This is a genomic window from Corynebacterium tuberculostearicum (genome assembly GCF_022347235.1).
GTDB classification, from domain to species: domain Bacteria; phylum Actinomycetota; class Actinomycetes; order Mycobacteriales; family Mycobacteriaceae; genus Corynebacterium; species Corynebacterium tuberculostearicum_F.
The window spans coordinates 115,344-171,761 of the sequence record NZ_JAKRDX010000003.1 but is presented as its reverse complement, the minus strand read 5'-3'; the positions used below and the strand labels follow the sequence as shown (position 1 = coordinate 171,761).

Annotated in this window: 57 protein-coding genes (2 of these 57 running past the window's edge); 15 read left to right on the top strand and 42 right to left on the bottom strand. The window is 58.9% G+C overall.

Translation table 11 applies throughout. The features are described 5' to 3' along the window. From MHK09_RS02945 to MHK09_RS02930, 4 genes are all read right to left on the bottom strand, one after another. Positions 1-1,930, bottom strand: the 5' portion of a protein-coding gene (locus MHK09_RS02945; RefSeq protein ID WP_250412624.1) for a polyribonucleotide nucleotidyltransferase. The gene continues 317 nt to the left of window position 1, outside the view; 1,930 of the gene's 2,247 nt are visible here — the first part of the coding sequence; the start codon lies at positions 1,928-1,930; the stop codon falls past the left edge of the window. Positions 1,931-2,073: 143 nt separating this feature from the next. Beyond that, positions 2,074-2,343: a 30S ribosomal protein S15 gene (rpsO, locus tag MHK09_RS02940; RefSeq protein ID WP_005278802.1), complete on the bottom strand. Its 270-nt coding sequence runs from the start codon at positions 2,341-2,343 to the stop codon at positions 2,074-2,076. Between the two features lie 169 nt (positions 2,344-2,512). Then, positions 2,513-3,445: a nucleoside hydrolase gene (locus MHK09_RS02935; RefSeq protein WP_250412623.1), complete on the bottom strand. Its 933-nt coding sequence runs from the start codon at positions 3,443-3,445 to the stop codon at positions 2,513-2,515. Then, positions 3,446-4,468 carry a bifunctional riboflavin kinase/FAD synthetase gene (locus tag MHK09_RS02930; protein WP_150851288.1) on the bottom strand — a complete coding sequence of 341 codons (1,023 nt, stop codon included), beginning with the start codon at positions 4,466-4,468 and terminating at the stop codon, positions 3,446-3,448. 23 nt (positions 4,469-4,491) lie between these two features. On the opposite strand from MHK09_RS02930, the gene truB reads away from it, so the two are divergent. Continuing rightward, complete coding sequence (truB, locus tag MHK09_RS02925; protein ID WP_250412622.1) at positions 4,492-5,385, top strand: tRNA pseudouridine(55) synthase TruB; 894 nt, start codon at positions 4,492-4,494, stop codon at positions 5,383-5,385. Here the strand turns inward: truB and MHK09_RS02920 are convergent. The 5 genes from MHK09_RS02920 to rbfA form a co-directional block, all read right to left on the bottom strand. Continuing rightward, a complete protein-coding gene (locus MHK09_RS02920) occupies positions 5,382-6,056 on the bottom strand; it encodes a 4'-phosphopantetheinyl transferase family protein (protein ID WP_250412621.1) in 675 nt (224 codons plus the stop codon). The genes truB and MHK09_RS02920 overlap by 4 nt on opposite strands. Beyond that, positions 6,053-6,865: a metallophosphoesterase family protein gene (locus MHK09_RS02915; protein WP_250412620.1), complete on the bottom strand. Its 813-nt coding sequence runs from the start codon at positions 6,863-6,865 to the stop codon at positions 6,053-6,055. Before MHK09_RS02915 ends, MHK09_RS02920 begins: the two co-directional genes overlap by 4 nt. Before the next feature lie 86 nt (positions 6,866-6,951). Next, on the bottom strand, positions 6,952-8,268 hold the full coding sequence (locus MHK09_RS02910; RefSeq protein WP_250412619.1) for an MATE family efflux transporter: 1,317 nt from the start codon (positions 8,266-8,268) through the stop codon (positions 6,952-6,954). A 20-nt stretch (positions 8,269-8,288) separates the two neighbouring features. Beyond that, entirely contained in the window at positions 8,289-9,251 is a 963-nt protein-coding gene (locus tag MHK09_RS02905; RefSeq protein WP_250412618.1) for a DHH family phosphoesterase, read from the bottom strand. After that, on the bottom strand, positions 9,252-9,695 hold the full coding sequence (rbfA, locus tag MHK09_RS02900) for a 30S ribosome-binding factor RbfA (protein WP_150851478.1): 444 nt from the start codon (positions 9,693-9,695) through the stop codon (positions 9,252-9,254). A gap of 259 nt (positions 9,696-9,954) precedes the next feature. On the opposite strand from rbfA, the gene MHK09_RS02895 reads away from it, so the two are divergent. Further along, entirely contained in the window at positions 9,955-10,338 is a 384-nt protein-coding gene (locus MHK09_RS02895; RefSeq protein ID WP_250412617.1) for an alpha-amylase inhibitor, read from the top strand. 239 nt (positions 10,339-10,577) lie between these two features. Continuing rightward, on the top strand, positions 10,578-11,018 hold the full coding sequence (locus MHK09_RS02890; RefSeq protein ID WP_005325175.1) for a hypothetical protein: 441 nt from the start codon (positions 10,578-10,580) through the stop codon (positions 11,016-11,018). A gap of 129 nt (positions 11,019-11,147) precedes the next feature. Here MHK09_RS02890 and infB read toward each other — a convergent pair whose 3' ends face one another. From infB to rimP, 4 genes are all read right to left on the bottom strand, one after another. After that, the gene (gene infB / locus MHK09_RS02885; protein ID WP_250412616.1) at positions 11,148-13,979 is read right to left on the bottom strand and encodes a translation initiation factor IF-2; all 2,832 of its coding nucleotides are present in this window, start codon (positions 13,977-13,979) and stop codon (positions 11,148-11,150) included. 106 nt (positions 13,980-14,085) lie between these two features. Then, positions 14,086-14,433, bottom strand: coding sequence for a YlxR family protein (locus tag MHK09_RS02880; RefSeq protein WP_005328683.1), 348 nt, complete (start codon positions 14,431-14,433; stop codon positions 14,086-14,088). Positions 14,434-14,517: 84 nt separating this feature from the next. Next, positions 14,518-15,534: a transcription termination factor NusA gene (nusA, locus tag MHK09_RS02875; protein ID WP_005328685.1), complete on the bottom strand. Its 1,017-nt coding sequence runs from the start codon at positions 15,532-15,534 to the stop codon at positions 14,518-14,520. 23 nt (positions 15,535-15,557) lie between these two features. Continuing rightward, positions 15,558-16,097 (bottom strand): ribosome maturation factor RimP, encoded by a 540-nt coding sequence (gene rimP / locus MHK09_RS02870; protein ID WP_005325182.1) that lies wholly within the window; start codon positions 16,095-16,097, stop codon positions 15,558-15,560. Between the two features lie 38 nt (positions 16,098-16,135). Here rimP and MHK09_RS02865 point away from each other — a divergent pair, with 38 nt between their 5' ends. After that, positions 16,136-16,987 (top strand): DUF4439 domain-containing protein, encoded by an 852-nt coding sequence (locus tag MHK09_RS02865; protein WP_225746808.1) that lies wholly within the window; start codon positions 16,136-16,138, stop codon positions 16,985-16,987. A 182-nt stretch (positions 16,988-17,169) separates the two neighbouring features. Beyond that, the gene (locus MHK09_RS02860; RefSeq protein WP_005325184.1) at positions 17,170-17,499 is read left to right on the top strand and encodes a transglycosylase family protein; all 330 of its coding nucleotides are present in this window, start codon (positions 17,170-17,172) and stop codon (positions 17,497-17,499) included. Positions 17,500-17,619: 120 nt separating this feature from the next. Here MHK09_RS02860 and MHK09_RS02855 read toward each other — a convergent pair whose 3' ends face one another. Then, positions 17,620-17,982 (bottom strand): DoxX family protein, encoded by a 363-nt coding sequence (locus tag MHK09_RS02855; RefSeq protein ID WP_250412615.1) that lies wholly within the window; start codon positions 17,980-17,982, stop codon positions 17,620-17,622. A 40-nt stretch (positions 17,983-18,022) separates the two neighbouring features. Further along, positions 18,023-19,792: a proline--tRNA ligase gene (locus MHK09_RS02850; RefSeq protein WP_250412614.1), complete on the bottom strand. Its 1,770-nt coding sequence runs from the start codon at positions 19,790-19,792 to the stop codon at positions 18,023-18,025. A 31-nt stretch (positions 19,793-19,823) separates the two neighbouring features. On the opposite strand from MHK09_RS02850, the gene yaaA reads away from it, so the two are divergent. Next, entirely contained in the window at positions 19,824-20,546 is a 723-nt protein-coding gene (gene yaaA / locus MHK09_RS02845; protein WP_250410048.1) for a peroxide stress protein YaaA, read from the top strand. Between the two features lie 16 nt (positions 20,547-20,562). On the opposite strand, the gene MHK09_RS02840 is transcribed toward yaaA, so the two are convergent. From MHK09_RS02840 to MHK09_RS02820, 5 genes are all read right to left on the bottom strand, one after another. After that, complete coding sequence (locus MHK09_RS02840) at positions 20,563-21,876, bottom strand: DUF4921 family protein (protein WP_040425276.1); 1,314 nt, start codon at positions 21,874-21,876, stop codon at positions 20,563-20,565. 27 nt (positions 21,877-21,903) lie between these two features. Then, the gene (locus tag MHK09_RS02835) at positions 21,904-22,656 is read right to left on the bottom strand and encodes an ABC transporter permease (protein WP_250412613.1); all 753 of its coding nucleotides are present in this window, start codon (positions 22,654-22,656) and stop codon (positions 21,904-21,906) included. Between the two features lie 32 nt (positions 22,657-22,688). Further along, positions 22,689-23,588, bottom strand: a complete 900-nt coding sequence (locus MHK09_RS02830) for an ABC transporter ATP-binding protein (protein ID WP_034668533.1) — start codon at positions 23,586-23,588, stop codon at positions 22,689-22,691. Positions 23,589-23,654: 66 nt separating this feature from the next. Beyond that, entirely contained in the window at positions 23,655-24,398 is a 744-nt protein-coding gene (locus tag MHK09_RS02825; protein WP_250412612.1) for a response regulator, read from the bottom strand. Next, on the bottom strand, positions 24,391-25,578 hold the full coding sequence (locus MHK09_RS02820; protein ID WP_250412611.1) for a sensor histidine kinase: 1,188 nt from the start codon (positions 25,576-25,578) through the stop codon (positions 24,391-24,393). Before MHK09_RS02820 ends, MHK09_RS02825 begins: the two co-directional genes overlap by 8 nt. Positions 25,579-25,645: 67 nt before the next feature. Between MHK09_RS02820 and MHK09_RS02815 the strand changes: the two genes are divergently transcribed. Together MHK09_RS02815 and MHK09_RS02810 are read left to right on the top strand one after the other, a co-directional pair. Then, positions 25,646-26,467 carry a PhzF family phenazine biosynthesis protein gene (locus MHK09_RS02815; protein WP_150850542.1) on the top strand — a complete coding sequence of 274 codons (822 nt, stop codon included), beginning with the start codon at positions 25,646-25,648 and terminating at the stop codon, positions 26,465-26,467. Beyond that, positions 26,468-27,823: a protein adenylyltransferase SelO gene (locus MHK09_RS02810; protein WP_250412610.1), complete on the top strand. Its 1,356-nt coding sequence runs from the start codon at positions 26,468-26,470 to the stop codon at positions 27,821-27,823. A gap of 82 nt (positions 27,824-27,905) precedes the next feature. Here the strand turns inward: MHK09_RS02810 and mqo are convergent, their stop codons facing one another. Next, positions 27,906-29,402 carry a malate dehydrogenase (quinone) gene (gene mqo, locus MHK09_RS02805; protein ID WP_250412609.1) on the bottom strand — a complete coding sequence of 499 codons (1,497 nt, stop codon included), beginning with the start codon at positions 29,400-29,402 and terminating at the stop codon, positions 27,906-27,908. A gap of 264 nt (positions 29,403-29,666) precedes the next feature. On the opposite strand from mqo, the gene MHK09_RS02800 reads away from it, so the two are divergent. The 4 genes from MHK09_RS02800 to MHK09_RS02785 all read left to right on the top strand — a co-directional run bounded on the left by MHK09_RS02800 (position 29,667) and on the right by MHK09_RS02785 (position 33,282). Next, a complete protein-coding gene (locus tag MHK09_RS02800) occupies positions 29,667-30,695 on the top strand; it encodes an alpha/beta hydrolase (protein ID WP_250412608.1) in 1,029 nt (342 codons plus the stop codon). Positions 30,696-30,722: 27 nt separating this feature from the next. Further along, complete coding sequence (gene mtr, locus MHK09_RS02795; protein ID WP_250412607.1) at positions 30,723-32,126, top strand: mycothione reductase; 1,404 nt, start codon at positions 30,723-30,725, stop codon at positions 32,124-32,126. A gap of 316 nt (positions 32,127-32,442) precedes the next feature. Then, entirely contained in the window at positions 32,443-32,835 is a 393-nt protein-coding gene (locus MHK09_RS02790; protein ID WP_005328705.1) for a hypothetical protein, read from the top strand. Between the two features lie 48 nt (positions 32,836-32,883). Then, positions 32,884-33,282, top strand: coding sequence for a hypothetical protein (locus MHK09_RS02785; protein WP_005328707.1), 399 nt, complete (start codon positions 32,884-32,886; stop codon positions 33,280-33,282). Between the two features lie 194 nt (positions 33,283-33,476). Here MHK09_RS02785 and map read toward each other — a convergent pair whose 3' ends face one another. From map to dxr, 5 genes are all read right to left on the bottom strand, one after another. After that, complete coding sequence (gene map, locus MHK09_RS02780; RefSeq protein WP_005325202.1) at positions 33,477-34,346, bottom strand: type I methionyl aminopeptidase; 870 nt, start codon at positions 34,344-34,346, stop codon at positions 33,477-33,479. 66 nt (positions 34,347-34,412) lie between these two features. Further along, positions 34,413-36,266, bottom strand: coding sequence for a penicillin-binding transpeptidase domain-containing protein (locus tag MHK09_RS02775; RefSeq protein WP_250412606.1), 1,854 nt, complete (start codon positions 36,264-36,266; stop codon positions 34,413-34,415). A gap of 81 nt (positions 36,267-36,347) precedes the next feature. Next, complete coding sequence (ispG, locus tag MHK09_RS02770; RefSeq protein WP_005328713.1) at positions 36,348-37,511, bottom strand: flavodoxin-dependent (E)-4-hydroxy-3-methylbut-2-enyl-diphosphate synthase; 1,164 nt, start codon at positions 37,509-37,511, stop codon at positions 36,348-36,350. 108 nt (positions 37,512-37,619) lie between these two features. Next, entirely contained in the window at positions 37,620-38,828 is a 1,209-nt protein-coding gene (locus MHK09_RS02765; protein WP_250412605.1) for a M50 family metallopeptidase, read from the bottom strand. A 14-nt stretch (positions 38,829-38,842) separates the two neighbouring features. Further along, complete coding sequence (gene dxr / locus MHK09_RS02760; RefSeq protein ID WP_250412604.1) at positions 38,843-40,003, bottom strand: 1-deoxy-D-xylulose-5-phosphate reductoisomerase; 1,161 nt, start codon at positions 40,001-40,003, stop codon at positions 38,843-38,845. A gap of 177 nt (positions 40,004-40,180) precedes the next feature. On the opposite strand from dxr, the gene MHK09_RS02755 reads away from it, so the two are divergent. Then, the gene (locus tag MHK09_RS02755) at positions 40,181-40,642 is read left to right on the top strand and encodes a DUF2631 domain-containing protein (RefSeq protein WP_250412603.1); all 462 of its coding nucleotides are present in this window, start codon (positions 40,181-40,183) and stop codon (positions 40,640-40,642) included. Positions 40,643-40,831: 189 nt separating this feature from the next. Here MHK09_RS02755 and MHK09_RS02750 read toward each other — a convergent pair whose 3' ends face one another. From MHK09_RS02750 to rlmN, 3 genes are read right to left on the bottom strand one after another with little or no spacing between them, the layout of a single operon-like run. Beyond that, positions 40,832-42,424, bottom strand: a complete 1,593-nt coding sequence (locus tag MHK09_RS02750; RefSeq protein WP_250412602.1) for a hypothetical protein — start codon at positions 42,422-42,424, stop codon at positions 40,832-40,834. A gap of 5 nt (positions 42,425-42,429) precedes the next feature. Beyond that, positions 42,430-43,260 (bottom strand): ABC transporter ATP-binding protein, encoded by an 831-nt coding sequence (locus tag MHK09_RS02745; protein WP_250412601.1) that lies wholly within the window; start codon positions 43,258-43,260, stop codon positions 42,430-42,432. Between the two features lie 18 nt (positions 43,261-43,278). Continuing rightward, positions 43,279-44,391: a dual-specificity RNA methyltransferase RlmN gene (gene rlmN, locus MHK09_RS02740; RefSeq protein WP_484793930.1), complete on the bottom strand. Its 1,113-nt coding sequence runs from the start codon at positions 44,389-44,391 to the stop codon at positions 43,279-43,281. A 94-nt stretch (positions 44,392-44,485) separates the two neighbouring features. Here rlmN and MHK09_RS02735 point away from each other — a divergent pair, with 94 nt between their 5' ends. Beyond that, positions 44,486-44,893: a LapA family protein gene (locus MHK09_RS02735; protein WP_179386649.1), complete on the top strand. Its 408-nt coding sequence runs from the start codon at positions 44,486-44,488 to the stop codon at positions 44,891-44,893. 83 nt (positions 44,894-44,976) lie between these two features. On the opposite strand, the gene MHK09_RS02730 is transcribed toward MHK09_RS02735, so the two are convergent. The 5 genes from MHK09_RS02730 to rpsB form a co-directional block, all read right to left on the bottom strand. Beyond that, complete coding sequence (locus MHK09_RS02730) at positions 44,977-45,879, bottom strand: phosphatidate cytidylyltransferase (protein WP_200435496.1); 903 nt, start codon at positions 45,877-45,879, stop codon at positions 44,977-44,979. Between the two features lie 125 nt (positions 45,880-46,004). Next, positions 46,005-46,562: a ribosome recycling factor gene (gene frr / locus MHK09_RS02725; protein ID WP_005325221.1), complete on the bottom strand. Its 558-nt coding sequence runs from the start codon at positions 46,560-46,562 to the stop codon at positions 46,005-46,007. Positions 46,563-46,633: 71 nt separating this feature from the next. Beyond that, positions 46,634-47,320, bottom strand: coding sequence for a UMP kinase (gene pyrH, locus MHK09_RS02720; RefSeq protein WP_023027755.1), 687 nt, complete (start codon positions 47,318-47,320; stop codon positions 46,634-46,636). A 265-nt stretch (positions 47,321-47,585) separates the two neighbouring features. Beyond that, positions 47,586-48,398 carry a translation elongation factor Ts gene (tsf, locus tag MHK09_RS02715; RefSeq protein WP_005325225.1) on the bottom strand — a complete coding sequence of 271 codons (813 nt, stop codon included), beginning with the start codon at positions 48,396-48,398 and terminating at the stop codon, positions 47,586-47,588. A gap of 299 nt (positions 48,399-48,697) precedes the next feature. After that, a complete protein-coding gene (gene rpsB / locus MHK09_RS02710) occupies positions 48,698-49,531 on the bottom strand; it encodes a 30S ribosomal protein S2 (RefSeq protein ID WP_005325233.1) in 834 nt (277 codons plus the stop codon). 377 nt (positions 49,532-49,908) lie between these two features. Between rpsB and MHK09_RS02705 the strand changes: the two genes are divergently transcribed. Further along, positions 49,909-50,430, top strand: a complete 522-nt coding sequence (locus MHK09_RS02705) for a M23 family metallopeptidase (protein WP_250412599.1) — start codon at positions 49,909-49,911, stop codon at positions 50,428-50,430. Here the strand turns inward: MHK09_RS02705 and MHK09_RS02700 are convergent. The 8 genes from MHK09_RS02700 to lepB (MHK09_RS02665) all read right to left on the bottom strand — a co-directional run. Then, positions 50,427-51,344 (bottom strand): tyrosine recombinase XerC, encoded by a 918-nt coding sequence (locus MHK09_RS02700; protein ID WP_250412598.1) that lies wholly within the window; start codon positions 51,342-51,344, stop codon positions 50,427-50,429. The two genes, MHK09_RS02705 and MHK09_RS02700, sit on opposite strands and share 4 nt — an antisense overlap. A gap of 21 nt (positions 51,345-51,365) precedes the next feature. Continuing rightward, entirely contained in the window at positions 51,366-52,547 is a 1,182-nt protein-coding gene (gene dprA / locus MHK09_RS02695) for a DNA-processing protein DprA (RefSeq protein ID WP_250412597.1), read from the bottom strand. Beyond that, positions 52,544-54,106 (bottom strand): YifB family Mg chelatase-like AAA ATPase, encoded by a 1,563-nt coding sequence (locus MHK09_RS02690; protein WP_250410032.1) that lies wholly within the window; start codon positions 54,104-54,106, stop codon positions 52,544-52,546. The genes dprA and MHK09_RS02690 overlap by 4 nt, the downstream gene beginning before the upstream one ends. After that, a complete protein-coding gene (locus MHK09_RS02685) occupies positions 54,093-54,491 on the bottom strand; it encodes a YraN family protein (RefSeq protein WP_150850567.1) in 399 nt (132 codons plus the stop codon). Before MHK09_RS02685 ends, MHK09_RS02690 begins: the two co-directional genes overlap by 14 nt. A 172-nt stretch (positions 54,492-54,663) precedes the next feature. Further along, positions 54,664-54,969 (bottom strand): DUF2469 domain-containing protein, encoded by a 306-nt coding sequence (locus tag MHK09_RS02680; RefSeq protein ID WP_005325239.1) that lies wholly within the window; start codon positions 54,967-54,969, stop codon positions 54,664-54,666. Between the two features lie 62 nt (positions 54,970-55,031). After that, positions 55,032-55,673: a ribonuclease HII gene (locus MHK09_RS02675; protein ID WP_250412596.1), complete on the bottom strand. Its 642-nt coding sequence runs from the start codon at positions 55,671-55,673 to the stop codon at positions 55,032-55,034. After that, positions 55,660-56,397 carry a signal peptidase I gene (lepB, locus tag MHK09_RS02670; RefSeq protein ID WP_250412595.1) on the bottom strand — a complete coding sequence of 246 codons (738 nt, stop codon included), beginning with the start codon at positions 56,395-56,397 and terminating at the stop codon, positions 55,660-55,662. Before lepB (MHK09_RS02670) ends, MHK09_RS02675 begins: the two co-directional genes overlap by 14 nt. After that, positions 56,375-56,418, bottom strand: partial view of a signal peptidase I gene (lepB, locus tag MHK09_RS02665; RefSeq protein WP_005325243.1) — the 3' portion only. Its footprint extends 760 nt past the window's final position; only the last 44 of its 804 coding nucleotides appear in the window; its start codon lies beyond the right edge, outside the window; its stop codon occupies positions 56,375-56,377. Before lepB (MHK09_RS02665) ends, lepB (MHK09_RS02670) begins: the two co-directional genes overlap by 23 nt.

Genomic DNA, 56,418 nt, shown 5'->3' with positions numbered 1-56,418 from the left:
CCTCGATGGAGACATCGGCGCCGGTTTCCTCGGTGATCTGGTTGATGGTCTTGCCCTTTGGTCCGATAAGCTCACCGATCTTATTAACCGGGATCTTCACGGAAGTGATCTTCGGAGCAAGGCCAGACATCTCGTCCGGGGTATCGATGACCTCAGCCATGGTTTCCAGGATGGTAGAGCGGGCATCGCGAGCCTGCTCCAGTGCTTGGGCCAGGACCTTGGACGGGATGCCATCCAACTTGGTGTCCAGCTGCAGGGCGGTGATGTACTCAGAGGTACCGGCGACCTTGAAGTCCATATCGCCGAAGGCATCCTCGGCGCCGAGGATATCCGTCAGGGCGACGAACTTTTCCTTGCCATTTACCTCGCCAGAGACCAAGCCCATAGCGATGCCAGCTACCGGAGCCTTCAACGGAACACCGGCATTGTAGAGGGACAAGGTGGAGGCACACACAGAGCCCATAGAGGTCGAGCCATTGGAGCCCAAGGCCTCAGAGACCTGGCGGATGGCGTACGGGAAGTCATCGCGGGATGGGATGACCGGAAGCAGAGCGCGCTCGGCCAATGCACCGTGGCCGATCTCGCGGCGCTTCGGAGAGCCCACGCGGCCGGTCTCGCCGGTAGAGAATGGCGGGAAGTTGTAGTGGTGCATGTAGCGCTTGGATTCCACCGGGGTCAGGGAATCAATCTGCTGCTCCATCTTGAGCATGTCCAGGGTGGTAACACCCAGAATCTGGGTCTCACCGCGCTCGAACAGGGAGGAACCGTGAGCACGCGGAACCAGGTCCACCTCGACGGAGAGGTCACGGATATCGGTAACGCCGCGGCCATCGATACGGAAGCCCTCGGAGAGGATCTTCTGGCGCACGATCTGCTTCATCAAAGCGTTATAAGCGCCGCGGATCTGCTTAGACGCATCGGCCTCTTCCAAGTCTTCGAACTGGTCCAAGAGCTTTTCTTCGACCTGCTCCATGTATTCATTGGTGGCGTCGTCGCGTTCCTGCTTGCCCGGAATGGTCAGCAGCTTTTCTAGCTTCTTGGTAGCAGCCTTTTCCACTGCCGCGAAGACATCATCGCCGTATGCCGGGAAGAGTGGGAACTCCTGGGTTTCCTTGGCGGCACGATCCGCCAGACCGTTCTGGGCCTCGCACAAGGTCTTAATGAATGGCTTTGCTGCCTCCAAGCCTTCAGCGACGGCTGCTTCCTGCGGTGCAGGAGCGCCGTCGGCAATGCGCTCGGCAACGTTGGTGCCGGCACCGGCCTCAACCATCATGATGGCTACGTCGTCCTTGCGGCCCTTTTTGACGATGCGACCGGCAACGACCATCTCAAAGAGAGCGCGCTCGTGCTGCTCGTGGTTCGGGAACGCTACCCACTGGCCCTCGGGGTGCTTATCGTCAGCAATCAGTGCCATGCGGACACCACCGACTGCACCGGAGACGGGCAGGCCGGACAGCTGGGTGGCGGCGGAGGCGCCGTTGATGGCAACGACGTCGTAATACTCTTCCGGATCCTGGGACATCACGGTGACAACGACCTGAACCTCGTTGCGCAGCCCCTTGACAAAGGTTGGGCGCAGCGGGCGGTCGATGAGGCGGCATGCCAGGATGGCCTCAGAAGAAGGGCGGCCCTCACGGCGGAAGAAGGAGCCCGGAATCTTGCCGGCGGCGTACATGCGCTCTTCTACGTCCACGGTCAGGGGGAAGAAATCGAATCCCTCGCGCGGCTGGTTGGACGCAGTGGTCGTGGCCAGCAACATGGTGTCATCGTCCAAGTAGGTGGTCACGGAGCCGTCTGCCTGGCGGGCCAACTGGCCGGTTTCAAAGCGCAGGGTGCGGGTGCCAAAGTCACCATTGTCTAGCGTGGCAATGGCCTCGGTAATGCCAAAGTCCTCGTCAATATTGAACTCGACGGAGTTCTGAACGCTCATTAAAAAATGTCTCCTTGAGTGGTTTAGGCGATCGTCGATGCCGCCTGGTCGATTTTGTCTATGACAACGGTGTCAAATTCTAACAGAAAAACCACAAAAGCCCCGCCAAAGGGCGGGGCGAGGTGGCCGAAGCTGGGCCGAAATTAACGGCGCAGACCCAGGCGAGAGATCAGATCACGGTAGCGATCGACATTGTTCTCAGCCAGGTACTTCAGCAGGCCACGACGGCGACCAACCATCAGCAGCAGACCACGACGGGAGTGGTGATCGTGCTTGTGGAACTTCAGGTGCTCGGTCAAAGTATTGATGCGGGAGGTCAGCAGGGCAACCTGTGCCTCAGGGGAACCGGTATCGGTTTCGTGCAGGCCGTACTCCTTGAGGATTTCGGCCTTCTTCTCAGTGGTCAATGCCATGAGTATTTCTCCTTTATTTCAGTCCACATTATCGTGACGCTTAAGCCTGCGCTGGGCGCAGTACTTGTGCGTGCCGCAACTGCTGTGAACCGCAGTCGCTAAGCCAAACAAACACCTTACAGCGCCCAGGCAGAAAAAATCAAAACCATATGGCACCTAGGCTGTGCTCTTAGAGCTCGCTGAAGAGCGTCTCAAGGCGTTCCACAAACTCACGCACAAAGCGCTCACTATCCACACCCACAGCCACTCGGGCGGTGGGCGGCGCATCCAATCGCGTTTCATCCGCGATTGTCCGTCCACGGGTAGGGCCGGTGGTGTCAGTCTTGAGGTTTATCGAAAGGACGTCGACAAGCGAGGCATCTGCTGCCACCGCAACGGCCAGTGGATCGTGCAGGCCGCACCCGCCCAAGTGCGGCGAAGTCGTAGCATAGGCGCGGATGTAATAGTCCACCATATCCGCAAAGATGCGGCCGGCGTGGGTGCCGGTAGCGCGCCAACGAGCGGACTCCGCCGTGGTCAAAAGGGTGCGCAAGGTGACATCCAAGCCCACCATGGTGGTATCGCTCGTGTGGCGGAACAGGTAATCGGTAGCTTCCGGGTCCTGGGAAATATTGGCCTCAGACCACGGCGTGACGTTGCCAGGAACGGTAAGAGCCCCACCCATCATCACCAAGTGCGCGGCCGCGGCAAAAGAAGGGTCCTGCTGCATGGCCGCAGCAATCGTGGTGGACGGGCCGGTGGGAATGATTACTAGATCATCGCCATGCTCGTGCACAGCCTCGATGAGGAAATCGGCCGCTGGTTGGGACTGCGCCTGGGTGGTTGCCGGCGGAAGCAGGACCTCCCCCACACCGTTGTGGCCGTGGATGAAAGAAGAAATCTCGCTTGGCCGAAACCCATCCGGGCTAGGCCCGGCAAAGACTGGAATATCGTCTTGGCCCAGCAGCTCTAGAAGGGCCAGGGTGTTGCGCACGGCCAAGGGCACGGTCACGTTGCCGTACGTGCAGGTCACGCCGATTAAGTCCAGGTCCGGATGGGCGATGGCATACGCCAGTGCTAGGGCATCATCAATGCCGGTATCAAGATCGAGAATCGCCTTCATTTATTTCTCCCGCAGGAAGTAGTCTTTCGCGGTCCAGCCCTGCGCCTTCGCGTCGGCAGCGAGCACCTGGCGGGCCTTGGCTACGTCATTGGCCATGGCCTCAAGCAGCTCGTCTACGGAATTGAACTTCACCATATCGCGGAGGTGGCCTACAAAATGCACCGTAGCTTCGTAGCCATACAGGTCAGCGTCGCGGTCGAGCACAAAGGACTCGATAGAGCGCTCCTCATCGCCGAATGTGGGGTTGGTGCCTACGGAAATAGCGGCCGCGTAGGCCACGCCAGGGCGCATGTCCCCGTCGATAGAGGAGTCAGAGTGGACGATGAACCAGCCCGCGTACACACCATCGGCTGGGATGGCCACCGTATCCGGGAAATATTGATTGGCCGTGGGGAATCCGAGCTCCTTGCCACCACGTCCTGCGCCGCGCACTACGGGCCCGGTCACGGTGAAATGGCGGCCGAGAGCCCAGTTTGCGGATTCGATATCCCCCTGCGCAAGGCACTCACGGATGTGGGTGGAACAAATACGCACGCCCTCATCATCCAGCAGCGGGACGATTTCCACGCTAAAGCCGAACTCGGCACCAAAGTCCTGCATAGCCTGGGCGGTTCCGGTGGCGCCGGCGCCAAAGGTGAAGTTCTCGCCTACCACGATGTGCTGTGCGGCGAGCTTTCCTACCAATAAATCTTCTACGTAGGGCCGTGGCTCCACCCCAGCAAGGTCTCGGGTGAAGTCAATAACGAGCACGGCTGCAATGCCCATCTCTTCGGCCAATTCCAGTCGGCGTTCAAAGCTCAGCACCGCCAGGGGCGCACGCTCTGGGAGGAATACCGATACCGGGTGCGGGTCAAAGGTCACCATGACAGGGCGCTCACCATGAGCGCGTGCGTGCTCCACGCAGGCGGAGATGAGCTGCTGATGGCCGCGGTGCAGGCCGTCAAAGACGCCGATGGTTACTGACGTTGGGCCCATTTCCGCGGGGATGTCATCGATTCCGTACCAAATATCCACGCAGACCATCGTAGAGCATAGACTTAGAGGCTATGACTGATGCGCTCGCAAACTCCGGACTCGTCATCGTAGACAAACCCGCCGGCATGACCTCCCACGATGTTGTCGGCCGCCTACGCAGGTACTTTCACACCAAGAAGGTAGGCCACGCTGGCACCCTCGACCCCATGGCCACCGGCGTGCTTGTCCTTGGCATGGAGCGTGGCACCAAGTTCTTGGCCCACATGGTTGCCTCCACTAAGTCCTATGACGCCACCATTCGCCTGGGCGCCGCCACCACAACCGATGACGCCGAGGGAGAATACTCCTGGGGCGCTAGCGCTGCGGCCATTGACCGCGCCGCAATCGATGCAGAGATTGCCAAGCTCACCGGCGACATCATGCAAAAGCCCGCGGCCGTTTCCGCTATTAAAATTAACGGCCGGCGCGCCCATGAGCTGGTGCGGGAGGGCCAGGAGGTAGACATTCCCGCCCGCCCAGTAACGGTAGATAAGTTTGACGTTCTGGCAGAGCGCCGCGAGGGCGACTACATCGATCTAGACGTCACGGTGGATTGTTCTTCCGGTACCTATATTCGCTCCTTGGCCCGCGACCTAGGCGAGGCGCTGCAGGTGGGCGGGCACCTGACTGCCTTGCGCCGCACTAAGGTGGGCCCTTTTGCGCTGGCCGACGCCCTCTCGCTCGACGCCCTGGCCGATTCCCCTCGCCTTTCCCTCAGCTTGGATGAGGCCTTGGCTCGCTGCTTCCCCGTCCTTTCCGTCACGGAGGAGGAGGCAGCCGCCCTCGCCATGGGCAAGTGGCTTGAGCCCCGCGGACTCAGGGGCGTCCACGCTGCTGTGGCCCCTAATGGCCAAGCCGTGGCGCTCATTAAAGAAAAAGGCAAGCGCCTGGCCACCGTATTTGTGGCACGGCCCTCTACCCTTTAGTGGCTAAAGTCTAAAGCCGGAACCGAGGTGGAGACGATAACGTAGCCGTCTCGAATTACCCAACGCCCGGTGATAAAAGGCACCGGTGTGGGCCTAGCCAAAATATAGGAAATTAGCGTGCCATCCTCGCGCAGGTCGATTTCTGCTTGGTCAAAGTCCAGCCAGCGGAAGGTCATGGGAAACCACGACTTATACGTGGCCTCCTTGGCACAAAAAAGCAATCGGTCCGGGCAGGTAATCCCTGCCTCACGCAGCCGCGAAAGCTGCGGCATCTCCCCTGCTCGGGCGATCATGGTGAGCACATGATCTGGCAGCGGTTCGGCGGGTTCTGCATCCAGGCCCACGGATTTTAAGGCTGAGGTAGGGGCAACCACTGCAGCACGCATGCCCTCGGTGTGCGTCATCGAGCCGACAAAACCTTCGGGCCACAGCGGCATGCCGCGCTCACCCCGCAAAATTGGCGTCGCCGGGCTGGCCCCCAATTCCTGCAAGGCTCGGTGCGCACACCACCGAGCATCACCGAACTCGGCCTTGCGCACATCAACTGCCTGGGAAACGAGAGACTTTTCTTCGGCCGCGAGTTCTTCAAAATTAGCCAAATCCGCGTAACCCGAATCCGTGCGCACATAGCAATAGCGCGCACTTTCCGGAAATAACTCTGGATACATCATCGTGCCTCCTCCCCTTCAAAAGAACGCAGTACCGGATAGGGCCACGCCTGGGTGCTATCTCGTCCCTGCCATTCGCGTGGATACCCCAATGACGTCTCAATGTGGTCAACGCCGTCCACATTCATGCGAGACGGCATATGCAAGTGCCCATAAATGACGGACTCTGCGTTGTAGCGCCGCGGCCACGACCGCGTATGCCGGGTTCCGCACCACAAGGCAATTTCCGGAAAGCGCAACAGCATTGTCGGTTCTTGGACCAACGGCCAATGGTTAACCAACACAGTAGGACCATGTACTAGGGAAAGGCGCTTGATGGAATAGGCCAACCTGTCCCAACACCACGCCCGCACGTCTACAAAGGGGGCGATGGCAAACTCATCGGTCATCATCAGTTGTTTTGCGCGCGCCGCATCAATGGCTTCGTCCACGCTAAGACCATGCGGACGGAAACTGTAATCATACAAAGTAAATAGCGGCACGATGGTAGTCCCGTGAAATACCGGATACGGGTCTTCGGGAGTAATAACTCCGATTTCCCTGCACCTTTCCACCAGGTGCGCATACTTATCCCGGCCTTGATACCGGTCCTGAGAGCGAGAGAATAACTCATGGTTGCCCGGCACCCAGATGACCCTGGCATAGCGATCATTGAGCTGGCGCAAAATACGAATAATGAGATCGGTGCGTTCTGCAACATCCCCGGCCACGATGAGCCAATCCGCGGGATCGGGCGGAGTGAGCTGCTCAATGCGTTTACTATTGGCGTTGACCGCTCCATGCAGATCAGAAACCGCCCACACTGTTGGCATAGGTTTCTCACCTGCCTTCCTAGAAGCTGCGCGCTGCACGTAGCCGCACACCGCGCGAGAGTATCAACACGCCCACTTTAGCGCAGCTAACTCTCCTGCACTACGGCCCATTTCATCGATCGGAACCGGTAGACCACACCCACCATACGGAAAGCAATGAAGGCGGCGAGGCCACACCACACGCCGGTTAAGCCTGTGCCCATAAAGTGCGCCAAGATAACGCCCGGCAAAAATCCCACTAGGACCGAAGAAATGGTCAGCGTGCGCAGGAACGCAGCATCGCCCGCGCCCAGCAAGACGCCATCGAAGGCGAAGACCACGCCACCGCCGATAACCATGGCTACCAGGATCCACCACGGCTGGGAGATGGCATCGAGCACTTCTGGAGCGGAGGTAAAAATGCGCGGAATAATCCCTGCACCAGCGGCAAATACGGCGGCCAAGAGGCCAGAGAAAATCGTAGAGTACAACGCCACCTTGCTGCCCACACTGCGTGCGTGCCGCGCAGAGCCAGCACCAAGGGCCGCACCAGTCAATGATTGCGCGGCAATGGCCAACGAATCCAAGATGAGGGACATGAAGTTCCACAGCTGCATCATGATCTGGTGACCAGCCAAAGAAGCGGTACCAACGCGGGAAACCACAGCCGTAGCGGTAAGAAAGGCCACCTGGAAGCTGGCTGAACGCAAAATAAGATCGCGGCCTAAGATGAGCTGTTCGCGTACCACATGCCACTGAAATTGCCAGGAGCCGGTGTGTTCCTTGTGCAATTCGCGGACGAATAGCGCAGCAATAATGCTCATGCCTAATACCGTGGCAATGGCCGAGCCTGCCAGCCCCCAGAAATGAACGAAGATGGGAACCGCAATAGCGCCGGGAATCATGCCAGACAAAGTAAAATACAGTGGCTTCTTCGTATCTTGGACACCGCGCATCCAGCCGTTTCCGGCCATCTCCACCAAAGTAACGGGAATAGCCAAAGCTGCGATGCGCAGCCACAAGGCCGTCCCGGCGGCTGTAGTGGGATCACCAGTGAGAGCACGGGCAAATACTCCGCCGAAAATCCACATGACTACCGCGAGCAGCCCGCCTACTCCTAGAGCCACATAGGTGGCTTGCACGCCTTCAGCAACCGCAGCTTCGCGCTTGCCGGAGCCAAAGAGCCGAGCAGAACGAGCGGTCGTGCCGTAAGACAAGAAAGTCAACTGCGTCGTGACCACGGAGTGAATTGTGGTGGCTGCAGCAAGCGAGGCGAGCTCTTGGGCACCTAGACGACCAACAACCGCGGTATCTAGCAAAAGGTAGAGCGGCATGGCCGCAAGTACGCCAAGCGCGGGAAACGCGAGGCCAAAGACCTCGCGTGCGGTTACCGTGCCAGCGGTGGAGCGATCCTGAGCGTTCATTCCATCCGTCTGCCTATTTCTCATTGGATAGCGGCCACCAATTCCTTAATAATCTTTTCCGGAGCCCCGTGAGCGGTATACCCCGCGGCCGGTATATGCCCGCCGCCGCCGAAAGTAAGCGCTACCGAAGAACAATCGATGCGAGAAGAACGCAAAGAAACTGCCCACACCTCCGGAGCTTGTTCCTTAAACACTACGCCGACGGTGGTTCCTTCAAGCGCGCGAACGAACTCCACTAGTGATTCGACAGCCGAATCGGAGTGTCCCTGGATATCTTCCAGCCGCGCGACGAGAATGCCTAGGGTGTGCTCCCCTGCTTCTTCGAGGCGCAAACCGGCCAATACCCTACCGATCATCTGAAGATCGTCCGGAGTGGTGGAATCTAACAGGTCAGCTGCGATCTGCTTGGTATCCAGATCGTAGTGCATGAGGCGGGTAGCAATATCGTGCATAGCCGGCCTACCCCAGCGGAAACTGCCAGTATCGGTCATCAAACCGGCATATAAGCAGTGTGCAATATGACGGTCAATCTGAATCTCCAGTGAATCCAGGATTCTCAGCAACACCACGGTGGTGGATTCACATTCAGTGTCCACCACATTGATGGCACCAAACCCTGGGTTAGAAGAATGATGGTCAATGCACAGAACCCGGCCCTGCTGGGCTAGCTGCTCAATCCGATCCGCAAAAAAGCCCGTTCGGTCCAAAGAACCACAATCAACGGTGACGTAGAGGTCATAGCCTTCCGGCAGCTCACGACTAGTGGTGACGTCGTCGGCGGCAGGAATGGTGTAAAGGTTACGGGAAATTTCCCGCTCCTGGCCCACAACGGCACACACATCTTTGCCCCGTTGGCGCAGCGCGAGCAGCAACGCCGCAGCAGAGCCGATGGCATCGGCATCCGGCCGCAGGTGCGTCACAATGCAGATGCTATGAGCATCATGCAAAGCGGCAACTGCCGGCTGGTATTGCTTCTTAGTCACTTAAGCCTCGTCTTCATCGGAGGTCTTATACGGGTTCGCATCCCCTGCCGGCTGGGCGTTTTCCTTCAGCTTTGCCAGTTCTTCATCGCGGGCGCGAGCACGGGCCAGAAGTTCTTCCATATGAGCGGAGGCCTCCGGAACGGTATCGACCTCGAAGGTGAGCGTCGGGGTAAACCGCACCGAGAGTTGATCACCCACAATCTTGCGCAGTTGACCTTTAGCGCGCTTGAGGGCTTCTTCTGCTTGAGCGAAGTCTGGCTCGGAGTCGATGTCTTTTCCGCGCACGGTATAAAAAACGGTGGCATCGTGCAGGTCGCCCGTCACTCGAGTATCTGTGATGGTCACCAACTCGAGGCGGCGATCCTTGATCTCGCGTTCTATGGCACTCGCCACGATTTCCTTAATACGCTTGGCCATTCGTGCAGCACGCGCGTGGTCAACCATGGTGCAACTCCCTCTCCGTCGAACTATCGATCTCTACCAAGATCTATAAATCTCTACCAAGATCTATAAAATTGTGTCCATCTTACATTACTCCGCATGCATGTCCTGTGGCAGAAAATTAACTGCACATGAAGGCAATTCTGAGGATCTCGAACATGCAATAAAACCATATATATATCTTATGGATCCCTTGAATTAAAACGTTTCCGAAACTATGGTCAAAAGTGTTTCACCCCACCACGAGCCTGAATGGAGAAACGTGAAACCTTATAAAATAGCCGCATCGATCACTACAGCCGCTTGTATCCTCGGCGGCTTTGCAGTCCCTCCAGCCTCTGCCACAAATGAAACGCTTAACGATCCCCCTCAATTCGTCATTCTCAATGTAGATTCTGACGGCGCCCCAAGCCTGCAACCATATTCCACAGGGGAAAGAAGCCCGGGAAATCCTGTTCCTGCTTGCATTCATTCTGAGAAGGAAAAGGGCGCAATTCAAGTCTATAACGATTGCGATTTTGATATGAACGTCAGAGTAATCGTTGCATTTGATTTCGACACACAATGCCTGTTGGTAAAAGCACATTCGCGGAGGAACTTTGAATGGTCTCCGACAAAGCGAATGGACGGTATTCAAGAATGCTAGATACACGCAGCAGAATGAGGACCCTAATCATCGCGATTGTATCAGCATTTTCCCTCCTTCTTTCCTCAAATATTGCCACCGCCGACATCGGAAACTTCCTTTATGACACAAAAGATCAGTGTGAAAGATCGCTGAAGGAGTTACGTAAAGACCCAGCGACAGCTAATTGGGCGAGAAGAGCAAGTTGCAATTACGAAAGCAACTGGGGAAACGGAGTATGGCATCTAAGGACCTAGGATTTGCAAGACCAAAACCAATCTAAGCCAGAAACAGCGAGCGTCACGCCCCAGCCTTTAAATGAGTTTCACGCCGATGCTCCGAACAAAGCAGCAAGCTGCCTCGAAAGGGCTAAACTCACGCAAGAGTGGCTAAACGATCAAGAACAGATTAGTGAAGTGGTACTGCACAGGTTGCTCACTTCCAGCACAAAAGCCGAAGAAGGAAGAATAGGAATCACCTACGTTTTGGGCCAATGGCTACTTTCGAAACGCACTGGAACGTGGTCGGACTTGGCCCACGGCGAGGCTACGGAAAATAGTATCGGCCTTCGGTTCAACGATGGCAACAAGGAAATGCTCCCACTTGAGGACTGGGTATTCGACCTGCTTGGTGAGCCCCAAATCAAGGCCGAAAAATTTCTTGCATTCCTCAACTTCTCTGCTAAACAAGGCACGCATTAGCAAACCCAACTTGTCGTAAACCTGTCTAGATAGTTTAAATACTAAAGTTCAGCAGAAGCTGCAAATAAAATCGCCAGGGCTTCCCCAATCGGGGAAACACCTGGCGATTTTATTTACGCCGCTTGCGGACTAGGTACGCGGAACCTCGACCTCTTCGTAGGCCTGGATGATGTCGCCTACCTGAATATCCGGGTAAGAGAGCACCATACCGCACTCGTAGCCGGCCTTGATCTCGGTTGCGTCGTCCTTTTCGTGACGCAGGGACTCAATCTTGGCGTCGGCAGTGATGACGTTGTTATCGCGCAGCAGGCGAACCTTGCCGTTGCGGACAACCTTGCCCTCGGTAACCATGCAGCCGGCGATGGTACCCACCGCGGAGGACTTGAACAGGGCGCGGATTTCGGCAGCACCGGTGTCGCGTTCCTCGTAAATCGGCTTGAGCATGCCCTTGAGCGCAGCCTCGACCTCTTCGATGGCCTTGTAGATGATCGTGTAGTAACGAATATCCACGCCCTCTTGGGTAGCCATCTCCGTTGCCTTGCCTTCCGCACGAGTGTTGAAGGCAATAATGACGGCGTCGGAAGCCGCTGCGAGAGATACGTTGGTCTCGGTCACAGCACCGACACCACGGTCGATGATGTTGAGCTCGACTTCGTCCTCGGTCTTGATATCCAGCAGGGCATCTTCCAGTGCCTCGACGGAACCGGCGTTGTCGCCCTTGAGGATGAGGTTGAGGGTCGAAGTCTCCTGCAATACCTTGTCCAGATCCTCCAGGGAGACGCGCTTGCGCTGCTTTGCCTGCAGGGCAGAGCGCTTGCGAGCATCACGCTGGTTAGCAATCTGGCGGGCAACGCGGTCATCTTCCACCACGAGCAGGTTATCGCCTGCACCCGGCACACCGGACAGACCCTGAACCTGCACCGGACGGGATGGGCCAGCCTCTTCGACATCTTCGCCGAATTCATCAAGCATGCGGCGGACACGACCGTGCGCATCACCGACGACGATGGAGTCACCCACGTGCAAGGTACCGCGCTGAATGATGACCGTTGCCACCGGACCACGGCCGCGATCCAGGTGCGACTCAATGGCCACGCCCTGTGCGTCCATGTCTGGGTTAGCGGTCAGCTCCAAGGCGGCATCCGCGGTCAAGATAACCGACTCAAGCAACTGGTCAATGTTCTTGCCCTGCTTCGCGGAGATATCCACGAACATGGTGTCGCCGCCGTACTCTTCCGGAACCAGGCCGTACTCGGTGAGCTGGCCACGGATCTTATCCGGCTGAGCTTCCGGCTTATCCACCTTGTTCACAGCCACGACGACCGGAATATCGGCGGCCTTGGCGTGGTTGATGGCCTCCACGGTCTGTGGCATGACGCCGTCATCGGCGGCAACCACGAGGATGGCCAAGTCGGTGGACTTAGCACCACGGGCACGCATGGCGGTAAAGGCCTCGTGACCCGGGGTATCCAGGAAGGTGATGGTGCGCTCGCCGTCCACGTCCACCGTGGTCTGGTAGGCACCAATACCCTGGGTGATGCCGCCTTCCTCGCGGGCGCCCTCGTTGGTCTTACGGATGGCGTCCAACAGGCGGGTCTTACCGTGGTCAACGTGACCCATAACGGAGACGACTGGAGGACGATTCTCCAGTGCTTCCTCGCCGCCTTCGTCCTCGCCGAACTTCAGGTCGAAGGACTCGAGCAGCTCGCGGTCCTCATCCTCAGGGGAGACGACCTCAACGTTGTAGTTGATCTCGGAGCCGAGCAGCTGCAGCGTATCTTCCGATACGGAAGCGGTTGCCGTCACCATTTCACCGAGGTTGAACAGTGCCTGCACCAGTGCTGCTGGATCCGCACCGATCTTCTCGGCGAAGTCAGACAGGGATGCACCGCGACGCAGGCGGACGGTCTGGCCCTTGCCGTCTGGCAAGCGCACGCCGCCTACGACGTGCTTCTGCTGCTCCTCGTACTCATGGCGCTTCTGACGCTTGGACTTCTTGCCCTTGCGTGGAGCGCCACCTGGACGGCCGAATGCACCTGCGGTGCCACCGCGACGTCCGCCGCGTCCGCCTCCGCGGAAACCGCCTGGACGGCCGCCACCTGGGCCACCGTGGCCTGGTCCGCCATGACCGCCGCGACCGCGGCCGCCGCGTCCACCGCCGCTCGGTGCCTTAGACGGCATCGACGCAGGGTTCGGGTGGGACGGCATCATAGCCGGGGATGGACGGCGACCGCCGCCACCCTGGTTATTGCCGCCCTGACGGTTATTTCCGCCCTCGTTCTGGCCACCGCGCTTACCGCGGTTATCGCCCGGCTTATTGCCGCCACGCTGACCCTTGGAGCCGCCTGGGCGAGGGCCCGGACGGTTGTCGCCGCCACCCGTGGAGAACGGGTTATTGGCTACGCGACGGGAACCGCCTGGCTTCGGCATAGGACGAGGCATGGAGTTGCCTGGGGTCGGACGCTCGCCCGACTTCTTGCCGCCAGCCTGGCCTGGCTTCGGTGCGCCCTGGCCTGGCTTCGGTGCGGCAGCCTTAGCACCAGGCTTCGGGGCCTGTGCGCCCGGCTTCGGGGCAGCTGGCTTTGCGCCGGGCTTAGCAGCACCCTGTCCCGGCTTCGGTGCGCCCTGGCCGGGCTTCGGGGCAGCGGCTTTCGCGCCTGGCTTTGGCGCCTCTGCGCCCGGCTTCGGGGCAGCAGACTTCGCGCCCGGCTTAGGGGCGCTCGCCTTTGCGGTGCTCTTAGCGGCACCCTTGGCAGGCTTATTGTCTTGCTTCTTCTCGGCGGCGTCATCGCCGCCGGACTGTGCTTCATAATGTGCTCGCATCTTCTTAACCACCGGCGGTTCGATGGTGGAAGAAGCAGTCTTTACAAACTCACCCTGTTCCTTCAGGGTGGCGAGCAGTTCCTTGCTGGTTACTCCGAGCTGCTTTGCGAGCTCGTGAACACGTAGCTTTCCGGGCACTTGTCTCCTCTTGGTATCGACTAGGAGTCAAGGCCGCGGAAACTGGCCAGACCCCTAGTTAGGTGTGTAGGACTTTCATCGCTGATGCTTCATCGTTGTGCGCTCATCAGTGTTCGGTCTTCCTTTGTAACTCTGGTTCGTACGAATCTAACGCGGCATTGTCCGCGCTAGGTACCTGTCCGCTATGCGCTTCCAAGTACTGCCGTACCTGACCTGTGTCCACGGGTGCGGACGTGCGAAGCGCGCGCTTGAAGGCGCGTTTGCGCTCCGCCAGCTCGAGTGCAGAAAGTGTGGGGCTAATCCACGCCCCGCGGCCGGGAAGCCGGCGGTGTGGATCTGCTACCAGACGGCGGCCGTGCGGATCATCGTGGTCGATGACCACCCGTAGCAAGTCCGTATCTGGCAGGCGGCGGCGAGTAGCGATGCAGGTCCGGAGTCTTTGCCTCTCAGACATCCAACTCCTTACTTTTCGCGTCGCCAATATGCCCCAATCTGCAACTGGGCCGTTTACTAGCCTACGCTACAAAAGCGCAGATCCTTAATTAGCGTCAGCGTCCGAGTGAATATCGATCTTCCAACCGGTCAAACGGGCAGCAAGACGGGCATTCTGGCCCTCTTTACCAATAGCCAGGGACAGCTGGTAATCCGGCACCACCACGCGTGCGATCTGCGCCTCGTTGTCCACAACGGTAACCTTGACCACCTTCGAGGGGGCCAAGGCATTGCCTACGTAGACCGTGGGATCCTCGCTGAAGTCGATGATGTCAATCTTTTCACCGCCGAGCTGGCGCATGATGTTGTTGACGCGCTGACCGCGCGGGCCAATGCAGGCTCCCTTTGCGTTCAGGCCCTTGGCATGGCCCACAACGGCCACCTTGGAACGGTGGCCTGCCTCGCGGGCAATGGCAATCATTTCTACGCTGCCATCGGCAACTTCTGGAACTTCAAGCTCAAAAAGGCCACGCACCAGCTCCGGATGAGTGCGAGAGAGATTGATCTGTACCTGGGCGCCATTGCGATTAACGCCTACGACATAGGCCTTAATGCGGTCACCGTGCTCGAGCTTTTCACCCGGAATCTGCTCGGCCGGCAGCAAGATGCCGTCCTGGGACTCCAGCTCAGAGCCCAGCTGGACCACGACGATTCCGCGGGCATTAGCGCGCGCATCGCGCTGGACGATGCCGCTGACAACGCGGCCGGTGAGCTCCGAGTAGGAATCATAGGTGCGCTCTGCCTCGGCCTCGCGCAGCTTGCGCAGGATGGCCTCGCGCACGGCCTGTGCGCCCACGCGTCCAAAGTTTTCCGGGGTGTCATCGTATTCGGTGGTTACTTCCCCAGTTTCTGGGTCGCGCTCCGAGACAATGACGCTGACCGCACCGGTGGTGGCGTCGATATCGACGCGGGACTTGGCGCCTTCTACCTTGCCGCCAGCATTAGACTCGCGGTAATCCAGGTAGGAATACAACAAGGCACCCGCAATCGCTTCCAGCAAGTCCTTTACGGGGACGTTGCGCTCGGACTCGATGGTACGAAGTGCCTGTAGATCAATATTCACTTGTCATTCCTCTCGGTTGCCGGTTAATTCTCGGCTTCTTCAAACGTCTTGCGCACTGCCTCTAACTCCTGTTCGGACGGCTGTGCAAACTCAATTTCTACCACTGCCCGGGCAATGTTTTCCAATCGTTCGGCGCGCGCCTGCACGTCCTTTTTGCTTGCCGTGATGAGGATTACGGCATCGGCGGCGTCGTTAAGCGCGCCAATGCGCGCCGATTGAGTCTTGCCATCGCCAAGGTCGAAGGAGACCTTGCGTCCCCGATTGCGACGCCAGTGGCGCGGGGCGGTGAGCGGCAGGTCCACACCGGGGGTGGAGACCTCCAAGGTATAGCCCGCACCGAAGTTCAGCTCTCCCTGCGCTTCCTTGTCATCAAAGAAGGCAGAAATCTCGTTGGATACTTCCTCCAACACATCGGAGCTAGGGCGCTTATCACCATCAATACGGATAATGACCTGGGATTTCTTTCCCGCCTTGGTGGTTTTAATGTCTTCTACGTCCAATCCCCGCTCAGCCAGTTTGGGTTGCAGGAGATCGGTCAATTGTTGTGCATCTGGGAAAGCCATGTGCACTAGCCTACGTGCTACGGGGTACAGTCTTTTGCGTGAACCGCCGACGTTTAGCTTTAGCCCTCGTAGCCACAACCGCCACCCTGCCCACCTTGGCTGGGTGCCAAGCGGTTGATTCCGTCGTCGACTACTTTGGCCCGCGGCCAGAAAGCAGGCTGCTGGCGCTTGCCGACGCCGCCGCTACCGACGCCTTGTCCCTCAGCGGCGTCGACGACCATGCCGCAGGGCTGCGCAGCTCCCAGGCGGACGCCCTGTATGCCGAAATTACACGGCTATGCGGCACGGATGATGCTGGCAATCCCCCACGCTCCTGCGAGGTAGAGCGCCCTACCGAAGCCAATCACGCCGCAGACTCTGGCGAAATTATGGAAAATGCCGCTTCTGCGACGACAGAGGCGGCCGATGAAGTCACCGTTGAATCGCGCGTCCTAGTTACCGAGCAGGCCATCGCGCTCAATGCCTGGCTGCCTGGCGATGCCCCGGATATCCCCGAGCTTTCCCAACCAGAGCAAAAAAGCGCTGCTGATCTCCTGAGCTGGGAGTATGAGCAGGTATTCGGTCTAGATTTCGCCCGCGCCTACGTTGGCCCCGAGCACGAGGACAAGGTGGATCATCGCCTAGCTGTTCATCATCGCCGCATCGACGCCCTCCAGGATGCACTAGCCCGCTACGGCAACATTCCGCAGCCAGAGTCGGCCTATACTTCCGGAGAGCAAGAACTGCCCCACGATTCTGCTTCCGCGCTGGCCTTTATCGATGGCCTTGCCGAACACGACGGCCGCAAGTGGTCCGCCGCCGCCACAGGTGCAGCGCAAGAAGAATCCCCGGATCAGGAATGGGTTACGTGGCTCATTGGCATCGCGGCGGAGTCCCACGGCATGCACTAGGCCACTGCCGCCCCGGCCAGCCCCCACCTGTCTATCCCCTGACAACGGGCCAGCGAAATGGCAGCAACCTCTACGGCCCTATGCATTGCTTCGGCTCCTCTAGCGTGCGTAGGTTGGTTCACCATGAGCTTGCAGGAGATTCCGCAAGCTAAACAGACACAAAGAGAAGGAGTTTCCTCTCAATGCGTTCTAAGAAGACCATGTTGACCGTATCCGCCGCGGCACTCGGCCTTGCTGGCTTGGCCGCGCCTGCTGCTACCGCCGCACCGGCTAGCGCTTGGGATCAGGTAGCTGCTTGCGAGTCCGGCGGTGACTGGCACATCAATACCGGAAACGGCTACCAGGGCGGCCTGCAGTTCAATCCGCAGACCTGGGCTGCCAATGGCGGCACTCAGTACGCCCCGACCGCTGACCAGGCAACCCGCGAGCAGCAGATTGCCGTGGCCGAAAACGTCCTGGCCACCCAGGGTGCTGGCGCTTGGCCTAACTGCGGCGGCCCCGTCGCCGGCTAGTTTTAGCTTCGGCATTTAACACGAAACCGGCCTCCTCCCCTTCCCGCTAAACCCCGCGGAGTAAGGGAGGAGGCCGGTTTTGTGCTTGACCTAGCTGGCTAGCATGCAGCCAAGGCGGCTTTAGGCCTCATGCTTGGCGATTTTCCAGGCATACATCATCAACAGCACCTGTAGCGGCTGGCGGATGATGTGGTAGAGCTTCTTTGGCCACCCTGCCTTGCGCTCGATCCAGGCGTGGTACATATTGGCTGGCCACACCGCTGCAAAGAGCGCGAGTGCGGAGGCACCTCCGAAGCCGCGGGTGGCGCGGCGGCGAAGCAAGGCACCGGTGGCAATCTCCCACAGGCCCGAAGCAAAGTTATAGAACCGCGCAGGACCTGGCAGTTGCGGCGGGACAACGGATTCGTAAGTCTTCGGCTTCACAAAGTGCAGTACGCCCGTTGCTAAAAGCACCGTGGAAAGCCCATTCTTTTGAAAGTTCATACCTTCCACGGTACCACGCCGCAGGCCCGTGCGAGGACAATTAGCCGCGCACGAGCTCGAGGATCTTGTCCACGATGTCCTCGGCCGGAACCTCGAGGGTCTCTCCCCCGCGGATGCGCAGTTCAATCTTGCCGTCCTTGAAGGCACGGCCCAAGATAGCCACGAAGGGCATGCCAAGGAGCTCTGCATCCTTGAACTTCACGCCCGGGGAGACCTTTGGGCGGTCATCGAAGAGCACCTCGAGCCCCTTGGCAGATAGCTCTTCTACCAGCTTGTCGCCGGCCTCCATGGCTGCTGCATCCTTGTTGGCAACGGCTACGTGTACCTGGTAAGGAGCGACGGCAACCGGCCAGTTGAGGCCCTTGTCGTCGTGGCGCTGCTCGGCCAAGACGGCCAGCATGCGGGTAATGCCAATGCCATAGGACCCCATGGTAGGAACGGCGCGCTTGCCGTTTTCGTCCAAAATCTGGACATCGAAGGCCTCGGTGTACTTGCGGCCCAGCTGGAAGATATGACCGAGCTCAATGCCGCGCTCCAAGGTCAAGGTGCCGTGGTTTTCAGGAGCCAGGTCGCCTTCTTTAACCTCTGCGGCCTCAATGAACTCATCCACGGTGAAATCGCGGCCGGCCACGCAGCCAACCACGTGGCGCTCGCTCGCGTCGGCGCCGGTAATCCACGCCGTACCCTTGACCACGCGCGGATCGGCCAGGACCTTGATGCCATTGGCGTTTAAAGCGCGCGGGCCCACATAGCCCTTGACCAAGAAGTCATTGTCAGCAAAGTCCTTGTCCCCGGCCAGCTCAAACTCCACCGGCTCGAGTGCGGCCTCAAGGCGCTTCTCATCCAGCTCGCGGTCGCCAGGGATGAGAACCGCCGCCAACTCGGACTCGCGCTCTTCGCTCTCTGCGGACGGGTGGTAGAGCTTGACCATCATGCACTTGAGCGTGTCTGCGGCGGTTACCTCGCGGCCATCGACGGTAATACCGGCGCCCTGGGCCCATTCGACCAGCTTCTCAATGGTCTCGGCACCCGGGGTGTCATGCTCTTGTGCCTCTGGCTGGCCCTCGATATCCTTTTCCGCCGGTGCTGGGGTCACCACGGCCTCGACGTTGGCTGCGTAGTCGCCCTCGGTGGAGCGCACGAAGGTATCCTCGCCTACCTCAGAGACGGCGAGGAATTCCTCGGAAGCGGAGCCACCCATGGCACCAGAGGTTGCCTTACAGATGGCGTAATCGATCTCTAGGCGGTTGAAGATATTCTGATACGCCTTGCGGTGGCGGCCGTAGGACTCGTCCAATCCCTCATCGGTCATGTCGAAGGAGTAAGAATCCTTCATCGTGAATTCGCGGCCGCGCAGCACACCAGCGCGGGGGCGCTCCTCATCGCGGTACTTGGTCTGAATCTGATACAGCGTGACCGGGAAATCCTTATAGGAGGAGTACATATCCTTGACCGCGCTGGCAAACATTTCCTCATGGGTAGGGCCAAGCAGCATATCTGCGTTCTTGCGGTCCTTGAGGCGGAAGAGGTTATCGCCGTATTCCACCCAGCGGTTGGTCTTTTCATAAGGCTCGCGCGGCAGCAGGGCAGGAAATAGCATTTCCTGGCCGCCAATGGCGTCCATTTCCTGACGGACTACATCTTCAATCTTGCGCAGGGTGCGCAAACCCAACGGCAGCCAGGTATACACGCCCGGCGCGACGCGGCGTACATAACCGGCGCGTACGAGCAGCTTGTGGCTAGGGACCTCGGCATCGGCGGGGTCCTCACGAAGGGTTCGGAGAAATAGTTCAGAAAGGCGGGTAATCATGCACAAAAATATACCCCGCTACCCTGTATATATGCTCATTATCCTCCCTCCTTCAGAAACTAAGGCCCATGGCGGTACGGGACAGCCCCTGAACTTCAGCCAGCTGTCCTTTCCGCAATTGCATGCCACCCGACGAGAAATTGCCGCTGAGCTGCAGTCTCTTCCGGTAGACGAGGCCATGGAGGTACTCAAGCTTTCGGAAAAGCTGCGCGGTGAGGCCGAATCCAACCAGGGGCTTTTTACCACCCCCACCATGCCGGCCGTGTTGCGTTATACCGGCGTGCTTTTTGATGCCTTGGATGCCCCTTCCCTGCCCACATGGGATCGCCTTGCTATTGGCGACGCCCTCTTTGGTGTCCTCCGCGCCAGCGACCCCATTCCGCATTACCGGCTTTCGGGTGGCTCGAAGCTTGGCGGCCGCACCATGAAGTCGCGCTGGGGCAAGCAGATTACGCAGGCGCTCGAGGGGGTGGACGAGCTTATTGTGGATCTGCGCTCGGGCACTTACCAGCAGCTCGGCCGGGTAAAGGATGCGGTAACGGTACGGGTGGAAAGCGTGCAGGACGATGGATCGCGCAAGGTGGTCAGCCACTTCAATAAGCACTACAAGGGCCTGTTAGCCCGCGAGTTGGCGCTCTCGCCTGCCGACGCCTATAGCGCCGCCGACGTTGCCGCCATCGCGCGCGCCGCGGGTATGACCGTTGAGGAGCCGGGGCCTGGGTCGAGTGAGCTTACGCTCGTCGTCAAGCGCTGAGCCCAACGCTGCCCGCTTAGCGCAGCTGCGGGTTATACAGCAGGCTATTGCGCTGTACCGAACATTCGGTAGCCACGCGGACCGAGCGGGCAACATGTCCGGACTCGCGCAAGGAATAAAGCTGGCTAACTACCCTATCACGCAGATCCCAGGGCGAGATGGTGTTGAGATAAATCTTGGTGCCGCCTTCGAATCCGGCAAGGGTAGAAATGCGGAGCTTGATGAGAATGCGCCATGGCTGAGCGACGTCGACATCGGCAGGCTTGTGGTGCCACTCCTCATTGCAGGGAACCTCGCGGCCGACAGCAGCGTGGGCAGCATGGACGAGGTCGCTCATGGCGCGGATTTCTTCTTCCGACTGCCGCCACGGCTCGCAGGTCGCGGACTTGGAGTAGACCTCCAAGGTGGGATAGCGGTGCCCAAAGCCGGCGAAGAGGACGGCATGGTCGTTTTCCGCAATGATGAGGTTGCGGCTAGCGGCATAGTCCACCGCCCACTCGTTGTACATATTCATATTGCTGCGCAGCATCTGTACCTCCCGGTGGGAGGCCATGCCGCGGTCATCGATGGCAACGAGTTGCTTGTGCAGGTGCTCAAAGGAGGCGCCGGCTGGCTGCAGCCAATTTTGGAAGGCCACCACATAGGGTGCGTAGCGGTTGCGTTCGTAGAGGTCGCGCATGGCGTCAATAGTCAGCTGCATAAAGAGCAGGTGCTCTTCGGCGCTGAGGGTGCCGGAAGATACCACTTGGGAATCATCCTGTGCACCGCGCTCAAAATGGCGGCCCGCCACGATGACGTCGTGGCCACCTGCGAAAAAGCCCGCCGCCTGTTCTATAAGTTCCTCGTCGCTTGCCTCGGGCAGGTGCGCTGCCTTTCGCTTCGTGCGCACGATATTGAGCACATGTTCACGGCCGGCAGGATCTGCAAGGTAGTTGTCCATGCGTTGGCGGGTCTCAGCATCCATGTCGAAGCCGTAGTTGGCGTGCCAATAGTCAAAGGAGACGATTTCAAACAGATTTGGAATGCGGCGAAAGGCCGGGACGGTGTGGCCGTATTCGCTCAAGGGCAATCCACGCACAATCCCGCCGGACGGCAGGATGCGGGCCTTTTCCGGCGGGGTATCAGTCATGCGCCCTGAACAAAAGGCGCAGCGGTGGGTGAAGTCTTCTTCCTGCAGTGGCTGCGGGTTAGCCACTGGCGTGGACAGCGGGCGGTTGCCGCGGCCCGGCACGGTCCACACTTCGGTCCCGGAGAACGGGTTGACCTGCTTGACCGTGCCATCCCGCATGGTCTGGATAGGTTCTATGCGGGCAAAAAGTGCATCACTCATGCCCACCAGCGTAGTTAGTTCTGGGAGTTATTTGGCGACGGACCGACGGCGGGACACTGCGCACGCACCGCCGACGCAGACTGCCAGCGTGATGCCCAGAATCAAAGCCGATACGCCACGGGAATGGTCCAAGGGGCCCGAATCGCTACCCAGGACCAAGGTCTGCATATTGGCGAAGGGCAGGCAGCCCAATAACGCTTCTGCCCAGGAGGTATCAAATGCCATAAGCGCAGTTTCTACGACAAAGAATTCCACCACGAGGATCATTGCGGCAAATGTGCCGCTACGCAAGAGGTAAGCCAGCCCCATAGCCAGCAGGCTAAAGCCGGCCCATTCCAGGTAAGCAAACACCACTCGGTTGCAGTCCGGCCATTCATAAAAGCTTGTGAAGTCAATATCGCCGCCGAATGCCGCAATCAGCAAAGTTCCCACAGCTATACCCAGTGTGGCCGCGAGCAAGAGTGATACCAGGATGACTAAGAATTGGCTGAGCACTATGCCAACGCGGCGGTTGGATGAAAGATAAGACCATGCAACGGTTCCTTTTCCTAAGTCACCGCCGACCATCATCGCAGAGGCAAAGATCATCACCACCATGGCGAGGTCACTAGCTGCTAAGACATCACTAGATTGAAATTTGCCATCCACGCTGCCGTTGAATTCATAGCCCCAGGCCATGAGCACGCCGCCGGCGGCCATACCGAGTGCCACGATGACGAGGTAGACCCAGGTAGAGCGCAGGGAAAAGAGTTTGCGGGATTCTGAAACCACAGTATTCATAGAAATCTGTCCTTAAAGGTTGGGTTGTGCGTTTAGGCGGAGCGGTAGGCCACGTGGTCGGCTGTCGCGCCGAGGTAGGCCTCTTCCAGGGAGGGCTGCTTGCGTTCCAAGCTGGAGATGAGAATGCGGTTATCCAGACAGATGCGGCCGATGTCGGAGCCTTCGAGGCCGCGCACGCGCAGGACCTCACCGTCAAAGGAGGTCTCCGCATCGGTGCCGTGCAACAGCCGCAGGAGTTCATCGGGCTGGTCCACAATCACTTCGAGGCTTGCGCCTCCCGTGCCGTTGACGAACTCCTCCACGGTGCCCTCGCCCAGCAGCTTGCCCTTGCCGATGACCACGAGGCGGTCTGCGGTGAGCTGCATTTCCGACAGCAGGTGGGAGGAAACCAGCACGGAGCAGCCAGCCTCGGCGAATTCGCGGATGCGGGCACGCATCCAGTGCACGCCTTCGGGGTCGAGACCGTTGACGGGTTCGTCAAGAAGCAAGTGCTTCGGCTCGCCGATGAGCGCACAAGCAAGGCCCAGGCGCTGCTTCATGCCTAGCGAATAGCCGCCCACGCGCTTGGTGGCTACCTGGGTAAGGCCGACGCGGTCCAGGGTGTCATCCACGTGGTTCATGGACACGCCCTGCAACGCGGCCATGTAACCCAGGTGAGCACGGGCGCTGCGGCCCGGGTGGAACCAGTTGGCGTCCAACAAGGTGCCCACCGTGGCAGCGGGATTGGACAGTTCACGGAAAGGCGTGCCATCAAAAGTCGCGGTGCCGGAAGTCGGAGTCTCCAGACCCACGCACATGCGCATGGTGGTGGATTTGCCGGAACCATTCGGTCCGAGGAAGCCGGTGACTTGACCGTCAGGAACCTCGAAGGAGAGGTCATCTACTGCTTTAAAGGAACGGAAATTCTTGGAAAGGTGTGAAACTTTGAGCATGGTTCCCATCGTGCCGCCTGACCGGCACAAAGTAACCATCCTTGGGAGTGATTTAGCAGGTCATACCTAGGGATGAGACAGCAGTTCCTCCACCGAGACCACGCCATGGGTAAGGGCGTAGAGCACAGCATGCACGCGGTCGCGCGAGCCGGTTTTCGTCAAGATATGGCGTACGTGGGTCTTGACCGTGGCCATGGAGACGAACTCGCACTCGGAGATTTCGGTATTCGAATACCCCAGTGCCATTAGCTTGAGGACGTCTAGCTCGCGTGGCGTGAGATCTTCTGCCGGAGGGGCGGTAGCTGCTGCCGCAACGGGGGTGGCATGTGAATCGGGCTGTGACGCGGACTGCCCGCTGCGCAATTGCTGCAGCACCTGTGCGGTAATGCGCGGTGAAAGGACGGCCTCGCCAGAATGTACGGTGCGAATGGCGGCGAGGAGTTCCTCCGGTTCGACGTCTTTGAGCAGGAATCCAGAAGCCCCGGCGGAAATGGCGCCATGGACAAAGTTCTGGTCATCGAAGGTGGTAAGCATAATGACTTGGGTATCCGGGAATTCCGGCAGCAGCCTTTCGGTGGCGGCGATGCCATTGACGCGGGCCATCTGGACATCCATGAGCACGATATCGGCAGGCTGCGCGCGGGCGAGGTCGAGGACTTCATCGCCATCGGAGGCCTGCCAGGCAACCTCCAAATCCTCTTGGGAACCAAGGAGCATGGCGAACCCGGCGCGCACGAGGGGCTGATCATCTACCAAACCGATGCGGATGGGGCCGGCAGGCGCACCTGTTGGCTGCTCAGGGTTAGTCATTGGGTACCTCCACGGTGATAAAGAAGTGTCCGTCCTCAGTGCGGGTAGCAACGCTGCCGCCATAGGCCTTAACGCGCTCGCTCATTCCGATGAGCCCGTAACCGGGCTTGTGATTGTCCGGCGTGCGTGCGGCCGGGTTATCGGCGCTCAATACTAGGCCGTTTCCAGTAGAGCGGAAGCGCAGCACTCCCCTTTTATCGCGGGAATGCTTGAGCATATTGGTCAAAATTTCTTGCACCACGCGGTAGACGGTGAATTGGTAGAGCTCGTCGCTTTCGGTCGGCAGGTCCTCTAGCCCGTGCACGGTGATATCGAAGCCGCTGCGACGGGCTTCCGAGATGAGGCCGGCAATATCGCTCGCGCCAGGCGCCTTGGTATCGGCGCGGGAATCGCCATCTCGCAGCACAGAGAGCAATCCGCGCATTTGCTTGAGGGAATCGCGGGAGGTAGAGGCGATGGTCTCCAATGCTTCTGTGGCCGCTGCGGGATTTTTGGCAGCGGCGAACCGGGCGCCGTCGGCAAGTGCAATAACGCCCGCTAAGTTATGCGCCACGATGTCGTGCATCTCGCGGGCAATGCGGTTGCGCTCTACCGCACCAGCCATTTCCGCACGTTCAATCAGCAGCTGCTGGTCCTCGCGCTTTTTGCGGTCATTGGTGCCCAGCAAGAAGAAAAAGCCCATGACGGGCCACGCGATGATAACGACGGAGCCGAAAGCAGGCAGAGGGCCGATGCTGTTGGCATCTTCCAGACCAAAGTCGATGCCATCTATGAATCTCCGCCCATAAAGGTCCGCTGCAGTGGCCGCCAAGGTGCCTAAGGCAATCCACCCTATCCAGAACCGTTGTAAGCGCTTGGGTGAATGTGCGCCTATAAGAAATACGCAGTATGCCACTGGGAAGAAGTGAGCGTTACCCATGGCAGCCAGCGGGGTAAAGATACACACCGTTAGTATTACTGCGATGAAGCCAATGGCGTACTCCTTGAGCTTGGGGTGCAGCCATAATGCTAGTGGAATACCGACTGCATAAAGCACGAGGACCAACATTTGGAAAGGCGAGGATCCATCAATAACACCTTCTGCCACCCGCACCGAAGAAGTCCAGAAAAACAGCGGAATGAGAATTCTCCACGGTGGGCCTACCCACGCGCGAAGTGCATCGGGCCATAGCTTCTTCATGGCTTTCTAGGCTAGCGCAGGCTCTAAGCCTTAGTCCTCATCCCTGGGGCTGACTAGACTGGCGAGCATGCAGCACGAGTTCTTTGAGGTTGATGTTTTTGCCACGGGTGCCTTTAACGGCAATGCCTTGGCGGTGATCGCGGGCGCCGATGGCCTAAGTACCGAGCAAATGCAGGCAATCGCGAACTGGACCAACTTTTCTGAGACCACCTTCTTGCTCGAACCTCACGACTCCCGTGCGGATTACCGCGTTCGAATTTTCACTCCATACGAGGAGTTCGATTTTGCCGGCCACCCCACCTTGGGCAGCGCTGCCGCGTGGCGGGCGCTGGGCAATAGCCCGCAGACGGAGGGAACTATCGTCCAAGAATGCGGCGTGGGCTTGGTAACCGTCCGCCAAGAGGGCGAAGTCTTGTCCTTTGCTACCCCGCCGCTGCACCGCGAAGAACCGCTAAGCCCGGCGGAACTGAAGGAGGCCTGCGGTGGGCTCTGCCTAGATAGCGCGGATATTGTGGACCATGGCTGGGTGGACAATGGCCCGGGCTGGCGCCTGCTCCAATTACGCGATGCCGAGGCGGTGCGTGCGGTTAAGCCCCAGGGCGAGCGCCCCAAGGTCGGCGTTGTGGGCCTTAATCCCAACGCCGCAGAGGGCGAGCCGGCCTATGAGGTTCGGGCCTTTACCACGCAATTTGAAGACCCAGTCACCGGTTCTTTCAATGGCGGCGCCGCGCAGTTTATGCGCTCGCGTAACCTGGTGCCAACGCGTTATACCGCAACACAAGGCAGCCAGATTGGCCGGGCGGGCGAAGTATTTATCAACGATGACGGCACGGATATTTGGGTAGGCGGTCGCGCCCAGATTCGCGTGCGCGGAACACTGGAGGTTTAGATGCAGCTACACCACGATTTTGCCCAGAAGCTTCCCCACCTGGTTCGCCCCACCGAGGGTGAGGAGCAGCCGAACCCAGAGATGGTCATCCTAAACGAGGAACTGGCCAGGCAGTTGGGCTTTGACCCGGACTGGCTGCGCTCCTCCGAGGGCATGGATTTCCTTACCGGCCGCGCGGGCGGCCACGCCATGGCCTATTCCGGCTTCCAATTCGGTGCGTTTAACCCGCAGATGGGAGACGGCCGGGCCATGCTCTTGGGCGAGGTGGATAAGGACGGGCGGCTATGGGATCTCCATGCCAAGGGAACTGGACTTACTCCCTTTTCCCGCCTCGGGTCCGATGGCCGCGGAACGCTGTCTTCCATGCTGCGCGAATACCTAGTCTCTGAGGCTATGTATGCCTTGGGTGTTCCCACCACCCGGGCGCTGGCGGTTATCTCCACCGGACGGCCCATTCAGCGCGGGCACGTGCAACCCGCCAGCATTGTGGTACGCGTGGCAGCCAGCCATATCCGCGTCGGCACCTTTCACCTAGCCGCGCAGACGGATTACACCCGGCAGTTGGCCGACTATGCCATTGCGCGCCACTACCCTGGCGCGGACTACCAGGAATTTTTCACCCAGGTGATGGATGCGCAGATCCGCACCGTGTCCCGTTGGATGCGCTTGGGCTTTATCCACGGCGTGATGAATACGGATAACACCACCATCTCTGGCGAAACCATTGACTATGGCCCCTGCGCCTTCATGGAGGCCTATTCGCCCGCGACGGTCTTTTCCAGCATCGATAGGCAAGGCCGTTATGCCTTTGGCAATCAACCTTCCATCCTGGGCTGGAATCTAGCGCGCTTGGCGGAGTCCCTCCTGCCGCTTTTTGATATGGACATGAAAAAGGCCATGGACTTTGCCCAAGAATCCATCAACGGCTTTACCGACCGCTTTGAGGACCAGCACAGGGCAGATTTAGCAAAGGCTTTGGATACCTCTCGAGAAGTCGCTTCTTCTTATGCGGCTGCCATGCAGCTCAACGGCCCAGATATCACGCTGGCTCACCGCGCTCTTGCCGACGCCGCCGCGGGCCACCCCACCCACGCCCGCAAGCTCTTTGCCGAGGGAGACTTTTTGGACGACTACCTTGCGTCCTCTCCCGATCCTTCCCGTATTGACAGCGCCATGCCGCGGGTTATCCCGCGCAACCTCGCCGTGGAATCCGCGCTGGATGCTGCCGAACGCGGAGAGATGGGCCCCTTCCGAGAGCTCCTCCACGCGGTCACCCACCCGTGGGAGCCCAACCCAACGTTCGAATCGCCGGATCCTAACGGTCTCGAGGGCTACCTCACCTACTGCGGTACCTAATCCCTCCCCGCCTTCCCAAAGCGCACGAAGCCCCTGCACCGCAACGGCAGCGGTGCAGGGGCTTACGAGACAGAAGCTGGCTTTAGCGGTCCAGCTTCAGGGTCTTTTGGGTGTACTCCCACATCTCGTCGTACAGCTTTTGATCGCTGCGCAGCTTGATGCCATAAGACGGAACCATCTCGCGAATCTTGTCTGCCCAATCAATCATGTGCTCGCCGAAGCAACGCTCCAGCAGCTCCAGCATGACGGCCGGGGCAATGGATGCACCCGGGGAAGCGCCGAGCAGGCCGGCGATATTGCCCTCCTGGTTATTCACCAGGGTGGTGCCGAACTCGAGGGAACCGAACTGCGGAGCACCAGCAGGCTTAATCACCTGGACGCGCTGGCCAGCGATAACGGTCTCCCAGTCGCTTTCCTTTGCTTCCGGTACGTACTCGCGCAGGGCTTCCACGCGGTCCGAGAAGCTCTTGCGCACCTCATCGACCAGGTACTTGGTCAGGCCGAACTCCTGCACGGCAACACCAAGGTAAGAGGTGATGTTGTCTGGGCGGATGGACTTGAACAAGTCCAGGTAGGTGCCCTTCTTCAGGAACTTCGGGCTCCAACCACCGTAAGGTCCGAAGAGCAGGCCCTTCTCGCCGTCGATCACGCGGGTATCCAGGTGCGGCACGGACATTGGCGGGGCACCCACGGCAGCCTTGCCGTAGACCTTCGCCTGGTGCTGCTCAATAAGCTCAGGGTTCTTGGAGCGCAGCCACAGACCGGATACCGGGAAGCCTGCGTAACCGGCAACTTCCTTCACCTTTGCCTTGCGCAGCAGGTCCAGGGCGTAACCGCCGGCACCTACGAAGACGAACTTTGCCTTGACTACGGTGATGTCACCGGTGTGCTTGTTCTTGGAGTACACCTTCCACGCGGAGCCATCACGCTTGATGTCGATGACCTCATGTCCGTAGCGGATCTCGGTGCCGGAGGCCTTGGCCGCGGTCAGGAACTGCTTAGTCAGTGCACCAAAGTTGACGTCAGTACCAGCGTCGGTCCAAGAAATGGCCACCTTATTGGAGAAGTCACGGCCCTTCGCCATCAGCGGCAGCTTTTCAGCAAAATCGGAATCGTCTGCGGAGAACTGCATGCCCGGGAACATGTGCTTCTCGCTCAGCACATCATAGCGGCGCTTGAGGTAATCCACCTGGATTTCGCCCTGTGCGAAGGACACATGCGGAACCGGGTTAATGAATTCGCTCGGGTCGGTGAGAATACCGTTGTTGAGCTGGTGGGACCAGAACTGGCGAGACTTCTGGAACTTCTCGTTGATGCCCAGAGCCTTGGAGATATCAATGCGGCCATTCTTCTCCGGGGTGTAGTTCAGCTCGCACAGTGCGGAGTGGCCGGTACCGGCGTTATTCCACGGGGAGGAGGATTCCAATGCGGGGCCATCCAGGCGCTCAAAGACCATTTGGGTCCAGCTGGGCTCCAACTCGCGGAGCATAGCACCCAGGGTGGCGCTCATGATGCCAGCACCGATTAGTGCTACATCGACCTCGTCTACAACCTGTGCTGTCTTCTTAGCGGAGGACACTGTGTTATTACCTCTTCGAATTGAAAATAGATATCCATCGGCGCGGTCTACGCCTTGATTTTTAGCGCTTAGCGCCCCGCGCCACCATTGCTGCACTATGACAACCTGGCAGTGCGTCACGCATTAAGGCCTTACTCTACGCTTTTCTCATCCAATTTGGGATTTCTCCCCCAGACCAGTGGCGAAAATGTGGGAATTTCCGCCCCCACTATTTCCACCCCACCGGCAGCACCATAAATTCTTCATTGCACCTAGAATCGAAGCATGGTTACACACTCCCCGGTATGGGGCCCGGACAAACTTGGCCCTGACTATGAAGCTGCCACCATTGACTTGGGTACAGACCCCGATGGCGAGGGCGACGTGGTCACCACGCTGGTGCACTACGCGCCGGAGCACGCGGGTGGTACTGCACGTGAGTCAGCCGCCCCGTCTCGCCCGGCGCTGGTGTGGCTACACGGCATGACCGATTATTTCTTCCATACCCACGTAGCCGAGCACTTTGCCGCCGAAGGTTATGACTTTTATGCCATCGATCTCCGCAAGTGCGGCCGCTCGCGCCGCTCGGGCCAGTCGTGGCACTATGCTTCGGACCTGGCGCTGTACTTTACAGATCTCACCGCCGCACTTGATGCCATCCCCAATGAGGAGGTCATCTTCATCGCCCACTCCACCGGCGGCTTGATCACCCCGCTGTGGATGGATCATCTGCGCCGAACTGACCAAGAACGCCACCAGCGCTTGGCGGGCCTCATCCTTAATAGTCCATGGCTCGACATGATGGGCGTGCCCGGCCAGGTCCTCACTCCCCTCAAGCCGCTGCTCTACACATTGGGCCGCATCGCCCCCATGACTCCCCTGCCCGGTGGCAATCTCACTGCTTACGGCGAGTCCGTGCATAAGGATTTCTACGGCGAATGGGATTTTGATCTTCGCTTTAAGCCATTGGCCGGCCATAAGAAATATGTCGGCTGGATAGCCGCGGTATTCCATAGCTTTGACGCTATCCACAGCGGCCGCATTGATGCCGGCGTCCCCATCTTGACGCTGCAGTCCACTCGCACTCAATTGGGCCAGCCCTACTCCGACAGCGTGAACCACGCAGATGTCATCATCGACGTTGCACAAACGCGGCGCTGGGCAAAGGAACTTAGTGCCCACTACACCTTGCATCCCATCAAGGGGGCTAGGCACGATGTGTTCCTATCGCTTCCGGACCCGCTGCAAGAAGCTTTTGACGCCTGTGACAAGTGGCTGCCCACCGTCCTCGAAGCCCCACAATCCACTCAGTAATTTAGTCCCTATATATAAGGAATAAACGTGACTACTTCACACCAGTCCCACACGCCCGCTGCCGAGGAACATTTCGACCTCATCATCATCGGCACTGGCTCCGGAAACTCCATCCCTAGCCCGGATTTTGATGACCAGAAAATCGCCATCATTGAAAAGGGCACCTTTGGCGGCACCTGCCTCAACGTAGGCTGCATTCCCACCAAGATGTATGTCTACGCCGCCGATATTGCCCTAGCGGCGCGCGAGGCCGGCCGGCTCGGCCTTGATGCTCAGGTCACTAGCGTGGATTGGGATTCCATCGTGGACCGGGTCTTTACCAACCGCATCGACCAGATTGCCCAGGGCGGCGAACAGTACCGTCGCGGCGAAGAAACCCCGAACATTACCGTGTTTGATGAGCACGCCCGTTTCGTCGGCCCGAAGACCATTCAGACCGGCGAGCATGTCATCAGCGGCGACCAGATCGTCATTGCCGCCGGCTCCCGTCCGGTCATTCCGGAGGTCTATGCCAACTCGGGCGTGAAGTACTACACCAATGAAGACATCATGCGCATGGACCACCAGCCAGAAAGCCTCATTGTGGTAGGCGGTGGCTATATCGCCATGGAGTTTGCCCATGTCTTTGACGGCCTCGGCACCAAGGTGACCGTGGTCAATCGCTCCGAGACCTTGCTACGCCACCTGGATGATGACCTATCTAGCCGCTTCAACCAGATTGCTCGCGATCGCTTCGACGTGCGCATAGCCAATGGCACCAAGCTCGAGGAAACTGACACGGGCGTGCGGTTGGAGCTCGACAATGGTGAGTCCGTGGAAGCAGAAGCGATTCTGGTTGCTACTGGGCGCACCCCAAACGGCGATCAGATGGATCTGGACAAGGCGGGCATTGAACTGCTTGCCGACGCCCGCGTGAGCACCGACGAGTTCGGCCGCACCACCGCCGAGGGTGTTTGGGCGCTTGGCGATGTCTCTTCTCCATATATGCTCAAGCACGTAGCCAATGCGGAGACCCGCGCCGTGCAGCACAACCTGCTCCACCCCGAAGATCTCCGCCCACTGCCCCACGACAATGTCCCTGCCGCGATCTTTACCCACCCACAAATCGCCACAGTGGGCCTAACTGAGAAGCAGGCACGCCAGAAGGGCTTCGACGTCACCGTCAAGGTACAGAACTTTGGCGACGTTGCCTACGGCTGGGCTATGGAAGATCACACCGGCATCTGCAAGCTGGTAGCAGACCGCGCCACTGGGCAGCTTCTCGGCGCGCACCTGATGGGTCCACAGGCATCTACCTTGATCCAGCAATTGATTACCGCGATGGCCTACAAGTTGGACATGCGGGAGTTCACTCGCAACCAATATTGGATCCACCCTGCGCTGCCAGAAGTAGTGGAAAATGCCCTTTTGGGACTGGAGTGGAATAAGTGAACTGTTACGTGATCCTTCTCACACTCCTCCAGTCTCTTCCCAGGGTTTAGGACGTTTTCCCACTTCACGCCAAGGAAGCCCCATTCACAATTTCAGGAAATTCACCACCATAAAGGGGCCCAAATTAATTTAATCGCTGAAATTCCGGTCTTTGACGTGCAAAAGGACGGGAGTTTTACTAAATTCACTTGGGACACCGGCTCGAGCCGATACGAACACGGCTACCGCGTGTTTATGAATACCTCCTGTGTATTCAATAACACTTTGGTTTCCCAGTGCGGAAGCCTTGCAAGTACGACTTTTAAGGAATTTTGATATGCGTATCCGCAATGCAGCAATCGCTGGCGCAACCGCTCTCGCCGTTGCCTTCGGCGGCACCACCGTCGCTTCCGCTGCCGACACCGTCAACCAGAACGGCAACAACGTCACCGTAGAGCAGGCTAACCCTTCCAAGACTGGTAAAGGCCAGGCCGAAGACCAGACTCCAGAGGACTACACCCCTTCCCTGTCCTCCAAGCTTGGCCACAAGCTCGAGGGCGACAAGGCAGCTAACGGCGTTGCCATCTTTGGTTCTTCCAAGGACTTCTCCGGCCAGCCAGCATGGGCAAAGGTCTTCTACGGTGCAACCGTTGTAGCAGGCGTTGGTGCCCTGCTCGGCGGCATCATCGGCCCTGTTTACAACTTCTTCGTACACGGCCCGTCCTTCTAAGCAACAGCCACACGGCTCAATCAAAACTTCCGAAAGGTAATTTTCACAATGCGTAACTTCCGCACCGCAGCCGTTGCTGCTGCTACCGCTGTCACCGTAGCTTTCGGCGGCGTTGCCGTCGCTTCTGCAGAGTCCTCCACCGCCAACGAGAGCACCGGTTCCTCCCTGTCCTCCAGCTCCTTCACCCAGAAGGGCAAGGAGTGGGGCGCATGGACTCCGGGCGAGGACGGCAAGCCGGTAGTAACTGCAGACAACCAGGTCACCGGCGAGGACATGTTCGGCAAGGAAACCTCCGAAACCATCCCGGAGTGGGCTTCCAACTGGAAGAAGGGTGCTACCGCACTGGGCATCACCTCCGTTATCGGCGCAATCATCGGCGCTTACAACTACGCTGTTTACAACGGCATCATCCCGCAGCACATCCTGGACCCAATCTTCCGCCGCTAATTGTTAGCCGCAGATTGGCTCTAGATAGCTAGGGCTTGCACGGGCCTCGTTCTTGTAACGAGGCCCTTTTTGCTATATATAGTCGCTCCGATACGGCCGACTGCTCCGTGGGAAGTCGGCAAGAATACAAAGGCCGCCTCCACTCCCCTTCTCTGGAAATGGAGGCGGCCTTCAGTTTGTTCTGAGACTAAGTACTAGTCCTCATCTGGAATGGTAAGGATTTCATTGCCGTCTTCGGTGATGACGAGGGTGTGCTCAAACTGGGCAGTGAACTTGCCGTCGGTGTTTTGGACGGTCCAGTCATCATCCCAGATCTCGTAATCCAAGGAGCCGAGGTTAATCATCGGCTCAACGGTTAGGGTCATGCCAGGCTCAAGGATGTCGCGGTACACGGTCGAGTCATGGTGTAGGACCACAAGACCGTTGTGGAAGGTTGGTCCGACGCCGTGGCCGGTGAAATCGCGCACGACGTTGTAGCCGAAGCGCTTGGCATAAGACTCAATAACGCGGCCAATGACGTTAATCTCACGGCCGGGCTTTGCGGCCTTGATGCCGCGCATGGTGGCCTCCTTGGTGCGCTCTACCAGCAGGCGGTGTTCCTCGGAGACATTACCGGCGAGGAAGGTGGCGTTATTGTCGCCGTGGACGCCGTTCTTATAAGCGGTGATATCGATATTGACGATGTCGCCATCCTCAATCACGGTGGTATCCGGGATGCCGTGGCAGACAATCTCGTTGAGGGACACGCAGCTGGACTTGGGGAAGCCGCGGTAGCCCAGCGTGGACGGGTAAGCGCCGTGGTCGCACATGTACTCGTGCGCCACGCGGTCCACGTAATCAGTGGTTACGCCCGGCTGCACGGCCTTTCCGGCCTCCTTGAGGGCGTTGGCTGCGATCTTGCAGGCCTCACGCATCTTCTCAATGACCTCTGGGGACTGGACGTAGGGCTCGCCTACGGCCTCCTGCACCTCGTCTTTCCACACGTACTCGGGGCGCTCGATGCTCTCCGGCACGGTGAGGATCGGAGTGGGCTTGCCTGGCTTTAGCTTTCCTCGATTACTCATGGTTTCCCATGGTAGTCCTCTGCGCCCATAATGCAGCAGCCGGGGTCACGAGGGCAGGCGGGGTTTCTACCCTTCGGCCGGCGGAGCCGCACCCTCGTGCGGTCCGGACCGGTAGTCATCGACCTTCTGCAAGAAGTTGCTAGTGATATTGACCGAGACATCGGAGCCGCCGCCCAAAACCACGAGGGTGGCAAAGGCGATATCGTCTTCTTCCCGGTAACCGGTAAACCAGGCGTGCGAGCCCTCGTTAATCTCGGCCTCACCGGTCTTGCCGTAAATCGTGCCGCCCGCCGCCATGCTGCGTGCGGTACCGCTAGTAACCACTTGGCGCATCATGGCGCGGACGTTATCTAGCACAGGCTTCGAAATCTGCTGCGGCTTATCGGAGGCTTTGGTTTCGTGGCCTTCGATAAGCGTGGGCGTAGGCGTCTTGCCATTGGCAACCGTTGCGGAGACAAGCGCCATGCCGAAAGGGCTAGCCAAGTCGTAACCCTGTCCATAGCCAGCTTCAGTGCGCTCGAGTGGTTCTTTGCCCTCCGGAATGGAACCGGTAATGGTAGTAAGGCCTGGGATTTCGTATTCCACGCCGAAGCCAAACTTTTTGCCCATATCCTTCAACTCACCAGGCTTAAGCTTGGTGGAGATATCCGCGAAGGTAGTGTTGCACGATTGTGCAAAGGCTTGGCTGAGCGGAACGCTACCTAGGGCGAAGGCATTGTAGTTGGTCACCACGCGGCCAAAGATATCCATGGTGCCAGGGCACGGAACGATGGTATCGGTATTAAGCCCTTGCTTTTCTACGCCGGCCGCCGCGGTGAGAATCTTGAACACCGAGCCCGGAGGGTACTGACCTTGGAGGGCTACGTCGCCCTCTTCATCGGCCTTCTCGGTTTGGGCGACGGCCAAGATATCGCCATTGGAGGGCCGAATGGCTACGAGCATGGCCTGGGAATCGGCACGCTCATTGACCGCCTCCTGCGCGGCCCGCTGCACGTCGTAGTCCAGACCTACCTTGATCGACGGCGCCGCATCAGGGTCGTGCTTTTCCACATCAGAGAGCGCCGCACCATTTTCATTGACCACAGAAATGGACCAGCCGGTTTGGCCATCGACTTCATCTTGGACCGCGGAACGCACGCGCGACATCAGATCGGGTGCCAGGCCACGGTCGCGGGTGACCAGAGCCGGTTCTTCATTGAGGCGCACGCCGTCCATGCCTTCCACCTTGGGGCGCACGGCCTTGGCTTGATCCTCCGTAAACATGGTGACGGAAAAGGAGCCGTCTGCCTCCTCCAATTTCTTGGCCAGATCCTTGGCATCCATCTCCGCAATGGAGTCATCCTGGCGGTGGGCGGCAGCCAGTGCGCCGCTGATCTTGGAAGCGGTGGGCCGCACATCATCCAGCGAGCTGGTATCTACCACCAGCCGGTAATTCAACCCCGGGCTCATCAATTCCACCCCGTTGGAAGAAACCACGCTGGCGCGCTCTGCTTCCAGTGCGCGCAGTTCCAGGTGCTGATTTGCTCCCAGGTCGGGGTGGATAAGGCTCGGCTTCCACCGCACCGTCCACTCATCCTCAGTCTTAGTCAGCGTCATCTGCGTGTCATAGCTCAAGGTGCGGTCCTTGGGCAGGTCCCAGGTGACCTTGTAGTTCGCCGTGGCGAGGTTCTCATCCTGGTCCACGCCTTCAAGCTCCATGTCGAGCCCCTCGGCTTGCAGGCCGGAGTAGGTGGCATCGAGAGCGGAGGTGGCGTCCGAGGGGGCGTCGGTAAGCGCGGCTAAACCGTCATTATTCCGGGACTCCATCCCCCGGAGGAATTCCTCCGCCACCGGTTCCGCTGAAACCGGCTTCGGCGTACAGGCAACCACGCTGGTGGAGGCGAGCGTGATAGTTGCAACCAGCGCGACCAACTTCTTCATGTCTTGGCACTCTAGCAGCGCAAGCGCCAAAAAAGACTGCCCCACACCGAAGTGCGGGGAAGTCTGCTCAAAGTGGGTGAATTACTGGGTTACGCGAACCTCAGCCTTGGCGCCTTCCACGGCTTCCATACCCTGCTCATCGGCAATGCGCATGGCCTCTTCAATGAGGGTTTCCACGATCTTGTCTTCCGGCACGGTGCGAACGACCTCGCCCTTAACAAAGATCTGCCCCTTGCCATTGCCGGAAGCAACGCCGAGGTCGGCATCGCGGGCCTCGCCTGGGCCGTTGACAACGCAACCCATCACGGCAACGCGCAGCGGGAACTCCATGCCGTCCAAGCCGGCGGTAACTTCCTCCGCCAGCTTATAAACGTCCACCTGGGCGCGGCCGCAGGACGGGCAGGAGACGATCTCCAGCTTGCGCGGGCGCAGGTTGAGCGACTGCAGAATCTGGTCGCCCACCTTGATTTCCTCTACCGGCGGAGCGGACAGGGACACGCGAATGGTATCGCCAATGCCCTCTGCCAGCAGTGCACCGAAGGCAACCGAAGACTTGATGGTGCCCATGAACTTCGGACCAGCTTCGGTCACGCCGAGGTGCAGCGGGTAATCAGTCTTTTCCGCCAGCTGGCGGTAGGCCTCCACCATCAAAACCGGATCGGAGTGCTTAACGGAAATAGCGATATCGCCATAACCGTGCTCCTCAAAGAGGCCAGCCTCCCAAATCGCGGACTCTACTAGCGCCTCCGGGGTGGCCTTGCCGTATTTTTCCAGCAGGCGCTTGTCCAAGGATCCACCATTCACGCCGATACGGATGGGAATGCCGGCATCGCCTGCAGCCTTAGCAACTTCCTTCACGCGGCCATCAAACTCGCGGATATTGCCCGGGTTCACGCGGACGGCGGCACAGCCGGCATCGATGGCCTGGAAGATGTACTTCGGCTGGAAGTGGATATCCGCAATCACCGGGATCGGAGACTTCTTGGCAATGGCCGGAAGTGCCTCCGCGTCGATGGGCTTAGGGCAAGCCACGCGCACGATATCGCAGCCGGAAGCGGTCAGCTGCGCGATCTGCTGCAGCGTGCCGTTAATGTCGTGCGTCTTGGTATTGGTCATCGACTGCACCGAGATGGGCGAGTCAGAGCCGACGCCGACCGGGCCCACCTGCAGCTGACGAGTCTTGCGCCGCGGGTGCAGGACTGGTGGTGGGCCGTCTGGGATTCCTAGACCGATGGGGGTCGACATGAATTCTCCTTGTTGAAGCACAGTAAATACATACGGTGGGTGATTAACGCCCCCACTCTAGCACTGCTTGCTTTATGCCTGAAGTGCACGCAGCGGGAGCTGCGGCGGCTAACCAAATAGCCGTATGGGGTTGACCACATCGGCAACGATGACGATGACACCAACGCCCATTAGCAGCGCGGCTACCACGTAGGTCACCGGCATCAACTTGGTGTAATCGGCCGGCCCCAGAGCTGGCTTGCCCGCCAGTGTGCGGATGCCATCGCGCAGCTTTTCATAAATGATGACGGCGATATGTCCGCCGTCGAAAGGCGGCAGCGGAATCAGGTTAAAGAGCGCGAGGAAGAAGTTCAGCGTGGCCAGCATCATAAAGAACATCGACCACAGGGAGCGCTCTGCCAATTCGCCGCCCACGCGGGAAGCGCCGACGACGGACATTGGGCCATCGGCCTCGCGTTCGTGGCCGAAGATGGAGGCCACCACACCCGGAATTTTGCCCGGGAATTGCTTCAGCCCGTCGATCGTTGCGCTCAGTGAGTAGGTGCTAAAGCGCCAGGTTGCCGGTAGGGCGTCGACGGCGCCGTGCTTTTCGACGACATCGATTAGCTGATTGCTCAGCCCGATTGAGCCAGCATCCACTAGCTCGCCGTCGTGGTTCAATCGCTTGACCGTATCGAGGTGGACTGTGAAGTCCCTTTCTTCCCCACCGCGCTCAACCGTCAGCGTGATGGTCTCGCCGGGGCGCTGCATTACCTCATCGCGCAGCTGGGTAAAAGAATCCAGCTTCTTGCCATCGAGGGCCACAATAATATCGCCCTCCTGCACGCCGGCCTTTCCAGCGGGGCCTTCACCTGTACACTTTTCCAGTTCTTGGTTCGGCTTTTGATTGGCCGAGCAGGTCACCTCGCCCACGCGCGGGCGCACGTCAGCATCCGGGTTGGGCAGGCCGGCCGTCATCGCCACAAAGTAAAGGATGACAAAGCCCAAGATCAGGTTGACGCCGATGCCGCCGGCCATCACGATTATGCGCTGCCACCACGGCTTTTTATACATGGCATGGGGCTCTTCTTCCTCGGTGAGGAATTCATCCTGGGCCGTCATGCCAGCGATATCGCAAAACCCGCCTACCGGGAAGGCCGCAAGCCCATATTCCGTGTGGCCCTTCCGGAAGGAAAATAGGCGCGGCCCAAAGCCAATAAAATAACGCCGCACGCGCATGCCAAAGGCGCGCGCGGTGAGCATATGGCCTGCTTCGTGCAGCGCTACGGTAAGCCCGATGCCGAGGGCGAAAAACACAATGCCCAGCAAGTTTGCCATGGTGTGAAAGCTTTCTAGTCAGCCAGCGAGTCAATCAGCGCATTCGCGCGCCTGCGCGCCTCGCCTTCTACCGCGAGGATTTCATCGAGGCTAGAGACTACACCAGCAAACTCGGATGCGGAATCAAGGATCGTGCCCACGACGTCCACGATCTCCGGGAAATGGATGCGCCCGGACAAAAACGCGGCCGCTGCCTCCTCATTGGCGGCATTATAAATGACCCCTGTTCCCTCGGCCGCGGCTCGGCGGGCGAGGTTGACGGCGGGAAAGGCGGCATCGTCAAGCGGCTCAAAACGCCAGTCATGCGCCTGCGCAAAATCCAAGGCCGGCTGGGCACCTGGAACGCGGTGCGGCCAATTCAGCGCTAGCGAAATGGGTAGCTTCATCGACGGCGGCGAGACCTGGGCAATAGTGCAGCCGTCCTTGAAGGTGGCCATGGAGTGAATAATGGACTGCGGGTGCACAGTGACGTCGATGCGCTCAGGTGCGATGTCAAAGAGCAGGGTGGCCTCAATCAGCTCTAGGCCCTTGTTGATGAGGGTGGCAGAGTTGAGGGTATTCATCTGCCCCATGGACCAGGTAGGGTGCTGCGCTGCCTGCTCAGGGGTCACGTCCCACATCTCTTCGCGCGACCAACCGCGGAAGGGGCCACCAGAGGCGGTAAGTACGAGCTTATCCAGCTCCCCTTCCTCGCCGGCACGCAGGCACTGCGCCATGGCGGAATGTTCCGAGTCCACAGGGATAATCTGGCCAGGGCGCGCCTTTTGCGTAACCAGCGTGCCGCCCGCGACGAGGGATTCCTTATTGGCCAAGGCTAGGTACTCGCCCATCTCCAAGGTGGCCAAGGTGGCCTTGAGCCCCAAAGAACCCACCAAGGCATTGAGTACCGTATCGGCCGGGGTCGAGCGCACTAGGTGCTCTGCAGCGTCGGCGCCACTCAAAACCGAACCGCCTAAAGCGGCCGACACCTCGGCCGCGGCACCCTCGTTGGCCACGGCAACGTGGTCAAACGAAAGGTTGAGGCTACGGGCTTGTTCGATGATGAGCTGCGGGTTGGAGCCGCCCGCGGCGATTCCCACGACGTCGAATTTATCGGGATTATCCGCAATGACTTCCAGAGCCTGCGTGCCGATTGAACCGGTGGAACCAAGAATGAGTATTCGCTGAGTAGTCACGCCTCCACCCTAGCGCCCACCACCATCGCGCGGACGCAGCAGGTACGCAGCACTGCGACGGGGGTGTTTAATCGCCATCTCAGGTGCGATGTTTTAGAATGTGTAGCAGACAAATGGCATTGGTGTGCCCGCACGCCCATCGCGCAGACGGACACACGCAGAAGCGAAGGAGAGCAAGTGTCTTCCCACAAGCCGGTACCGCAGGTATTTGACGGTGTTTCTACTGAGGACGTTCCATCCGCAGGATTCGGTTGGTCCCGCATCAGCCGCTCTGGCGTACAGATCGCCGGTTGGATCTCCGTCCTGTTCCTGCTTGCCTACAACTTTGGTAACCACAAGGGCCACGTTGAGACCATCTGGCTCATTGCCTTGGCTATCTTGCTCGCCGTTGGCCTGCTCATCCACGCTTTCCAGCCTAAGCTGCACCAGGTCCGCACCGTGACCGCCAACAACCAGCCAGTAGGCCACCAGGAGCCGGACTGGGTCTACGACCAGAAAACCAACACCGGCGTATACGCCGAGCTGACCGATTCCCAGCTGCGCGCGCTCAACATTGAGCCTTCCCGCGTTTCTCACCTGCGCGTTGAGCCAGGCACCAACAACGCCACCCCGGTTTCCTCCGGCAAGTACACGCTCTAAGCTTTTAGTACGCTTTAGCTACCGCCGCCCTTCCCCGCGAAGGTCGGCGGTTTCTTTATGCCTCCGCTTGGCGACGCCCCTCCTCCTCACCAACACATCCTGTCGTTTAGGCCCCACTCCCAGCCCCCACGGCCTCAACCGCGACCCCGAGAGGGCCGCAATGCGGCCACTGTCGCGGGGGCCGGAGGATTAAGACACCCAGTGCCCCACCTTGGCGTAAATCTCAGGCAGGGAGTTGTCCACGCGTTTTCCGCTTACCCGGAGGGCAACGATATAACACGCAACTGGAACCGCGATGACGAGGATAAACCCCAGCGCAACCAGTACCATATTCGAGCCGTAGCCGATGGCCATTGGAATGACGCCAGGGATAATCGGCGTCCAGCCAATAAACAAATTCAAAATGGCGCTTAAGAAGGCACCGGCCGAGTAGCCGGATTTATCTGCCCACATACTGCCACCGGGCCGCGCGGTGGCAAAGGGATTAAAGGTGGATAGCAGCAATGACAATCCCGCAGAAGAAATGAAAATTCCCAGTGCGACCACCATCAAGCACCCGGTGAGCGCTTTGTCGGCGCTCACCGCGAAAAGCACCGCCGCCGAGAGGACGAAAGTTATGGCTGTGGGCGCCAAGTGCGCCCAGTGCCGCGCGTAGAGAAACGTGCGCGGACGAACTGGTGCGGCCATCTTTACCCACAGGCTTGGACCGTCATAGCCAAAATCATTTGTGGCTACAATTCCGCCGAAGAGTCCCAGAAATAGCACTCCTATAGAAGGCATGACGGAATCAGTAGTAAAGCCCTGAATGATAAAGACGATTGCCAAAATCGGCTGCATGATGATGGTTCCGATAAGGCGGGAGTCACGGAAGATGTAGCGCAGCGAGCGGGTAAATTCCATCGCAGCTGGTCCGCGATAGGAAAAGGAGCCCAAGGAAAAGCGGTTAATTCCTTTCGCCTTTTCGCGGCGTTGGTGCGCCGGAGACAAGAGTGTGCGGCGCTCGAATTGCAAGCGCAGCAACCGGTGCCACGCCCACACGGCTGCACCCAGCGACGCCGCGGCGATGAGAAACTGCAAGAAGGCTACTACTGGTTCGCCTTGGGCGAGCGCGAGCGCCCAGCCCACCGGTGCGCCAACGGGCGTCCACGCCAGACCCTCGCCCACAGATCCCAATGGGAAGTCAGAGCCAGCAAGGGATGCAAGCCGATTAGAACCAAAGATGAGCAAGAACACCGCCAGCGCACCCAAAACTTTGAGGGTGGTCGAGCTTAGCTCCGCGACAGTAACCCCGACATAGACCGCGAGGTCCACTAAAACCAGCGTCAGTACTAGGGCAAAGAGCATGCTCAGGCAGAAGGGCACGATGAACAATGCCTTGCCATTGGCCGCCAAAATCACGCTTCCCGCCACCGCATAGGCAATGGAGAGCAAGACAGATACTGGAGCGCGCAGATTGAGTACTGAGGCAATAGCTAGTGCCGGTGTGATGTCTTTTAACCGCACCGGCAACGCGGAAAGCTCACGGGCAGAAAGCTGATTCTCTCCGCTGGGCATGATGAGGGTGATAACAATAAAGGCCAGCGTGCCTACAGCAGGGGCCACGGTAAGGGCTTGCATGTTCCCAGTTCCGATGGAGATATCTGCCGCAGCAAGAGCGCCCAGCGACGCAAGGCCGATGAGACCGTAGAGCAAGAGGCAGATGGGAATCATGACCGCCGCGGCATTCGCCTTGAGATTGCGCGCCCACAGTGTGCGGTGCAGCTTGAGGAGCGTCGAAGTCATTGCGTCTACGCCTCCCCTTCCCCACGCTGCGGCTCGCCGCCTTCACGACGCAGCCAGTCGAAAGAGCCCGCATCAAAATCACTCCCACCGGCAAAGTGGATGAAGGCATCCGTCAGGCTGCCGCCTTGGCGCACCTCCTCCACATGGCCAGCAGATAGCACCTGTCCTCCCGCGATAATGGCTACATGATCACACAAGCCCTCCACCAATTGCATGACGTGTGAAGACAGGATTACGGTGCCACCGCGGGCGGCATAGGCGCGCAAGAGCTCCTGAATAAGCTGGCCGGAGACTGGGTCCACCGCTTCCAAAGGTTCGTCGAGGATCACTACCTCTGGGTTATGCAGGAGCGCACCTGCCAAAAGGATCTTCTTAGTCATGCCAGCGGAATAGTCCGCGATGGGTTTATCGGCGGCGTCGGCAAGCTGCAAGGCGTCCAGCAGCTGTGCGCTGCGACGCTCCACCTCGGCCTGGTTCATGCTGCGCAAAGCGCCGAGATAAAACAGGTACTCCGGGCCAGACAAGCGGTCAAAGACGGGAGCACCATCAATGAGCAGGCCCATCGCCGCCTTGGCCGCAATCGGTTCCTGCCACGTATTGTGCCCAGCGATGAACGCTTCACCGCTATCTGGGCGCAGCAGGCCACACGCCATGGTCAACATGGTGGTCTTGCCAGCACCGTTAGGGCCGACGATGCCATAAATAGAGCCCCGCGGGATGTCGAGGCTCAAATTCGACACCGCGGGGCGTCCAGCGAAAGATTTATTCAGACCGCGCACGGCAAAGGCCTGCGCGGTGGGGTCATCTGCAAGCGGCGGATAATTCGGAATAATCATATCCGCCAATGTTATCAGTTAGGCAGACTTATCTTCCCGTTCATCCGCTGCGAGCTGACCACACGCTGCCGCAATCTCATCGCCCTTGGTATCGCGCACCGTGCAAGGAACGCCTTGGGCCTGTACGCGGCGCACGAACTCGTCTTGGCGGTCCTGCGGGGCTGCATCCCACTCCGAGCCCGGCGTGGGGTTCAGCGGAATGACATTGACGTGAACCTTGGAGCCCAGCTTCTGATGCAGCTTGCGGCCCAGCATATCCGCGCGGAAATCCTGGTCATTTTTATCACGAATCAGGGCATACTCAATGGACACGCGGCGAGCAGACTTATCCGCGTAATAACGCGCAGCATCGAGCACCTCATCGACGGACCAGCGGTTATTGACCGGCACGAGGCCATCGCGCAGCTCGTCATCCGGAGTGTGCAAGGAAACGGCGAGCGTGCAGGCCAAATCCTCGTCCGCCAGCTTACGGATTGCCGGAGCCAAGCCCACCGTAGACACGGTCACGTTGCGCTGGGAAAGACCAAAGCCGGCACCATCCTGGCCGGTAATCTGACGCACGGCCTGCACCACGCGCTTGTAGTTGGCCAGTGGCTCACCCATGCCCATGAAGACCACGTTGGACAGGCGACCGCCTTCTGCCGCCATTGCGGCTGCAGCGTGGCGGAATTGCTCAACGATCTCGCCTGTAGACAGGTTGCGGTCTAGACCACCCTGGCCGGTAGCACAGAACGGGCAGGCCATACCGCAGCCGGCCTGGGAAGAAATACACAACGTAGCGCGTCCTGGGTAGCGCATCAGAACCGACTCCAGCAGCGTGCCATCATGCAAACGCCACAGGGACTTGGTGGTCTCGCCGTCATCCGTGGAAGTAGTCCGGATAGGCTGCATGAGCTCAGGGAAGAAGGCTTCCTTTACCGCTTCGCGCTTGCCGGCGGGGATATCGGTCATATCCTCCACATTGTCGGTATAGTGCTCGTAATAGTGCTTAGCCAGCTGCTTTGCACGGAATTTAGGCAGGCCAATTTCTGCGAGCCTATCAATGCGCTCGCTTTCGGTCAGGTCCGCGAAGTGCTTAGGGGGAAGTCCGCGGCGCGGGGCGGAGAAGTTAAGTTTCACTGGTTGAGCCATAGTGTTGCCCATCTTTCCACGGTCTGCGTGGGTTTTTCCAATTGAAAGCCGTGCCAAGTGGCATAATTGACAGGTTTAAAGAAATAATGGATGCATGACAAATCCGAATTACCCCGCAGATGACTTTTCTTCTTCCGACGCAGACCTCTCCTCGACGGAGATGAACACTTCTGCACCGGAGACCGGTTCTGACCTAGAGCCGACGGTCTCTGACTCTACTTCTCACTCCACCCAGCCTTCTGGCAAGGCCAAGGGATCTTTCGCAGCCAGCACGTGGATCGCGCTCATCGTAGGTTTCCTGCTGCTGATTGTTCTCATTGTTTTCATCATGCAAAACCAGCACGAGGTTCCCATGAACTTCCTGGGCTGGTCCGGTGAGTTCCCTGCCGGAATTGCTTTCCTCATCTTCGCCATTGGCGGAGCACTCATCATGGCGCTGGTGGGTGGCTGGCGCATGTTCGAGTTGCGCCGCCAGCTGCGCAAGCAAGCTCAGCAGGTATAAATCTCAAAAAGCCGCCGCTCCCCTTTTCCCGCCTTCTTAGGAAGGACTATTGGGGAGAGGCGGCTTTTGCGTACCCGCTGCTTCTATGGCGTAAACGTTGCCAGGAAGCTAATGGCCACCCAGGTAACCATGGCGGAAGGCAGCATGCCATCCAGGCGGTCCATCAGTCCACCATGGCCTGGCAGCAGGTCCGACATATCCTTGATTCCCAGCTCACGCTTAAACTGTGATTCCACCAAGTCGCCCAAGGTGGCGCAAATGACGAGGCCAAGGCCCATCAGGCCGCCCACCCAGGCATCGTGATGGAGCAGGAACTTCACGGTAAGCGCGCCGGTGACCACGCCGAAGACGATGGACCCGGCAAAGCCCTCCCACGATTTCTTGGGGCTTACTGCGGGGGCCATGGGATGCGAGCCAAACATCACGCCAGCGATATAGCCACCAGTATCGGATGCCACCACGCACAACATGAAAACGACGATGGAAGCGGCACCACTGGCAAACGGGGTCGACACCAGCGATAGCATTGCTGCGAAGGTAGCAAATAGCGGAATCCACGTCAGCACAAAAATGCCGACGGACATATCGCGCAGGTAGTTAATTGGTGGGCGATGGCGACCGTTATGGAAGAGGCGACCAAACATAAGCGCCAGCACAGCGGTGACATAGACCGCAACAAGGCCGGGCGCGCCCAGTGGCCACGAGACCCACACCATGGCCTGGCCCAAAATAATGAGCAGCGTGCGCGGAATATAATAGGAATGCTCTCGCAGGCGGCTGAGTACCTCCCACATGGCAACGCCAACTGCAAGGGCCACGACCGCGTACCACGCGAGTGGGCCGGCCCATACGGCGAGCACGACAAGTGCGCCAAGGCCTACGCCAACGCCGATAGCGGCCGGCAAATCGCGGCCTGCACCATTCTTCGGCTGTGGCAATCGGCGGTTTATGGCATCACTCACCGTGACCGGCTCCTTTCGCTGCATCTTTTCGCGCCCCTCGCTAACTTTCGCTGCTCGACCTCCCCTACTCCAAACTTCGGATCTGTAGGCCGCGGAACAGAAAAAGCGCCGCCGGCCGGGGACGGGCACGGCGGCAATGATGGGAGGTCTTAGACCTCCATCAGCTCGTTTTCCTTATTTTCTACCAGCTTGTCCACCTGCTCGATGTAGCCGGAAGTAATCTTTTCCATTTCCTTTTCCGCAGCGATGACCTCATCCTCGCCGGCGTCGCCGTCCTTCTGCAGCTTCTTCAACTGCTCCATGGCCTTGCGGCGAATATTACGGATAGCAATCTTGCCGTCCTCGCCCTTGCTCTTGGCCAGCTTCACCATTTCCTTACGACGCTCCTCCGTCAGCTGCGGAACGGTCACGCGCAGAACCTGACCATCGTTGGTGGGATTCACGCCCAAATCCGAGTTGCGGATGGAGTTTTCAATCTCATGAATCATGGACTGCTCATAAGGCTTGATGAGCAGCATGCGCGGCTCCGGTACGGAAATGGTAGCCATCTGGGTAATCGGGGTAGGTACACCGTAGTATTCGGCTACCAAGCCGTTGAACATGGTGGGGTTCGCGCGGCCGGTACGAATGGTCACCAGCTGCTCGCGGGTGTGCTCGACGGAAGCGGTCATGTGCTCTTCTGCTTCGAGCTGAATCTCATCGATCATGAGGTTAAATCATCCTTAAACGAATAGGGGTGGCTGTATAAAAAGGTAGCAGGTTCGCAGCCCTTACAGTATTAGGACTGCACCAGCGTGCCGATAACTTCGCCGCCTGCGGCACGGGCGATATTGCCCTCCTCCAGCAGGTTAAAGACCAAAATCGGCATATCATTGTCCATGCACAGGCTAAAGGCCGTGGCATCTGCAACCTTGAGGCCCTTTTCAATGACCTCACGCGGAGTGATTTCGGAGTACAGTTCCGCATCCGGGTTGGTGCGTGGGTCATCGGAGTAGACGCCATCGACTGCCTTGGCCAAGAAAAGAACCTCGGCACCAATTTCCAGGGCACGCTGCGCGGCAGTGGTATCCGTGGAGAAGTACGGCATGCCCATGCCGGCGCCAAAGATAACCACACGACCCTTTTCCAGGTGGCGGTCAGCGCGCAGCGGCAGATACGGCTCGGCAATCTGCGCCATGTTGATGGAGGTCTGCACGCGGCAGTCCACGCCCTGCTGCTTGAGGAAGTCCTGCAATGCGAGAGAATTCATTACCGTGCCCAGCATGCCCATGTAGTCCGAACGAGCACGATCCATGCCGCGCTGGGAAAGCTCCGCGCCGCGGAAGAAGTTTCCGCCGCCGATAACCACTGCAATTTCGATTCCCTGGCGGGAGACCTCGGCGATTTGGCGGGCTACGTTTTCAACCACGTCTGGGTCGATACCGACCTTGCCGCCGCCGAACATCTCACCGCCCAGCTTCAGCATTACTCGCTTGTATCCAGTTCGCTTAATATCTGCAGCAGTCACGCCTACTTCGTCTCCTTAACGCGGGGCAGTTTCAATCTCCGCCCTATCTTACCCATATATCTTTCGCTTCCTCACACCGCCCGCCGGTGCAGGCCAGTAGGCAATTGCGAGGTGCCAGTCCCGCTCCTGCGAATAGACAATCCGCACAAGTCGGCACGGTGAGCGCACAACAAAGCCCACGAAGGATAATCCTTCGTGGGCTAGTCGTTACAGCGGGATGGGCTTAAGCGCCAACCTCGTAGCGAACGAAGCCGGTGATGGTGGTGCCAGCTTCTTCAGCAACCTGCTTTACGGTCTTCTTGTTATCAGACAGGGAAGCCTGCTCCAGCAGAACGATGGACTTGAAGAAGCCGTTCAGGCGGCCTTCCACGATCTTCGGCAGGGCTGCCTCTGGCTTGCCCTCCTCACGAGTGGTGGCCTCAGCGATCTCGCGCTCCTTCTCAACGATCTCTGCAGGAACGTCCTCGCGGGTGAGGTACTCAGCGTTCATTGCAGCAATCTGCAGTGCTGCGGCGTGAGCGCCTTCCTCGCTACCCTCGTAGGAAACCAGAACGCCCACTGCCGGCGGCAGGTCAGCGGAACGCTGGTGCAGGTAAACGGCAACGTTGTCGCCCTCTACGGTAACTGCACGGCGTGCCTGCAGCTTCTCACCGGTCTTTGCGGACTCCTCGTCCACGACCTCGGAGACCTTCTTGCCGTCGATTTCAATGTTGTTGAGCTCGTCAGCGGAGTTTGCCTTGGCCTCAGCAGCAGCGTCAGCAATCTTGGCTGCGAAGGTCTTGAAAGCCTCGTTCTTAGCAACGAAGTCGGTCTCACAGTTGATCTCGACCATGGTGTTGCCGGAAACTGCGATGAGGCCCTCGGTAGCCTCACGGTCAGCGCGCTTGGAGACGTTCTTAGCGCCCTTAATGCGCAGGTACTCAACGGCCTTGTCGTAGTCGCCGTTGGACTCTTCCAGAGCCTTCTTGCAATCGAGCATGCCGGAGCCGGTAGCTTCGCGCAGTGCCTTGACGTCTGCAGCAGTGTAGTTCGCCATAGTTGGGGCGATCCTCCTTGAAAATCAAACAGTGTTCGTTCAAACAGCGTAGTCGACGCGGTGAAATCGCGCCGCTTTAGGGTGGCAGAAACCACCCCTTTCCCACCTCTGCGTAAAGGTGGAGCTGGCTTCAGCAGAACCCAGCATAGATAAAACCAACCCCCGCCGCCGTTAAAGCACGGTGGCGGGGGTTGGTAAACAGCCTTGGGCAGGAATTACTCCCTTGCTGCCCCACACCAAAAGTGCGTGGGGTATTCAGTTAAACGCAGGTAAGGAAGATTCCTAGCGAGAAGTTAAGACTACTTCTCGGCCTTGTCTGCGGATGCTTCCTCAGACTTTTCCGCGGAGGCCGGGTCGGAAGCTGCGGCAGCTGCCTCAGCGTCACGCTTTTCCTTCTCAGCGGAGTCGCCGGCAGCTTCCTTAGCTGCAGCCAGCTGACGCTCCTCACGAGCCTTCTTGCCTTCCTCAACAGCGGAGGCAACGATGCCGGAGAGCAGCTTGGTGGAGCGGATGGCGTCGTCGTTGCCCGGGATCGGGAAGTCAACGTCGTCCGGGTCGCAGTTGGTGTCCAGGATGGCAACAACCGGGATGTTCAGCTTGTGAGCTTCCTTTACCGCGATGTGCTCCTTGTTGGTATCAACAATCCACAGTGCGGATGGGGTCTTGGCCATATCGGAGATGCCACCCAGAACGCGCTCGAGCTTGGCGCGCTCACGGTTGAGCATGAGAACTTCCTTCTTGGTGCGGCCCTTGTAGCCGTCCTCACGCTCGTCCATTGCCTGAAGCTCCTTCATGCGCTTCAGACGCTTGGAAACGGTCTGGAAGTTGGTGAGCATGCCGCCCAACCAGCGGTGGTTGACGTAAGGCATACCGACGCGGGTTGCTTCCTCAGCAACTGCTTCCTGAGCCTGCTTCTTGGTACCAACGAACAGGATGGTGCCGCCGTGTGCAACGGTTTCCTTGACGAACTCGTAAGCCTCGTCAATGTAGGTCAGCGTCTGCTGCAGGTCGATGATGTAGATGCCGTTACGGTCAGTGAAGATGAAACGACGCATCTTCGGATTCCAGCGACGGGTCTGGTGGCCAAAGTGCACACCAGCGTCGAGGAGCTCGCGCATGGTTACAACTGCCATGATTCGCTCGCTTTCTTTTATCTTGTCTTTCGGTTTTCCAATTGTGCGGTGTTTTATTCCGCACCCTAGCAACGAAGGCCCCGCTGACACCTTGTTCCAAGGACCACGTCAACCGTCAGGCTGTCTCTTCCTTCCAGCAGGAAGCGACAACTTCGCCGCGCGTAGTCAATGCCTCCACGAGGTGGACACACTGCTGCCACAAAGAATAATCCCCTTACGCTGGTTTTTCCAAACCGAAGTCAGCTTATCCACAACTTCGTCGCAGCCACTTTGCCTCAATCGTCACAATCGACTCAATCACATCATGCAACCCAAGTTGTCCACAACTAAAGGAGAACTCACTTCCCAACCGCTTGCCTCCGGCGGACACTGTGCCCATGAATCAGTTTCTTTCCTCCTCCACATTTCCCGCTTGCCGACGCCCCGCCTTCCTCCCCGCCGCTTTCCTCACCCTTTTTTCGCTTCTTATTCTGTGTTGCCCACCGGCCACAGCCTATGTCGACCCTGCTTCCGGCAAACCTAGCCCAGCGCGGGTACTGCGTGGTTTCGATGCCCCCGAACAAAAGTGGAGCCCTGGCCACCGCGGCGTCGACATGGCCCTATCGGTGGGCTCGCCGGTGGTAGCCGCCGAAGACGGCAAGGTCGCCTTTGTGGGCACGGTTGCTGGCAAACCAGTTGTCTCCATTGCCCACGCGGATGGAGTGAGAACGACGTATCAGCCCGTGCACGGCTCCGTAAAGCAGGGCCAAGAAGTCCGCGAGGGCCAAGTGATAGGCCGTTTAGGCAATCCCGTCGATGGCTATCCCGGACTGCACTGGGGTGCACTCATTGCAAAGGATACCTACATAGACCCTTTAACCCTGCTGGATATGCCGGCAATTCGCCTCAAACCGCTTTAGGCTCGGGGATGGGCTTGGCCGTATACGCGTTGCAAGCGCTGCGCGGACACGTGGGTATAAATCTGCGTGGTATTAAGCGAGGAGTGCCCCAGTAGTTCTTGCACTACGCGCAAATCTGCCCCGCCTTCTAAAAGGTGGGTTGCGGCAGAGTGGCGCACCCCGTGCGGGGTAAGCCCCTGTGTACCAGTGACTTTGGCGGCCTTTTCTACAATGCGGCGCACCTGGCGTTGATCGATGCGCCCTCCCCTGCTGCCAACAAAAACCGCTTCAGTATCGGCCGCAGCGATTTCTCCACGGCCTTTGTCAATCCACTGCTTTAGGGCGTCTTCCGCTGCGTGCCCGAAAGGCACTACACGCTGCTTATTGCCCTTACCGGTAACGTGCAAGGTACCGCGTTGAAAATCAATATCGCCTAGGTCCAGCCGGACCAACTCCGCCACGCGCATACCGGAGGCATAGAGCAACTCCAGGATGGCGCTATCGCGAAGGAAGTGGACTTCATCGGCAGAGACCGCATTGCCCATAAGCTCGCCGGCCTGCTCAGGAGCGAGAACCGTGGGAAGGTGACGCCCCACTTTGGGCGTAACTAGGCGGGCAGCAACGTCTCGCTTAAGGTGCCCTTCGCGCACTGCCCAAGTAGAAAAACCCTTCGCTGCCGCGGTGCGCCGTGCCAGGGTGGAACGCGACTTTCCTTCTGTAACAGCTTCTGCCAACCATTGGCGCAGGCTGTTGAGGTCAAACTCCGCGAAGGTAGGCACGCTGCGTGCAAGGTCGCGCAAGTCGGAGCGATACCCGCGCACCGTCGCTTCTGCGCGGCCTTTGACATGTAGTTGGAAATCCGCGAAGTCCTCAATGGCCTCAGCCATCTGCCCCTCAACTTTCGGAGCCTTCGCGGACTTTCCATCTTCACTCATGCCACAGCAGTGTACTCGCTTTTATTCTGTTTCCCGGCGCGCCCAGGTATTGCCATGGCGGACGACAACGCACATCTTTTCCAGTGCCAGTAGTAAGTGAACTGTCAGCGGTAAACGAAATCCCGCTTCGCGGGCAATGTCTTCTGCCGTTGCTTTCTCCTGTCCTAGCGGTGGCGTCGAGTCAAAGACGCGTAACTCATTGCGGGAGAGGCGTTGGGTCATGGTGGCTGCAAAATTGATTTCGTATTGTGCGCCTGGGTCTACTTCCCCGGCGCGGCTTACTAGCGCGCGAATTTCATCGGCACTGGTAACCAACTGTGCACGGCCTTCTTGAATGCGCTGGTGGCAGCCCAACGAACCGCTAGTAGTTATCGGCCCAGGCACTGCCATCGCAACTCGCCCAAGCGCTTCTGCCCAGTTGAGGGTATTCAACGCGCCAGATCGAAATGCCGCCTCCATGACGACGGTGCCGTGGCTCAATGCTGCCACTAAGCGATTGCGTGTTAAGAACCTGTGGCGCTTCGGCGCGGTTTCCGGTGCGAATTCAGAAACGATGCAGCCGTTATCTGCAATCTTGGCAAATAAGTTGGCATTGCGGGCTGGGTAATCCCTATCGATGCCACACGCTGCTATAGCTACCGTGCGCCCGTTGTTGTGCAACGCTGTTTCGTGCGCGACGGTATCCACTCCCAGCGCGCCGCCGGATATTGGAGTCCATTCATGCTGAACCAATCCGGACACGACGTTGTGGGTGGCCTGCCAGCCATAGCGAGAAATAGCACGAGTACCGACGATGGCCACAGCTTGAGCAACCTCTGCCTGCAATGGCGCACCGCGCACCCACAGGCTATGCGGTGGCAATGCTTGGTCATCAAAAGTAGCTGGGGCCTCCCCGCTGTGCTGATAGAAGCCGAATGCAGAGTCAAACTCTTCTGTGGGCCACTCTGGGCTTTCTGCCGTAATGAGCCGTGCCCCGACCCTTTCGGCTGCCGCCATGTCTTCGGCTTGCCGCAACCAGTCATAGCGAGAGGCCGTGCGCGCCAAAAGCGGACCAATCCAGTCAGCACGGTGATAGATTCCGTGGGCGATTTCCTCTGCTGGGTACTGCGTTAGCAAGGCCTGCAGAGCAGCAGAGGGGCCTTCCACCACTCGGTTGAGGTATACCCAGGTCGCATACGGAGTAGAGAGGTCGAGTTCGCTCATGCCGCGAGCCTCCCTACATTAATTGAGCCGCGCAGATCGAGCGCGCGCCCCACTTCATCCAGGTCCGGCTGCGCCTTTCCTGCTAGATCCGCCAGGGTCCAGGAGAGCTTCAATACGCGGTCCACTCCGCGCTGGGATATTTCGCCATCTGCCAAATAAGCGGACAGCATTACCATCGCGGCTTCGGCGGCTGGCCTCTTTCGGCGCAAATAGGACGAAGGCACTTCCCCATTGGTGCGCGCGGTGATGCCATCCGCCCACCAGCGCGCGGCGGCACGTTCACGGGCAGCGGCGACGCGCTCGGCGATAACTGCGGATTCCTCTTCTCCCTCCGCGTTAATAGTTGCCGCCTGCCCCGTTAGCGTGACCACCATATCCAGACGGTCTCGCAGCGGACCGGAGAGGTTGGATAGATAGTTCATGCGTTCATGCGGATTGCACCTGCACTTGGACGGGTCTTCGGCCGCACACCTGCACGGGTTTGCCGCCATGACCAGTTGGAAGCGAGCAGGATAGGTAACCTCGCGGCGCGAGCGCGCCAACCGCACGTGTCCTTCCTCCAGCGGTGCACGCAATCCATCGAGTACCGGCGCGGCTACTTCACTGGCCTCGTCGAGAAAGAGCACACCATTGTGAGCCAAGCTCACCGCACCAGGTCGCGGATGACCGGAACCGCCGCCAAGTAATGCGGCCCGAGTTACCGAGGCATGCGGGGCAATGAATGGGGCGCGTTCGATAACCTCACCTGGAGTTCCGGTTAGCGAATGAATCGCAGTGGTTTCTATCTGCTGATCTGGGGTAAGCGTAGGCAGGATGGTGGGCAGACGCGAGGCGATCATGGACTTTCCAGACCCAGGCGGCCCGATCATCATCAAGTGGTGGCCGCCGGCAGCAGCAACCTCGGCAGCCCATTTGGCATTGGATTGACCAGCGATATCGCTAAAGTCGAGTCGCGACGCCGCCGCAGGCGCGGGGCTGAGCGACCCCGAAAAGCTTCCAGCCTGCGGCAGCCCACGGTTACTGCAAGCCCAGCTGAAGGCTTCCTTCAACGACGACGCAACGAGTACGTCCATGTCCGGCACCAATGTGGCCTCTGCGGCATTGCCAGGCGGAACGATAAGAGTTGTTATTCCCTGTTCCCGTGCGGCGAGAAGAGCGGGGATAATGCCTGCTACAGACCGAACGGAGCCGTCGAGACCGAGCTCGCCCAGGACCAAGGTGCGCTGGAGACGTTGGGCGGGCGAGGGAGTACTGCCATAAGACGGGAAGTCGGCCTCCGCCTGTGCCGCGAGGATCGCAAGCGCTATGGGTAGGTCAAAGTGGGACCCGGATTTGGGAAGCGAAGCCGGGGACATGGAGACCACCACTTTGGTCTTGGGCCAGGGAAGATGGGAATTAAAGGCTGCGGTCCTGATCCGGTCCCGGGATTCGGAGATTGCGGTATCCGTCTGGCCTACAACGTGTATCCCTGGCAGCCCATGGCCAACGTTTGCTTCTACCTCAACCAACTGAGCTAGGACTCCATTGAGGGACATGGTCAAACAATTACCTAGAGCCATCTTCGACCGCCTTGAAGTGTTCCAGCATGAATCCTTGCCCCTGCGCGACCAAGGCAATGACGTCGAATCGCACCTCAGACAGAGGCCTTCCGTCGAGCCACTGCGCCGCGGCTTTGCGCAGGCGCGCGAGCTTCTGCGGGGTTACGGCCTCAGCTACCCCGTAGTTGGAATTGGCGCGGGTCTTAACCTCGACAAAGACGATGGTTCCGTTAGGTTCTCGGGCGATGAGATCGATTTCTCCCACCCGATAAGAGACGTTGGCAGCGATGATTTCTGCCCCGCGCTCGCGCAGATAGCGCGCTGCGAAGGCCTCTCCCCTTTTGCCTAAGACTTGTTTATGGCGAGGCTTCTTCGTGGCCAAGCGGTGTTCTGAATTAAAGTGCATTGCGGTTTATCCTTGTGCGTTGGGAAATTCATTGGCCAGCACAGAACACCGCAGCTGGTAAGGCTTATACAAGGGACGCAAAAGCAAAAAGACCCTAGCTGTGGATAACTAGGCTCTGCAACTCTGTTATCCACAGCTAGGGCGCGGCGCCGCGTGCGCCGGCTTGACAAAACTATTCCGGCATCATGAATTCCGGCTTATCCAGCTCCTCGATGTTGACGTCCTTGTAGGTGATAACGCGGACGTAGCGCACAAAGCGCGCGGAGCGGTACATATCCCATACCCAAGCATCGGACATGCGCACCTCGTAGTAGACATCAGGCCCAGAGGTATGCGGAATGAGCTCTACCGCATTAGCCAGATAAAAGCGCCGCTCAGTTTCAACGACATAGGAAAACTGGCTGACAACGTCCCGGTACTCGCGGTAGAGGGACAGCTCTACCTCAGCCTCGTAGTTATCGAGTTCCTCTGCACTCACGGTGGACCTCCAGGTTGTGGGTTAGCTCGCTATAGCTTAGCGCGAGAAAGGCTAGATTTTAGCTAGGCACGCGCGGCAAACTCCGCATGAGCGCGACGGACATTCTCGTAGCTCATCCGGTGCTCCGGACACGCTCCTAGCGCCGCAATTGCGGCCTCATGCGCCTTGGTCCCATACCCCTTATGGCTGGCCAACCCGTATCCGGGGTACCGCACATCCAGTTCGTGCATCAGGTGATCGCGGCTGACTTTGGCCAATACACTCGCCGCGGCGATACACCGTGCGGCCGCATCGCCGCCAATAATGGGCAGGTGGGGTTGGGTGAGGCCGGGGATAAAGAGGGCGTCGGTAAGCACATAGCCCGGACGCGCTTCCAGGCGCGCAACCGCCCTGCGCATGCCGGAAATATTGGCGTGTTGGATGCCGCGCTTATCGATGTCCCCCGCACCAATATGCACCACAGACCAGTCCACAGCCTTGTCTTTAATGAGTGGAAAAAGCTTCTCGCGCTGTTTGGGGGTGAGCTTCTTGGAGTCAGTAAGCTCCGCCAACTCCTTAATTGTCCGATCAGGCATCACACAGGCCGCGATGGTGATTGGTCCACAGCAGGCACCGCGCCCAGCCTCATCCACGCCAGCTACAGGACCTAAACCGGCCTTGCTCAATGCGACCTCGTAGGTGCGCCGCTGTTTAAGCCGCCGCATGCGAAATTTCCGGGTGCTCCACCCCACCCCAACGCGAAAGCGGCAAAATGACGGCCTCGACGCGACCGCGGACATTGTCCACCGGCACGGTGCCCTGCAGGTGGTCGCCCAAGTGCGCACGGGAATCGAGGGAGTTGGTGCGATTATCACCCATCACCCAAAGGTTTCCCTCGGGGACGGTGACCGGGCCAAAATACTCGCCACCGCACTCTTGCGAGCCCACGCTGGGGTCTACGGGAATCTCCGGCGGATCGAGGACGAAGGATTGGTCAATGGGCTTTCCGTTCACCATGACCGCAGGGTCGCCAGCCTGACAACTCACCGTCTGCCCGCCGGTAGCAATGACGCGCTTTACCAGGATATTTTCCCCATTGGGAAGCAGCCCTACGGCCGCCAAAGCGTTCTGCGCGCCGCGTACAAAAATATTGCGCGAGCGATTGACCTCAAACTCGTTATTCCACGACTCGGGCCCTTCAAAAACCACCACCTCACCGGGCGTGGGGTCCGTGAAGTAGTAGCTGACCTTTTGCACGGCAATGCGATCATTTTTGCAGCCGGCACACCCGTGCAGGGTGGGTTCCATCGAAGCAGAAGGAATGACATACATCCGCCCCACTAGCGCCTGCAGGAGCACTAGCAGGACAAAGCCTGCCACCACGGGGATGAGAAAATCCCGGGTGCGCAGGCGTTGGGAGGAAGGCTTATTCCTGAATGTCCGGGTCATCGACCCCACCAATGCGGGTAA

Excerpts from the sequence above, each read along its gene's own strand:
- rpsO (WP_005278802.1), bottom strand. The coding sequence starts at position 2,343 with ATGGCATTGACCACTGAGAAGAAGGCCGAAATCCTCAAGGAGTACGGC.
- MHK09_RS02935 (WP_250412623.1), bottom strand. The coding sequence starts at position 3,445 with ATGAAGGCGATTCTCGATCTTGATACCGGCATTGATGATGCCCTAGCA.
- MHK09_RS02930 (WP_150851288.1), bottom strand. The coding sequence starts at position 4,468 with ATGGTCTGCGTGGATATTTGGTACGGAATCGATGACATCCCCGCGGAA.
- truB (WP_250412622.1), top strand. The coding sequence starts at position 4,492 with ATGACTGATGCGCTCGCAAACTCCGGACTCGTCATCGTAGACAAACCC.
- MHK09_RS02920 (WP_250412621.1), bottom strand. The coding sequence starts at position 6,056 with ATGATGTATCCAGAGTTATTTCCGGAAAGTGCGCGCTATTGCTATGTG.
- MHK09_RS02915 (WP_250412620.1), bottom strand. The coding sequence starts at position 6,865 with ATGCCAACAGTGTGGGCGGTTTCTGATCTGCATGGAGCGGTCAACGCC.
- MHK09_RS02910 (WP_250412619.1), bottom strand. The coding sequence starts at position 8,268 with ATGAACGCTCAGGATCGCTCCACCGCTGGCACGGTAACCGCACGCGAG.
- rbfA (WP_150851478.1), bottom strand. The coding sequence starts at position 9,695 with ATGGTTGACCACGCGCGTGCTGCACGAATGGCCAAGCGTATTAAGGAA.
- MHK09_RS02880 (WP_005328683.1), bottom strand. The coding sequence starts at position 14,433 with ATGTCTGAGAGGCAAAGACTCCGGACCTGCATCGCTACTCGCCGCCGC.
- rimP (WP_005325182.1), bottom strand. The coding sequence starts at position 16,097 with ATGGCTTTCCCAGATGCACAACAATTGACCGATCTCCTGCAACCCAAA.
- MHK09_RS02860 (WP_005325184.1), top strand. The coding sequence starts at position 17,170 with ATGCGTTCTAAGAAGACCATGTTGACCGTATCCGCCGCGGCACTCGGC.
- MHK09_RS02855 (WP_250412615.1), bottom strand. The coding sequence starts at position 17,982 with ATGAACTTTCAAAAGAATGGGCTTTCCACGGTGCTTTTAGCAACGGGC.
- MHK09_RS02850 (WP_250412614.1), bottom strand. The coding sequence starts at position 19,792 with ATGATTACCCGCCTTTCTGAACTATTTCTCCGAACCCTTCGTGAGGAC.
- yaaA (WP_250410048.1), top strand. The coding sequence starts at position 19,824 with ATGCTCATTATCCTCCCTCCTTCAGAAACTAAGGCCCATGGCGGTACG.
- MHK09_RS02840 (WP_040425276.1), bottom strand. The coding sequence starts at position 21,876 with ATGAGTGATGCACTTTTTGCCCGCATAGAACCTATCCAGACCATGCGG.
- MHK09_RS02835 (WP_250412613.1), bottom strand. The coding sequence starts at position 22,656 with ATGAATACTGTGGTTTCAGAATCCCGCAAACTCTTTTCCCTGCGCTCT.
- MHK09_RS02830 (WP_034668533.1), bottom strand. The coding sequence starts at position 23,588 with ATGCTCAAAGTTTCACACCTTTCCAAGAATTTCCGTTCCTTTAAAGCA.
- MHK09_RS02825 (WP_250412612.1), bottom strand. The coding sequence starts at position 24,398 with ATGACTAACCCTGAGCAGCCAACAGGTGCGCCTGCCGGCCCCATCCGC.
- MHK09_RS02820 (WP_250412611.1), bottom strand. The coding sequence starts at position 25,578 with ATGAAGAAGCTATGGCCCGATGCACTTCGCGCGTGGGTAGGCCCACCG.
- MHK09_RS02815 (WP_150850542.1), top strand. The coding sequence starts at position 25,646 with ATGCAGCACGAGTTCTTTGAGGTTGATGTTTTTGCCACGGGTGCCTTT.
- MHK09_RS02810 (WP_250412610.1), top strand. The coding sequence starts at position 26,468 with ATGCAGCTACACCACGATTTTGCCCAGAAGCTTCCCCACCTGGTTCGC.
- MHK09_RS02800 (WP_250412608.1), top strand. The coding sequence starts at position 29,667 with ATGGTTACACACTCCCCGGTATGGGGCCCGGACAAACTTGGCCCTGAC.
- MHK09_RS02790 (WP_005328705.1), top strand. The coding sequence starts at position 32,443 with ATGCGTATCCGCAATGCAGCAATCGCTGGCGCAACCGCTCTCGCCGTT.
- MHK09_RS02785 (WP_005328707.1), top strand. The coding sequence starts at position 32,884 with ATGCGTAACTTCCGCACCGCAGCCGTTGCTGCTGCTACCGCTGTCACC.
- map (WP_005325202.1), bottom strand. The coding sequence starts at position 34,346 with ATGAGTAATCGAGGAAAGCTAAAGCCAGGCAAGCCCACTCCGATCCTC.
- MHK09_RS02775 (WP_250412606.1), bottom strand. The coding sequence starts at position 36,266 with ATGAAGAAGTTGGTCGCGCTGGTTGCAACTATCACGCTCGCCTCCACC.
- ispG (WP_005328713.1), bottom strand. The coding sequence starts at position 37,511 with ATGTCGACCCCCATCGGTCTAGGAATCCCAGACGGCCCACCACCAGTC.
- MHK09_RS02765 (WP_250412605.1), bottom strand. The coding sequence starts at position 38,828 with ATGGCAAACTTGCTGGGCATTGTGTTTTTCGCCCTCGGCATCGGGCTT.
- MHK09_RS02750 (WP_250412602.1), bottom strand. The coding sequence starts at position 42,424 with ATGACTTCGACGCTCCTCAAGCTGCACCGCACACTGTGGGCGCGCAAT.
- MHK09_RS02745 (WP_250412601.1), bottom strand. The coding sequence starts at position 43,260 with ATGATTATTCCGAATTATCCGCCGCTTGCAGATGACCCCACCGCGCAG.
- rlmN (WP_484793930.1), bottom strand. The coding sequence starts at position 44,391 with ATGGCTCAACCAGTGAAACTTAACTTCTCCGCCCCGCGCCGCGGACTT.
- MHK09_RS02735 (WP_179386649.1), top strand. The coding sequence starts at position 44,486 with ATGACAAATCCGAATTACCCCGCAGATGACTTTTCTTCTTCCGACGCA.
- MHK09_RS02730 (WP_200435496.1), bottom strand. The coding sequence starts at position 45,879 with ATGCAGCGAAAGGAGCCGGTCACGGTGAGTGATGCCATAAACCGCCGA.
- frr (WP_005325221.1), bottom strand. The coding sequence starts at position 46,562 with ATGATCGATGAGATTCAGCTCGAAGCAGAAGAGCACATGACCGCTTCC.
- pyrH (WP_023027755.1), bottom strand. The coding sequence starts at position 47,320 with ATGCTGAAGCTGGGCGGTGAGATGTTCGGCGGCGGCAAGGTCGGTATC.
- tsf (WP_005325225.1), bottom strand. The coding sequence starts at position 48,398 with ATGGCGAACTACACTGCTGCAGACGTCAAGGCACTGCGCGAAGCTACC.
- rpsB (WP_005325233.1), bottom strand. The coding sequence starts at position 49,531 with ATGGCAGTTGTAACCATGCGCGAGCTCCTCGACGCTGGTGTGCACTTT.
- MHK09_RS02705 (WP_250412599.1), top strand. The coding sequence starts at position 49,909 with ATGAATCAGTTTCTTTCCTCCTCCACATTTCCCGCTTGCCGACGCCCC.
- MHK09_RS02700 (WP_250412598.1), bottom strand. The coding sequence starts at position 51,344 with ATGAGTGAAGATGGAAAGTCCGCGAAGGCTCCGAAAGTTGAGGGGCAG.
- dprA (WP_250412597.1), bottom strand. The coding sequence starts at position 52,547 with ATGAGCGAACTCGACCTCTCTACTCCGTATGCGACCTGGGTATACCTC.
- MHK09_RS02690 (WP_250410032.1), bottom strand. The coding sequence starts at position 54,106 with ATGGCTCTAGGTAATTGTTTGACCATGTCCCTCAATGGAGTCCTAGCT.
- MHK09_RS02685 (WP_150850567.1), bottom strand. The coding sequence starts at position 54,491 with ATGCACTTTAATTCAGAACACCGCTTGGCCACGAAGAAGCCTCGCCAT.
- MHK09_RS02675 (WP_250412596.1), bottom strand. The coding sequence starts at position 55,673 with ATGCGGCGGCTTAAACAGCGGCGCACCTACGAGGTCGCATTGAGCAAG.
- lepB (WP_250412595.1), bottom strand. The coding sequence starts at position 56,397 with ATGACCCGGACATTCAGGAATAAGCCTTCCTCCCAACGCCTGCGCACC.